The sequence below is a fragment of the Salicibibacter cibi genome (genome assembly GCF_016495865.1).
Classification (GTDB): Bacteria; Bacillota; Bacilli; order Bacillales; family Marinococcaceae; genus Salicibibacter; species Salicibibacter cibi.
Genome location: NZ_CP054706.1, coordinates 3,740,858 through 3,798,528, shown reverse-complemented (window position 1 = coordinate 3,798,528; position 57,671 = coordinate 3,740,858). Strand labels below are relative to the sequence as shown.

Genomic DNA, 57,671 nt, shown 5'->3' with positions numbered 1-57,671 from the left:
CAAACATTACTGGGAGAGCGTCTCGCAAAATTTTATGACGTACTGATTATCTTGTATTTATTTACAACGACGGGGATCATGATTTCCGGCGGCGGCGCAACGTTGGAAACGTTCGAATTTCCATATTGGCTTGGCGTTTTTTTCATGTGTCTTTTCCTTGTTGTTTTGTTTATATGGGATATCGATGGGTTAACGACGGTCAATAATATACTAACGCCGGCGTTGATCATTGCATTAATTTCGATTTTGATTTTATTTCAAGTATCCAGCGACGGTGGATTTGTCCTTGAGTGGGGAGCGCAGTCCAATTGGCCATCGGCCCTTATGTTTATGGGACTGAATTTATTGCCTATCGTTGCCGTGCTGGCGGCAATTGCCCCGAAAGTCCAAACGGAAGGGGAAATTTGGATTGCTACGTTTGGCAGCGGCCTTGTGCTTGGCGGCGTCTCTTATTTGTACAACCAATCGTTGCTCGTGGTGGCCGATGATATCTTATTATATGAAATTCCCTTGTTTTCCATTCTGAGTACCTATCCGTCTATCCTTGTCCTTGCCATGACATTGCTTTTGTTTACCGCCATCTATACAACGGCGGCAATTAATATGCTCGGTCTTATGAGTCGTTTCCGTCGCGTTCTCAAGGGACCTGGTTGGATACTGGCTTGCATGATCATTTTTCTCCTTTTACCAATGACTGTGTTTGGTTTTTCAACCCTTGTAAGCTTTCTTTACCCGCTTTACGGGGTCGTCAATCTCTATTTGCTGGGTGCGGTCTTGCTGTATCCGTTTCTGTCTCAGCAGTTTCAGCAAAAATGAATGTGTTTTACCGGCGAATATGATATAATACAAGTTGTTTTTGAAACTCACGCTGTTTTCAACTATAAAAATACATGACGGAGAAAGGGGCGGGATACGTTGTCGGACAAGGCATTCCAACTGCATGACATTGTTGAAATGAAAAAACCCCATCCTTGCGGAACGAATCGCTGGCAAATTATTCGCATGGGCATGGATATTCGCATCAAATGCCAAGGATGTGGGCACAGTGTGTTGATTCCGCGCAAAACGTTTACCCGCAAAATGAAAAAAGTATTGGAAAGCGAAGAAAGTTGAGGGAAGTGACCGAATATGGCTTTAACAACAGGCATCGTGGGCTTGCCCAATGTAGGCAAGTCCACGTTATTTAATGCAATTACCCAGGCCGGTGCGGAAGCGGCAAATTATCCGTTCGCGACGATTGATTCGAACGTTGGCATTGTGGAAGTCCCGGATGAACGGTTGCAAGTGTTAACCGAATTAGTGAACCCGAAGAAAACAGTTCCGACAGCTTTCGAATTTACCGATATCGCAGGGATTGTCGAAGGGGCAAGCCATGGAGAAGGGCTAGGCAATAAATTTCTTTCCCATATCCGGGAAGTCGATGCCATTTCGCATGTGGTTCGCTGCTTTGAGAGCGGAGATATTACGCACGTATCCGGCCGAGTGGATCCGGTGCGTGACATTGAAGTCATTAACTTAGAATTGATTCTCGCCGATCTGGAAACCGTAGGTAAACGCATAGAAAAAGTGGCGAAACAGGCGAAATCAAAAGATAAGGATGCGCTCGCCGAACAGGCGGTACTGGAAAAATTAATGGCAGCGCTTGAAGCGGAAAAACCGGCACGGAGCGTCAACTTGGACGATGAAGAGGAGAAAGTCGCGAAAGGTTTTCAATTGCTGACGAAAAAGCCGATCCTGTACGTGGCGAATGTCAGCGAAGACGATTTAATGGCTGAAGAAGAAAACGAACATGTCCAACGCGTACGCGACCTAGCGGCGATGGAAGGGGCAGAAGTGATCACGATTTGCGCGAACATTGAAGCGGAAATCGCGGAACTGGACGGGGAAGACCGGGAATCGTTTTTGGAAGACCTCGGTATCGAAGAAGCAGGCTTGGATCGTCTTATCCGCGCGGCTTATGACTTGCTGGGCTTAAACACGTATTTCACTGCCGGGGAACCGGAAGTGCGTGCCTGGACGATTCGGAAGGGGACGAAAGCTCCGCAAGCGGCCGGTGTCATCCATTCTGATTTTGAACGTGGATTTATACGTGCTGAAATTGTAGCATATGAGGACTTAAAAGCTTATGGATCCACGGCAAAAGCAAAAGAAGACGGTAAAGTTCGATTGGAAGGAAAAGATTACATCGTTCAAGACGGTGATGTGATTCATTTTCGATTTAACGTTTGAGAGGGAAGCCCCCTCTCTTTTTTTTGGTAGGAGAAAAGTATAAATCAATTTCGTATGAAAATGATCAATCATAGCACGTGCATGGCGCCTGAAATAGACGGTGGCGCTCGGATTCAGGTCTCATGGAGCGGTCATGGTGCCCGAAATTCACATCGGCATTCGGATTCGGTCTTCATGGAGCGGTCATGGTGCCCGAAATACACGTCGGCATTCGGATTCGGTCTTCATGGAGCTGTCATGACGCCCGAAATACACGTCGGCATTCGGATTCAGGTCTCATGGAGCGGTCATGGTGCCTGAAATACACGTCGGCATTCGGTTTCGGTCTTCATGGAGCGGTCATGGTGCCCGAAATACACGGCGCCCCTCGGATTCGGTCTCCATGATCGGGGTGCATTTTATAGTGGCTCAAGTAAAACACAGGCGCCAACGGTCTCTCAGTGTATACCTAGGTCTTTTCACTTTTCATGCCTTTTCTAGAAAGGCCCCCATTACAGGCATGAACAATACAGATAATAATAGGCAGTTTCAATATTTTTTTTGCGTGACCTCAGCACAATAAAGGCTTCTGTTAATACAGGGCATTTTCATCAATAGTCACCAAAAAGCATCCGCCTGGTTGTGTTGCCAAACCCTGAAGGCTATACGCTCAAATAACTATTTTTATGATAGTTATTACTTACATAAATGGGCTAAGGCTTTCACCATAAAGTTTGGTGAAAAGCCAAGTTTTCTAAATTGAAATTGCAACGATAGGGGAGGGGAGGGTCTATGATGATAAGTACGTTTTATAACGGGACGATTCTATCAATTTACGGCAAGATTTTGCTTAACCTCGTTTTCCATAGTATAATCTATTTAACTAAAAAGCATTGATTTTGAATCCGAAAGGAATGATAAAAGAATCCATAAAGAATTACTTAAGCATCCAAAAGATATTTATTCATCTATTTTGCACAGGGGGATTCCAAAGAGAATACTTATTTTCATCCAAAAAGGGTTACTAAGGAATTCATAAAGAACCCAAAAAGCATCCAAAAAGCACCTCATTATCATGAACGACGGGAGAGGGTATGAAATGTTAATGGCAGCGGATATCGGAAATTCAGAGACGAAGATGTACATCGAAGATCGTTTTTTAACGCAACCATCTGTGGTGAAGCGAGTGAATCGAGTACCCGAAATAGCAGATACAAATCTTGCACAAAGCATCGCGCGTATTGAAGAAGATTTGCTGATTCATGTAACGAGCGACGCGATTAAAAAGAATGGAACGTATTTTGTCGGAAATCGCGCAAGCAAAATCAATGATATGGTAGAAAATATTAATATTAAACTTGGAAATAAATACAGACACGATATCCCCGTAATTGTCTGTCTTGGCATGATCGCCGGTAATGAAGTCAAAACGTATTATGAGTCGAATGAAGAGTTGCCGAAGGTTTTAGAAATAGAAGGAAATTTGTCGACAGCGATTCCGGCATCTGAACATACCAACGAACGTGCTGAACATTTGCAGAAGCGACTGGAGGGCAAAACACATACGGTCATATTATATGTCGCAGACCAAATGGTTACAGTTATGGTTACATTTCATGAAGTAAATGTCACGACAGAAGGGGTACCCGCGCTTTACGCCCTGCTAACTGCAAAAGATGATATTTTGAAACATTATGATGATCAATATGATTCTAAAATGAAACCGAAAGACATGGCTGATCAAAATATTTTACACGCAGATATCGGAGACGGTACGACCGAGTACATTTATACCGAAGAAAAAAATGCGGTGCTTGATCTCTGTGATGGAGCAAGGCATGGCGTTGGGCATGCAACCCAAGAAGCAATCAAACTGTTGAAAAACGAGGTTGGAGGTCACCTTTCCCTTAACCGGCAACAATTTATGAATGTCTATCAAGATGATACAAATAATTTACATGAAGTTGCCGTGCAAAGCATGGACGAAGCAAGGTACTTGCAAGCGCAACTTATTTTGGAAGATATACAAGAACGGGCGATGAATACAGCGGGCCGAGTTGATAAAATTATGGTCTACGGTGGAGGAAGCATCCAATTTTATGACGATCTTTTTGAAGACCTTTTGGATTATGCCAACGAGGCAAAAATCGAAGTCATTTGGGTGCCGGATGAATACGCAGTGAACATGAATATTAATGGATTAAAGGTCTTGAATGAAAAACTTCTTTATAATAAATAGGTGATTGCAATGGCGAAAAAGCGAGTGACGTATACGTGGAAATTAAATACCGAACGGGACCCGGATGCGATTAATGAATGGTTGGACGCCCAGTCCAACATTCGCGATTCGCTCTCTTTTCTCGTGCAAGTCATGCAAGAGCGCTTCGGAAACGTTGATATTCGCGATATTGAAACCTCGAAGGAATTGCTTCAATTCATGCATGAGGAGGAAACAAGAACAGCAAATAAAGAACCGAGAACGAAGCAAGAATCCCGGGCTTCGTTCGATGATGCGCAACAAAGTGAAACAGTAAATGAGGAAGCCAGCGAGGCGGAAAAAGATGAAACTGACGACATATTTTCCGGCATCGACGGCAATGCCATATTTACAAGACGATGAAAATACAAGAAGCGGGACGCGTTGACCCCCGCTTCTTTTTTTACATTGTTTTATCGCTTTTCCATTGCTTGTACCATTGCGTTATATTCGGTCTAACTTGTAAACCCAAATCTTTCATTGCCTTTGTCAATTGGTGATACTGGTGGTCGATAAATAAACCGATTCCCAGTTTTGCATATAACTTCATTAATAAAAAATGAGCATCTTCCTCTTCCGGTCTTGCGGTACAAATCTTAATATACCACGTTTCCGACATTTCCAAATTATCCTGTTTATCATAATAACCTGCCATTTCATAAGCGACTTTTATCCATAGCTGTTCCAGTCGGAACCGCTCTCCTTCTGCCCATAAATAGTCATACTTCTCTAAAAAACCTCCTGTATATAATTTCATCGTTTCCTCATAATCATTAATTGTTTCTGTCGTGAGACGGGGAGCAGCAATGATTTGTTTTTCCCACTCAACCAAATCAATGAAGACATCTTTCGTAGATAACATATAGCCTGCTCCCAAGTTTTTTATGGTGAAGTGCTCTTTATATTTATGCAATGTTTTCCGTAGATGATAGATCGCTGTATATAGCTGTGAATATGCTTTTTCTTCGGGGAAATCTGCCCATAGCAGTTCGGTTAACTCGGATTTGCGAAAGGTTTTGTTGCTGTGATGGAGTAAATAAAGAAATAATTCCCGGGATTTTGTTGTTCGAAATTGAATGAAATCAAGTTTATCATTTGTCAACTTGAAACTTAGCTCTCTGGATACGTTTACTCGTAGCACATTACGTTCTCTTAAAGGCTTATGTATTCGTTGATTTACCTTTAATTCAACTCTTTCCAACGTCTTTTTTAACCGATCTATTTGTAGGGGCTTAAGCACATAGTCTAATGCATTTAATTCAAATGCTTGTACGGCATAATCATTAAAAGCAGTAACAAAAACAATTGAAATATCCGCATCGATTTCAAGTATCCTTTCTGCCAACTCAAGTCCATTGATTTCAGGCATTTCTATATCTAAAAAAAGAACATCAACTTCCTCTAAAAGAGCAACATGCTTCTCAATGTCCAAATGATTAAATTTTCCTATGACTTCAATACCGCCAACTTTATTTACTTGGTGTTCCAGAAAATCTAAAGCGAGAGCTTCATCGTCAACAAGAATTGCTTTCACCAAGATCCCCCCGTTTATGGTTCTATAGGACTATTATACATTATATTTTTTCAGCTGTTAATTTTTTTGTAGATAAATTGTAGAGTCCTATCTTATAAACTAAAAAAATGAAAGGATTATATATTAAAGAAAGGGGATTTAAGTTGGCGAAGCGTTTAGGAATGATCTTTATTGCAGTTTTAATCGCGTTCCAACCTTATTTGGTGCAAATACAAACTGCGACAGCTCAAGGTAGTGACGATGTTGCAACGGAAGCCAAGTTGTTAGATGGAGAAACCGATCTAAGTCAAAAGGATGAAGTAGACCGTGAAGAGCAGTTTGAACTAGAACTTGCTTATCAATGGTCGGAACAATCGGATGAGCAGTCTATCTCCGTAACGGTACCAGAAGAAATTATTTTGGAGGATGCCGGCGGGGACATTGAAAATGAGGATGGCCAGCAAGTTGGAACGTATCAAGTGGAGAACCAGAACATCACGTTGATTCCCGAAGAGGAAGATCAGCAAGGTGTTCTTGTTTTGCAGGCTTCTTGGAATGCTAATCTCATTGAAGAGATCGAAGAAGCGGACCTTACATTCCAACATCCTCAAGAATTGCAGGAAATGGAAATTTCCTTTGAGCCTTTGATAACAGAGGAAGAGGATGAAGAAGAACAAGAAGCAGAAGAGGAAGAAGAGCAGCAGGAAGAAAGTGACGGCCGTTCTGAAGAGGATGCTGCCGATGACGAGGAGCCATCAGACGAGCAGGTAACCGAGGAAGAAGCAGCACAGGAAGACACCGATGGTTCAACAGAAGAAGAACAAGAAGTAGAAGAGAATGAAGCAAAAGAAGAAACAGAAGAAGAAGCAGAAGTGGCTGAAAATGATGAAGAGACTTCAGAATCTGAGGAAGCCGGAGAATCAGCTGAGGCGACGCAGGCCGACACACAGAATGACAAGCACGGGTTTAACTTAGAGATTGGCAATGTGATGGATCTGGATGGCAATGCATACGGCGAAGAGAATTTACTGGATCCGGCAGAAGAATTTTGGCTAGGGCTGAGCTGGAACTTAGAAAATGACCATAACTATGAAGATGGGGATACGGAAACTTTTGAACTTCCCAACGGCATTACAATCGATGATGAGATGACTGGTGAGTTAGTGGATGATGCCGGTCAAGTCGTAGCAACCTATACAATAGGCACGGATAAACAAGTCGAATTAACATTTACAGATTTTGTTGAAACGCATAGCAATGTAGAAGGTTGGCTAGAAATCATTTCAACATTGGATGAGGAAAATGTTGAAATCGACGATGGCGACGCGATTATTGAACCCATTGGCGAAGAGGGCGAAATCAGGATCCCTATTGATTTAGGTGAACGAGAGAAAACGATCGAAAAAGAGGGGACACCAAATAGTAGCTATAATGCTGATGAAATTACATGGGAAGTAATCATTAATAAGGATCAAGTGTCATTAGATAATGCAATCGTCACCGACGTCCTTCCCGAAGGAACGGAGTATCAGGAAGGAAGCCTGAATGTCGTTGAATTAGACGTCGATTTAAACGGCAATGTCATTGGCGATGGCGATGAAGTCGAAGGCATCGATGAGACGTTTGCTGACGGTGAATTGAATATCCCGCTCGGCGATATTCAAGATGCTTACCGCATTGAGTATGTCACGTCAGTCACGGACAATGAGGAAACGGAATTCCAAAATAACGCGACACTTTCAGATGATGAACTGGAAGATACGTCAGCAAATGCTACCGTAACCATTGATCGAGGCGACCCGATTAATAAAAATGCTGTCGCAGAGTATGATCCTTTAACAGGGATGATTGAATGGGAAATTGAATTCAACTACGATGAGCAGAATTTGGAAGATGTCACCCTGTCTGATTCATGGACGCCTGAAGGGGCACTGGAATTAGTCGAGGACAGTCTCGATTTCATTGAAATGGAGATTGATGAAGACGGCAGTGCACATGAAACTGGTAATGTCGGCCTGCCGGAGGGTGCTGAACTTCAATCGATTGAAGATGGATTTGAAGTCACCGGAATTACAACCGATAACCCATATAAAGTCACGTATCAAACAGAAGTGACAGACCGTGTGTTGGATGGTTTTAGCGTTGAGAATACGGCTGGCTTTGGCGGCGAATCAGAGACTTCCGGCACGGGTATCGGTACGTACTATGGTGCGAAGTCAGCCGGAACAATTGACTACGCAGAAAATACCGTTGATTGGACCATCCGCATTAACCATGATGAATACCCAATGGAGAATATCAGTATCGAGGATACACTGGGTGAAGGGTTAACGTTGATTGAGGATTCAATGGCGGTAACCGTTGGTGGAGAAGATTATACAGACTATGCACTTTCTGGCGAAAATCCATTCACCATTGCGTTCCCTGAAGACTACACGACAGATGAAGAGATCCTTATCACGTATCAAACCAATTATGTTGCAGACGAATTGCCGGATAATACGGCAACAAATCATGCAGCTATCACGTGGACGCCGGAAGGCGAAGAAGACTCGATTACAAGAGACGTTGAAGCAGAAACCGAGCTAAACTGGCAAACAGAGCAACGTGACTGGAAAAACGGGTCATACGATCCTGAATCCAAAGAAATTACGTGGACGGTTTATTCCAATTACCGTGAAAATAACATTAACGATTTAATTGTTACCGATGCGCCGCAAGGTAATCAAGCGATCATCGAGGATTCTGTTGAAGTCACAGAACTGGCCATAGAGCCAAATGGTGATATAACGGAAGGCAACACCTTGGAAGATGTCGCAAGTGTCGACGAAGGGGAAAATACATTACAAGTCGACATTGGTGACACAAACAACGCGTATAAAATTGAGTACAGAACATCGCTCGAAGGTTTAAGTGATATCCAAAGCGAGTATGTGAACGAAGCAGAAGTATTAGATGGAGACGAAACGTTATCCAATTTAGAAGCCACAGTAGGTATAGCAGAATCAGCTACGTATGGCGACAAGTCCGGTGATCAAGATGGAAAACAAGTGCAGTGGTCCATCGATGTGAACCTTGGGCAACAAGAAATCAGTAACTTAACACTTGAGGACTCCATCTCTGACAATCAAGCGTATCTTGAAGATACGATTACAGTGTATCATGCAAGCGTTGATGTAAATGGAAATACCACCAGAGGAGACGAAGTTTCCGAAGATGAGTATGAGTTAACGTTTAATGAAGATGATCAAGCATTTACGATCGAATGGAACGACACAGTAGAGCGTCCGTTTATCGTTGAATATTCCACATTGTTCTTTGCAGGGCATGGCGAAGATGTCACAAACTCCTATGACATAACAGGTGACAATATCATTGAAGATGGTCAAACAGATGGTGACGGTTCGGTAACCATTAGCCAAACATCTTCAGGCGGCGGATCAGGTGAAGCCGGCTATCTCGTGATCGATAAGGTTGATACAACAGATGGCGGGGAAGAAAAGCTTGCCGGAGCAGAATTTGACTTAATCGATGCAGATACCGGCAATGTATTAAAAACCGGCATAACCGACGATGATGGCCAAATTGATTTTGGGCGTTTGCTATATGGTGACTATGTACTACACGAAACGACTGTACCGGATGGTTATGTCACACCGGAAGAAAGCCGAACCATTACCATTGATGAAGCATACGATCCGGATGCAGATCTAACCGATTATGCCTATACTGTGGAGAATTATGAACCTGTATTTGCTATCGAATTGGCGAAAGTCGATGACTTAGGGGAAAATATCTCCGGAGTTGAGTTCGAACTCTATAATTTGGATGATGACTTAATAGCAACTGAAACAACCGACGCCGATGGCAACATTTTGTTTGAAGATTTACCAGGGGCAGGAACATACTACTTGGAAGAAACAGAGACTCCCGCTGGTTATGAACCAAATGAAGATAGCATTGAGGTAGAAGTTGGTGCAGAAGAAAGAGAACCGGTAATAATAACAGTAGAGAACCAACGTGAATTAACGGAAGTCTCCGGAACAAAGACGTGGGACGATGCTGACAACCAGGATGGTATCCGCCCGGATTCCATCACCGTGAATCTTTTAGCTAATGGCGATACAGTCGATTCCACTGAAGTCACGGCAGAAGACGATTGGGAATATAGCTTCACAGGATTGCCGCAATATGACAATGAGGAAGAAATTACGTCGTACACGGTAGAGGAAGAAGACGTGGACGTTGATGGTTACACATCGGAAGTGGATGGCCATGACATTATAAACAGCTATACCCCGAAGTAACCGAAGTCACAGGTGATAAGACATGGGAAGATGATGAAAACCGAGATGGTATCCGTCCGGATTCCATTACCGTGAATCTTTTGGCCGACGGCGAGCCAGTCGATTCGACTGACGTAACGGAAGAAGACCATTGGGAATATGGTTTCACAGACTTACCCAAATATGAAGCTGGCGAAGAGATTGAATATACAATTACAGAGAATACTGTAGAAAATTACACGCAGGATATTGAAGGTTATGATATAACCAACCATTACACGCCGGAAGAAACAGCGGTCACTGTCACGAAGAACTGGGACGACGCCAATGATCAGGACGGTATCCGTCCGGACAGCATTGACGTGCAATTAACGGCGAATGGCGATGTCGTTGGTGATCCAGTTGAATTGTCGGAAGAAAACGATTGGAATCATACGTGGGAGGAACTGCCTTTGAACGAAGCAGGAGAAGCCATTGACTATTCCGTCGTTGAAGAAACAGACGTACCGGAATATGACACAGAAGTGGAAGATGACAATCACGGCAACATCATCCTCACAAATGCTCATACTCCGGAAGAAATTGATATTTCCGGCGAAAAAATATGGGAAGATGCCGATGACCAAGATGGCATTCGCCCGGAATCAGTCACTGTAAACCTCTTGGCTGATGAAGAAGCGATTGATTCCATGGAAGTCACGGCAGAAGACAATTGGGAATACAGTTTCACAGATTTGCCGAAATATGAAGCTGGCGAAGAAATAGACTATAGGATCACAGAAGACCCTGTAGAAGATTATGAAACGGCCATTGATGGATTTGATGTAACCAATAGTTACACACCGGAAGTAACTGAGGTCACAGGTGAAAAGACATGGGACGATGCCAATAACCAAGATGGCATTCGCCCGGAATCAGTCACCGTGAATCTTTTGGCTGACGGCGAGCCAGTCGATTCCACTGAAGTCACTGCAGAAGACGATTGGGAATATAGCTTCACAGACTTACCGAAATATGAAGCTGGTGAAGCGATAACGTATACTGTTACAGAGAATACCGTCGAAAATTACACGCAGGATATTGAAGGTTACGATATAACCAATCATTACACGCCGGAAGAAACAGCAGCTACCGTCACGAAGAGCTGGGACGATGGCAATAATCAAGACGGCATACGTCCGGACAGCATTGACGTACAATTAACGGCGAACGGTGAAGCCTATGGCGATCCGGTAGAGTTATCTGCAGAGAACGACTGGACGTACACATGGGATGAATTAGACGCAAATGCATCTGGTGAAGCTATTGACTATTCCGTCGTTGAACTGACAGAAACACCGGAATACGAAACATCCGTGGATGATGACAATCATGGTAACATCATCATTACAAATGCCTATACACCGGAAGTAACCGAAGTATCAGGAACAAAAACCTGGGACGATGCTGATAACCAGGATGGTATCCGACCAGAATCAATTACAGTAAATCTCTTTGCAAATGGCGAACAAATAGACGATGCTGAAGTCACTGTAGCAGACGATTGGGAATATCGTTTCACAGACCTGCCAAGATATGAAGCCGGCGAAGAAATAGATTACAGGATCACAGAAGACCCTGTAGAAGGTTATGAAACGACCATTGAAGAATTTGATGTAACTAATCGTTACACGCCGGAAGTAACTGAGGTCTCAGGTGAAAAGACATGGGAAGATGCCGACAATCAAGATGGGGTCCGCCCGGAATCCGTAACCGTGAATCTTTTAGCCGATGGTAGCCAAGTTGATTCTGAAGAAGTGACGGCAGAGGACGACTGGGCCTACAGCTTCACAGATTTACCGAAATATGAAGCTGGTGACGAGATTAATTACACCGTTACAGAGAACACCGTCGAATATTACACGCAGGCCATTGATGGTTTTGACATCACCAACCATTACACACCTGAAGAAACGGCTGTCACTGTAACGAAGAGCTGGGACGATGCCCAGAACCAAGACGGAATCCGCCCGGACAGCATTGAGGTGCAGTTAACAGCTGATGGTGAAGAACATCGTGATCCGGTAGAACTATCTGCAGAGAACGACTGGACGCACACATGGGATGAATTAGATGCAAATGCATCTGGGGAAGCCATTGATTATTCCGTTGAAGAACTGACAGAACTACCAGGATATGACGCATCCGTGGATGATGACAATCATGGCAACATTATCATCACAAATGCTTACACACCTGAAGAAACAGATGTATCCGGAACGAAGACATGGGACGATGCCGATAATCAAGATGGTGTCCGCCCGGAATCCGTAACAGTGAATCTTTTAGCCGATGGTGCCATTGTTGACTCCACTGAAGTCACGGAAGAAGGCGAGTGGGCTTATAGCTTCACAGGCTTACCGAAATATGAAGCCGGTGAAGAGATTGTTTATACAGTGACGGAAAACACAGTAGAGCATTACACGCAAGATATCGAAGGTTATGATATAACCAACCGCTATACACCTGAAGAAACAGCGGCCACCGTCACGAAGAATTGGGATGATGCCAATAACCAAGACGGCATTCGCCCGGACAGCATTGAGGTGCAGTTAACGGCGGACGGGGAAGAACAAGGTGATTCCGTAGAACTATCTGCAGACAACGACTGGACGTACACATGGGATGAATTAGATGCGAAAGCAGCAGGAGAAGCCATTGATTATTCCGTCGTTGAGTTGACAGAATCGGAATATGAAGCATCAGTGAATGATGAGAATCACGGCAACATCATCATCACAAATGCTTATACACCGGAAGAAACAGACGTATCCGGAGCGAAGACCTGGAAAGATGGCGATAACGATGATGTTCGCCCGGATTCCATTACAGTGAAACTTCTAGCCGATGGCGCAATTGTTGATGACATGGCAGTCACTGAAGAAGACGATTGGGAATATCGTTTCACAGACTTGCCCAAATACGAAGCTGGCGAAGAAATTGACTATAGCATTTCAGAGAAAGCTGTAGAGGGCTATGAAACGGCTGTTAACGGTTATGATCTCACGAACACGCTTATAACAGATGAAGACGGGGAAGCTAAACCGGGCAAACCGACCGATCCTGAAAAAGATGAGACAAAACCGGATCAAGAAGACAAAACAGACAAAACCACTGACGCTGAAAGAGAAGGTGCAACGAAAGAAGACGAAAGTGATGATACAGGTGGACTACTACCTGACACAGCGACAAATCTGTTTAATATGCTCCTTGTCGGCGTAGGGTTGTTAATCGTTGGATTAGCACTCACAATGCTTTATCGCAAAAGAAGAACAGTTGAATAGGCTCGTATAACAATAAAGCTTTCATATACATAAACGTATATGAAAGCTTTATTTATTTCTTCTTTGGAATTTGAAATCTCACCGTTGTTCCGATGCCCGGCTCACTATCTATTTCCAATCCTTTTCCGTATAATTTCTTTAACCGTTTATTCGTATTGGTTACCCCAATGCCACTTAAATGATGAGGGTGATCATCGAGTATTTTACGAATTGCTTCCTGTTCCATTCCAACCCCTTCATCCTTAATTGCAATTTCCACATGAGTGCTCTGGTCCGTCACCCGTATAGTGACAGTGCCCCCGTTGCTTTTTTTAAGCACACCATGCCTGACTGCATTTTCTACAAGAGGCTGGATCGTTAATGGCGGAAGATGAACATCAACGCCGTCTTCAATGTCCCATTTAATGTTCAATCGATCGCCAAACCGTTCTTTTTCAATATACAAATAGGATTTTGTTAGATCCAACTCGCTCTCAAGTGACGTAAAGGATTCAGTATTATTGACATCAAAACTTCTTCGCAAGTAATTGCCAAACTCATTTAGAAGTTTGATCATCCTGTCCGTATCGAATTCACTTAGGGACGCGATTGTATTGAATGTATTGAATAAAAAATGCGGTCGAATTTGGGATTGTAGCCAAGCGGCTTCGATTCGCAGCTGTTCCCGGATTGATTGCTTCAAACTCGTTAAAGCTCTTACCCGTGCTTTTAATTCCATTGCCTCCACCGGTTTTACAACGTAATCATTAGCGCCTGCAAGAAAACCGGTATTTATATCCTCAACCTGATGACGTGCCGTCAGTAACAAAATCGGTAATTCGGAAATTGTGAATTGATTGCGAAGGACTTGTGTTAATTCATAACCCGACATATGAGGCATCATCACATCGGCAATGACTAAATCCCATTCCCCGTCATAAATCAAGTCTAATGCTTTTTCACCGCTCGTAGCCGTAAAGACATCATATTCGGAATCCAGCATGGTTTTTAAAACCTTTAGATTGACCGTGTCATCATCCACGATTAACAGTTTAGTTTGGTCTTCTTTTGCAATAGCGTCCATTTTATGAGGCATCGGTGGCTCGGCACCAATATCACTGAATTTATTTTCAATGTCCGTAGAGGCAACAGCTTCTGACTTATCGGCAGGACGAGGAGCTAATGGCAGTGTGAAAGAGAGAACGGAGCCCTGGCCCAAGGTTGATTCTGCCGAAATTTCTCCGCCATGTAATTCAACGAACTGTTTACAAATGTTGAGCCCTAATCCGGTGCCACCTCCTATCGATGTTATGCCGGAATCTTCTTGTCTATAAGGCTGGAAAACTCGATTTAACGTTTCCTTATTCATCCCCACACCGGTATCTTTCACATAAATCGCGGCCATTTTATTTTTATGGTCGGCAGATAGTGTTATCGTTCCGTTATTCGTATATTTAACGGCATTATGAAGCAAGTTAAATAAAATTTGAATGAGACGATTTTCATCGGCATGAACCTTTGGAAAATCAACCGGTATGTCCAGCTTAAATCGGATGTCCTTTCCTGAAACCATAAAACGAATCATATCTAAAACGACCCGGGCAACGATACGGAGGTCTACATTTGTCCTATCTAACGTTATACGATGTTCCTTCAAACGTGTAACATCAAGAAGATCGTTCAGTGTAAATGACATTCGTTGCCCAACATTCACGAGTAAATTCAAATTTTCTTTGTTTTTATCCGATAAATGTTCATCTTTATCATCTAAAACGGATTGTGCGATATTCATGATGCCGTGTAATGGATTACGCAATTCATGGGACGTATTTGCCAAGAATTCGTCTTTCTTTTCATCCGCTTGTTGGAGTTCCTCTGTTTGTTGTTCATTGATTTGAGCCACTCGTATATGTCGGTTAAATAGCAGCAACGCAATAATCACAATGGAAATAAACATGTCAAACGGATAGTAGGGCGCATTAACCATTCCTAAGTTTCTAAATATATGCCAATTAACATGTGACGTAAAGGCAGTAATAAAAAACAATATAAATATAGCCTCTAAGGAAACGTTATTACGAATGATTTTAATTGTTTTAGTAAATAAAAATATAATAGACAAAATATAAAATATGGCAACAACCATGCCTAAATAGATAAAATAATCAAATGGTACAACCATTTCGCCTATTACTATAAAAATATATAAGCTCAGGAGCAGTGAATAAACGCCTGATTTTATGTGAAACATATGTTTAAAAAATATGAGTAGACTGAACAGTGTACTCACGTATAAAAAATACACGAGTTTATAGTACCAAATTATATCTAAGGGTAGCTGTAGTGGGGTGTCGTAATAGATTAAAATAGACAAACCGTGCACTAATAACATGACCCCGAAAAACAAGATTTCTTTTAAATACTTTCCTTTTCCAAGAAGATAAATAGAAAAGGCATACAAACTATGTAATAGAAAAATAGCCCCAACGACGATTTGTAGTATAAGAGGTCTGTTATCCTCGCTTAAAATAGCATTTTCCGTTCCTATTTTAAGCGATTGATCAAGCCCGCCCCAAAAAGGGATTTCATAGTTTGAGGCATGTATCATTAATTCTATTTCCTTGGATTCCGTAGGGAATATTGTGGAAAGGGGAAAGCGCGTCCCTTCTGCTTGATCGACATTTTTTGCAGGAGTGCCGGACTCCATCATTAATTCTCCATCAATATATACAGCACCGGCTGATGTCGCACTCTTCATGCGAATACCGTATAGTGACTGTTTCCCGTCAGGAAGAAGAATGTTCACTCGATAGGTTCCATAACCATATGCAGATTGATTTTCTTGATGATTGCTCCAATCACCGGGAACAGAAATATATTCCATCTCCTCATCGGAGGTATCAGAGTTCGGCGCAATAAATTCATTTGGATAGAACTCCCACATGCCGTCAAGCGTAATTGCTTGATCATCGGTAAAGTCCCAATCTGTTAAATCAACAACACCTTGTTCTGCCTGAGGATGATCCGGCGGCTCATGATAGAACAACCAACCGAATCTAAAACCAGTTAATACGAGAAAAAATAAAACAATAATAAGGAAGATATTTTTTTTGCTCATCGGTTTGCTGGTCTTCATGGTCTGTTTCAGTCCTATCAATGAATGTTAGTTTAATTATGAATGACCGGTCATTGATTTACAAAGAATAGGCGTTGTGTCGGACCGGATCTTAGTGAAAGAACAAAATTTTTACTTGCATTTTTCGAGGATCATGTTATACTAATAAGCAAATACAAACATATGATCCTATTTTAATTGGAGTTTATGTGAATACACAACAAAATTTCCCCGAACTATTGTGTATGGCCGTTCTTCTTGTTACAATGCTATAATGTGAGTAAATAGAGGGTTTGTCCCGTTTTGCTCCTTGCTCCCGTAAAAAATACGGGGGCCGCTAAGACCAAAAGGAGGTGACGCGCATGCGTAACTACGAGATTCTGTACATTTTAAGACCGACATTGGAAGAGGATGCAGTCAAAACGACGATTGAACGTTTGAACCAAATCCTTTCCGATAATGGTGCAGAGGTAACGGAAGTTGATGAAAAAGGGAGACGGCGTCTCGCTTATGAAATTCAGGATTTCCGTGAAGGGTATTATGTCATCCTCAAAGTGCAGGCAACCCCTGACGCTATCAATGAGTTTGACCGTCGTATAAAACTTACCGATGAAGTTATTCGAACGCTCGTTGTTCGGGATGATGATTAAAGCATTCTTCAAATAAATGGGAGGGTTTGGAATGATTAATCGCGTCGTACTCGTTGGACGTCTCACTCGTGATCCGGAATTGCGGTACACCCCGAACGGGGTGGCAGTAGCCAATTTCGGCATCGCCGTTAATCGTCCATTTACAAACCAGTATGGGGAACGGGAAGCGGATTTTTTGAACTGCGTGGTTTGGAGAAAACAGGCAGAAAACGTCGCCAATTACTTGAAAAAGGGAAGTTTGGCAGGCGTTGATGGGCGCGTTCAAAGCCGCAGTTATGAAAATCGGGAAGGACGGCGCGTGAATGTCGTTGAAATACAAGCGGAAAGCGTCCAATTTTTGGAGCCCCGTAATGTGACCGCGAATCGGGGCGGGGATGACCAAGGCGTTGGAGCTGCTTCCGGGCCGTCCAATTACCAAGGAAACGTTGGATATGGCCAAGAAGGGCAACGTCAATCCGCTGATTTGAATGAAGATCCTATCTCCAATGACGGAAAGCCGATCGATATTTCCGACGACGATTTACCATTCTAAACACTTCCCATCGAGAAAAATAATTTAAGAAGGAGGGAGTCCTATGGCACGCCGCAGAGGCAAGCGCAGAAAGGTATGTTATTTCACCGTTAATAAAATCAAGACCATTGATTATAAAGATGTTAATCTTCTCCAGAAGTTTATCTCGGATCGGGGAAAGATTTTACCGAGACGGGTAACTGGAACATCTGCGAAATATCAGCGTAAATTGACGACCGCGATTAAACGTTCACGTCAAGCTGCGTTACTCCCATATGCACAAGAAGATTAATGCTCCTTACGAACACTGCCGATGACACCGGCAGTGTTCTTTCTTCATACGAATCGTCGCCAATGGCCGCCGATAAATGTTCGTTCTTTCTTTTTGAAGATGTATGGGCTACAATGGATCAGTGAAATATACTAAACGGGGTACTAAAAAGTGTTTCTCACCTCTCATTTCCAGAAGGGGGATGGCATGGATCAATCGAGAAAAATAACCGAGGGAGCTGTTATGGTTGCCCTCTTTGCAATTTTAATGGCAGCTACCGTTTACATACCGGTTTTAGGCATATTATTCGTATGGGTGCTGCCCATTCCTCTCCTGCTATACACGGTCCGTTTCGGGCCGAAACCCGGGGCGTTGGTTCTTGCCGTCAGTTTTGTTGCCACCTTTTTAATAGCCTCGGCTTTTTCGATCCCGCTCGTGCTTTTATTTGGGGTGGGCGGCTATGTGGTCGGTGTCAGTTACCATGTAAAAAGGTCTGCATTTCGAACGCTTTTCGCAGGGAGTTTAAGCTATATTTTTACACTGGTCCTTCTCTTTGTCGGATCTGTTGTCCTTCTTGATATTCATCCCTTTGAAGCGCTTCAAAGCGGAATGGAAGATTCAGTTGACTCTACAGAACAAATGCTAACTTCCTTTGATCAGGAAGTCGATGAAGAACAATTGGATTTTTATCGCGAATCTATTGCGCAAATCCCGCAAATTGCACCTTTAATCATGATCGTGACCGGTGTTGGCTATGCGTTTTTGACGCAAACCATTGCCCATCCATTTTTGCGAAGGCTTATCGGAGGGACATATCGATTTCCGCCCCTCAGAGAGTGGTCCTTGCCGCGAGTTTTTCTTTGGTACTATTTGGCAGGTATTATCATGCGGTTGGCAGTGATCGAAGATCAGGGAACGACGATGCATATGCTTATCTCTAATATCTTTCCGTTGCTTGAATTTGCTATGATTATACAGGGAGCATCGGTTATGTTCCAATTTGTATACATGCGAAATATAACGAGAGCACTTCCGATCCTAATCCTTTTTCCGGGGTTGATGCTTCCGCTTGTCCAAGTGTTCGTTCGAATCCTTGGGATTTTGGATATCGGAATGGATATAAAAAACCGGATTAAGTCTGATAAATAGGGGGTGAGCAGATGCCTAATTTTCTAAGAAAGCACTGGTATGATTACCCCATATTGCTCGTTTTTATCGTTGCGTTATTGATGAATATCACGCTTTTCTTTTTTCATTGGCAACTTGGCGTGATTGGTTTCGTCGTTTTAATCGCATTAACCTATCTTGCATACCATATACACAAACGAATGGAATCGGATGTAAAAAAATATATTTCGAAGTTAAGCCATCGGGTTAATCGTGCCGGAGAAGAAGCAATAAAAAATTTCCCCGTCGGCATCTTGCTGTATGACCAAAATGAAACGATACAGTGGGCAAACCCATACCTTTTGTCCTATTTGCCGAATGAGTACATCGGAAAATCGCTCGCTGTTCTTTCCGATGATTTTCCTGATCTAATCCGAAATAAAAATTTGGAACATCGATTGCAATTAAACGGTCGGGAACATTATGTGTATGAACGCTCTGAAGAACGTCTTTTGTATTTTTTTGACATGACGGAGACTGTTGAGACACGAGATTTATACAATGAAGAGCAACCGGTGATCGCCCACATTTTACTGGATAATTATGATGATGTAACACAGGGATTGGAAGATCAGGTGACGAGCCGTTTAAGGGGGGGCGCACTTACCAAAATCAACCAATGGGCGAACGACTATGGTATTTTCCTGCGCAGTGTTGCAGACGACCGTTTTATCGCTTTCTTAAATTATAGAACGCTGCAAGAAATTGAAAATAATCGTTTTCAAATCATTGATGATATTCGGGAAGTAACCATGAAGGAAAAAGTGGCGCTTACGCTCAGTATAGGCATCGGTAGCGGAGAAAGGACGCCGCGGGAATTGGGGGCGCTTGCCCAATCGAGTTTGGATTTGGCGCTCGGTCGGGGCGGAGACCAAGTGGTGATCAAGGAAAAGAACGGACAAGTGCGCTTTTATGGCGGAAAAACCAATGCAGTCGAAAAACGAACGCGGGTACGAGCTCGTGTCATTTCCCATGCATTGCGGGATTTTGTGCTTGAAAGCGATCAAGTGATTGTCATGGGCCATAAAAACCCTGATATGGACGCAATTGGATCAGGGATCGGTGTTTTAAAAGTCGCTGAAGTGAATGAAAAGGATGCTTACATCGTTGTGGATCCGAATGAAGTAAGTCCGGATGTTCACAAACTGATGAATGAAGTTGAACAGCATGAATATCTATGGTCACGCTTTTTAACACCGAGTGAGTCTTTGGAACAGCTAACGAGGCAGACGCTGCTCGTCATCGTAGATACCCATAAACCTTCGCTTGTGATCGAACCAAAGCTACTTGAGCGTGTCCATCGTGTCGTTGTTCTCGATCATCATCGGCGCGGGGAAGAATTTATCGACGATCCTGCACTTGTCTATATGGAGCCATATGCTTCTTCGGCTTCCGAACTTGTCACCGAAATTTTGGAGTATCAACCGAACCGTGTATCAATGGATGCCTTGGAAGCGACCGCCATGCTTGCGGGGATGATGGTGGATACGAAAAATTTCAGCATTCGTACCGGATCGCGTACTTTCGATGCCGCTTCCTATTTGAAAGCCAACGGTGCTGATACGACTGCTGTACAGCTTTTGCTAAAAGAGGATCTTGATCAATATATTCAACGTTCCCGGCTCATTCAGAAGGCTTATATTTATCAGGCCGGAATGGCGATCGCTTGCAGCAAAGAAGGGGAAACCTATCATCAGGTGCTTATTGCGCAAGCAGCGGATACATTGCTAACGATGAACGGTGTCAAGGGTGCATTCGTCGTTGCAAAACTTAAAGACGAACGGATTAGCATTAGTGCCCGTTCTTTAGGGGACGTGAATGTTCAGGTCATTATGGAACAATTGGGCGGAGGCGGACATTTAACCAATGCAGCTGTGCAATTGGAAGGCCTTTCGCCCACAGAGGCTGAAAGCCGTCTGAAAACGGCGATCAATGAGTATTTGGAAGGAGGAAACGAAGGATGAAAGTTATTTTCCAAAAAGATGTGAAAGGTAAAGGCAAAAAAGGAGAAGTCAAAAACGTATCGGAAGGCTATTTTCGAAACTATCTATTTCCGAATCAGCTTGCTGTCGAAGCCACAAAATCCAATATAAAAGAATTGGAAAAGAAAAAAGAGAGCGATGAACGAAAAGAACAGCAAGCGTTGGAAGAAGCCAAGGAAAAGAAACAAGAACTTGAAGAGACGACCGTTGAGATTTTGGCAAAAGCCGGACAAGGTGGCCGCCTATTCGGTGCCGTTTCTACAAAACAAATTACGGAATCCCTCAAGCAACAAGGATTTGACATAGACAAGCGTAAAATCGATTTGAAAGATCCAATCCGAGCGCTGGGAGTAACAAAAGTCGGGATTAAAATTCATCCGCAAGTGATTGCCACGGTTGACATTCATGTTAAAGAGCAAAAGTAAAAACACATGAACGGGAAAGGAGGCCGTGCGTTGACTGATATTTTAAGCGGCGAACGTACGCCGCCACAAAATATAGCAGCTGAACAAGCGGTTTTAGGGGCGATTTTTCTTGAAGAAGAGTCCCTTATCACCGCTACGGAACGGTTAAGGCCCGAAGATTTTTACCGAGCGTCCCATCAACGGATTTTTCGGGTGATGACAGACCTTTCGGAAAAGGCAGAGCCTGTTGACCTTGTTACAGTGACGTCACAGTTGCAAGATCACGAATGGCTGGAAGAAGCCGGTGGAATTTCCTATCTCACCGATCTCGCCAATGCTGTTCCGACAGCAGCAAATGTAGGTTACTACTCGCGGATTATTGAGGAAAAAGCGCTTTTGCGACGTTTGATCCGAGCAGCAACCTCTATTGTTTCCGAAGGGTATACAGAAGAGCAAGAAGTGGATGAAGTGCTTGGCGATGCGGAACGGATGATCATGGAGGTCTCGAATCGACGGACATCCGGGTCTTTTTTATCCATCAAAGAAGTGCTTATGGAGACGTACGACAACATTGAAATGTTGCAAAGCCGTGGCGACGCCCTCACCGGAGTCGCGAGCGGTTTTCAGGAACTGGATCGCATGACCGCAGGGTTTCAAAACAGTGATTTAATTATTGTTGCTGCGCGTCCTTCCATGGGAAAAACGGCGTTCGCCTTGAACATTACGCAAAACATCGCGACAAAAACAGATGAAAATGTGGCGATCTTTAGCCTCGAAATGGGTGCGACCCAACTCGTGCAGCGGATGTTATGCGCAGAGGGAAATATTGATGGCTCCCGTCTTCGTACCGGCCAACTGTTGGAAGAAGATTGGGAAAAATTAGCCATGGCAATGGGAACTCTTTCGCGTGCGGGTGTTTATATTGATGATTCTCCCGGCATTAAAGTTGCTGATATCCGTGCCAAATGCCGGCGTTTGCAACAGGAAAAAGGCCTTGGCATGGTTATGATTGATTATTTGCAGCTCATTCAGGGTCGGGGTACCGAGAGTCGGCAGCAAGAAGTATCGGAGATCTCGCGGAATCTTAAGGCGATCGCACGCGAGTTAAACGTCCCCGTGATTGCCCTCTCCCAACTTTCCCGGGGTGTGGAGTCAAGACAGGATAAACGACCGATGATGTCGGACTTGCGGGAGTCGGGGAGTATCGAGCAGGATGCGGATATTGTTGCTTTTTTATACAGGGAAGATTACTACGATCAAGAAGCCGAGAATCAAAATGTTATCGAAATTATCATATCCAAACAACGGAACGGACCGGTCGGAAACGTGGAACTGGCATTTATTAAAGAGTACAATAAATTTGTGAACCTCGATCGGAAGCACGAGGAGAGTGTGGCGCCGCCCGGCGCCTAAAAACGAATGAATAAACTTTATATGCGTTTAATGTTCGGGATTTTTGACCGGAAGTGTTTATTTTGGTAAAATAAAGGCCGGAAATAAGAAAAAAACGGAACATTTAATTGGAAGAGGTGAGTCTTTTGTCATCCATCGTTATCGTGGGAACACAGTGGGGGGACGAAGGCAAAGGAAAGATTACGGATTACCTATCGGAAAATGCGGAAGTGATTGCCCGTTATCAAGGGGGCAACAATGCCGGACATACGATTAAGTTTGACGGTGAAACCTACAAGTTACACCTCGTACCCTCCGGTATTTTTTCTGATGAAAAGATCTGTGTCATCGGTAACGGGATGGTGATTGACCCGAAAGCATTGGTCGAAGAATTGGAAGGGCTTGAAGCGCGCGGAATCGAGACAAGCAATTTGCGGATCAGCAACCGCGCCCATGTCATTCTTCCTTATCATATTCAACAGGATATTGCGGAAGAGGAAAGCAAAGGGGCAAGCAAGATCGGGACGACGAAGAAAGGCATTGGGCCGGCGTATATGGATAAGGCCGCCCGTGTTGGCATTCGTGTCGCCGATCTGCTTGAGAAAGAGGCGTTTGCCGATAAACTGGATCGTAATCTAAAAGAAAAAAATCGCCTACTCGAAAAAATCTATGAAACGGAAGGGTTCCGCGTCGAGGATATTCTTGAGGAGTATTATGAGTATGGGCAACGTTTAGCAGCTTATGTTTGTGACACGTCGGTTGTTTTGAACGATGCCATTGACCAAGGGCGGCGCGTCTTATTTGAAGGGGCGCAGGGCGTAATGCTTGATATCGACCAGGGAACGTATCCGTTTGTCACGTCGTCGAATCCGATTGCCGGCGGGGTAACGATCGGTTCCGGTGTCGGTCCTTCAAAAATTCATCACGTTGTCGGGGTGTCGAAGGCTTATACGACGAGGGTTGGGGACGGACCGTTTCCGACCGAACTCACCGATGCAGTGGGAGATCGGATTCGCGATATCGGTAATGAATACGGAACGACGACAGGACGCCCTCGCCGCGTCGGCTGGTTTGACTCTGTCGTCGTCCGCCACGCTCGCCGGGTGAGCGGCATTACCGACTTGTCATTAAATTGTCTTGATGTGCTTTCCGGGCTTGATACGGTGAAAATTTGTGTGGCCTATGAATACCGAGGGGAGCGAATGGAAGAGTTTCCCGCAAGTTTGAATGTACTCGCCGAATGTAAACCGATCTACGAAGAAATGCCTGGATGGAACGAGAATATTACCGAAGCTCGTAGTCTAGGTGATTTGCCGGTACGGGCACGGCATTATGCGGAACGTATCGCTCAACTGACAAACATTCCGTTGTCGGTGTTCTCGGTTGGACCAGATCGAACACAAACGAATGAAGTGCGTGGCGTGTGGGGATTGTAAGGATGAAAGACTGCCGATGGGCAGTCTTTTTATTTTGCTATCAGAAGGTTCAAAAGCACTGGCATGTATCGATTAAACGTGTGTCAATGCCAAAATAGGACCAAGAAAATCCAGTCCATCTAAACCCTGCCACAGACGTTTTTGACCTACAAATATCGGATAGAACCAAAATTGTTGTTGATTGGTCAGCCAAACATAGGTGAAACGAAATAAGCATCCCCGTATAGCTCCCGGATCAATGGCAAATGTGGCGATCCCGTTAGGTTTTGGCGGGGTGAAACCCGGAGGTGCTCAGTTGGAGCTCCCGTTTGTGTTGGTTGGGTTGGCATCTCTGTAGGTGGCTGTCCGGGAGGTCCGAAGAAACCACCGATTAATCCGTTGAAAATAGGGCCAAACTGTCTTTGTTGGTTTGGGGAGCCATTTCTTTGCCAGTGAGGATCGTGCTGATTCATCAGAAATGACGCTCCTTTCAGGTAGGTTAGGATAGGTTTACGTCATCTTATTCAACATAGAAGCGCATGGTTCACAGGCAGAGTACTGGGACGACAGCAAATATTATCATCGTGCCCCCATTAGTAACGTGTGGAAATAGCTCGGAAGATTCAGCGTTCTCCTAAGAGCAGAATTTCTGGATAATTGTCCCAAATATTGCATCAGTAAGGTCGCATAGAGCGGCGCATTACGAGAATGTTTGCGATCATCATCGGGGGGATTTAGATAAAAATGGTGAATAAGTAAGCGCTTTGTCCCTACCCACCCAAGCAGCTGATAAATTTTTTGTGTGAACGCTTATTTTGACTGTGCTGCGCTAAACTGACAGGTTATCGCACGCTTTTTGTACGTTTGCGATTCTGGTGTTTCGTCCCCCATTCGTGCATCGCTTCCAAAATCGGTTCCAGGCTCCTTCCATATTCCGTGATCGAATACTCGACCTTTGGCGGCACTTGCGGGTAAACCATTCGCGTGATAATATCCTCTTCTTCCAATTCGCGTAAATGTTTTGTCAACATTTTTTGTGTAATATTAGGTACGCTGCGCTTTAGCTCATTGAAGCGTAACGTTCCATATTTTAGCAAATTTAATAAAATAATCGGTTTCCATTTTCCTACCACAATCTCCAAAGCTTCCTCGACGTGACATTGTTTAGGATCAATATTCATGTCTATCCCCCTCCATAGTATCTTTTTGTATACTATACCACGTAAAGGTTCGTACTTATACTTTGCAGTGTTATCGTTTATAATAGTCATATAGGTTTAGAGAAAAGAGAGGGATAAACCAAATGGAAAATTATCGTATCGATCCGGCTAAAGGCATGGAATTTGGCCTTTATACATTGGGTGATCACTTGCCGAATCCAATCGCGGGAGAACGAATCTCTGCAGAACAACGGATTCATGAGTTCATTGAATTAGCGCAATTAGCCGAGCAGGCGGGGATTGATTTTTTCAGCGTCGGTGAAAGCCATCAAGAATATTTTGCCACACAGGCGCACGCGGTTGTTTTATCGGCAATTGCCCAGGCAACCGAAAAAATAAAAATATCAAGTTCTTCTACGATTATCAGTACGTCAGACCCGGTGCGGGTGTATGAGAATTTCTCGACGATTGATTTGATTTCGAAGGGACGCGCGGAAATTGTCGCAGGTCGTGCTTCGCGTGTGGGGTTGTTTGATTTGCTCGGTTACGATCTTCGCAATTATGAGGAGCTCTATGAAGAAAAGTTCGAGCTATTATTGAAAATCAACCAAGAGGAAGTCGTCAATTGGGAAGGAGAATTCCGCGCGCCGTTAAAAGATGCCCGGGTGCTTCCTCGTCCGCAAAATGGGTCCTTGCCGATTTGGCGCGCAGTCGGCGGTAATCCGGCAAGTGCCATCAAAGCTGGATATGCCGGTGTTCCGATGTATTTGGCTCATTTAGGCGGACCTGTCGCCAGTTTTAAACGGGCGATTGATGCTTATCGCGAGGCTGCAACCCAAAGTGGTTTTGATCCAACAGAACTCCCGATTTCAACCGCCGGCTTTTTTTACACAGCAGAAACGACTCAGCAGGCACAGAAAGAATATTATCCTCATATCAATGAAGGGATGAAGTTGACAAATGGGCAGGGATTTCCGAAGCAGGCATTTGCACAGAGTGACGATCTGCGTACCGTAATAAATGTGGGCAGTCCGCAGCAGGTAATCGAAAAAATTCTCTATCAGCATGAACAATTCGGTCATCAGCGTTTTATTGCACAAATGGATTTCGGCGGCGTACCGTTTGATAAACTACGAAAAAACATTGAGCTCATCGGAACAGAAATTTTACCGGCTATCAAGAAATATACGGCCAAGCAGTAGGGAGGCAGACAAAGTGCACATTGTAACATTATCCGGCTCTAATGTCGGCTCTAAAACGAGAACAGCAATGGATTACACGATGAACACCATTTCTGAAAAATATCCGAATGCGGACGTAACCTTGATTGATTTAGCAGATTATGAGGTGCAGTTTAGTGATGGGCGCAATTTTTTGGACTATGAAGGGGATACACAATATGTCGCTCAAACCGTCATGGATGCCGATGCCATCATCATCGGAACCCCGATTTTTCAGGCATCCATCCCCGCGACATTAAAAAATATATTCGATTTGCTCCCTCAAGACGGGTTGCGCGATAAAGTGGTAAGTATCCTGGTAACCGCAGGTTCGCTGACGCACTTTCTCATCGTGGAGCAACAGCTCAAACCGATTTTGTCGTATATGAAAGCACAAATCGTCCAAGATTATGTATTTATCGAGGAAAAGGATTTCCATCGAAAAGAGATCACCAATGACAATGTCTTGCTCCGCATCGATCAGTTGGTAGAAGACACCGTCGGATTAATGGAGACGTATAGAAGTATGCGCAAAACACAAGAAGAAGCGTATGGGTTTTAGGATTTAGGTTGAAGGTGAAAATGTAACGAAGTCATTCCCGTTTACTGATTTATCGAAACCAGTAAACGGGTTAAGACACTCTCTGCAGGAAAAGGTCTTTTTGACTCCATTTCTTTACTTGGCCAAGTTTTTCAAGGGTGACTGGAATCATCTAAAAAACCTTGTCATCCATGCTGTTCGTAAATTGTCCGTACACGGTATAGAGGCCATCGATCTTCTCGATTAAAAGAAAAATGCTTAGCCGGTTGAACCAGCAACTAAAAACTCATCACAATCGGTTGCCAGAAGTACACAAAAATGACAATAACGATGATGGCCATAACGTTCATCCAAAATCCGGCTTTGACCATATCGTCCATATTTAAATAATCTGAGCTGAATACCGCTGCGTTTGGTGGTGTCGCGATCGGGAGCATGAAAGCACAAGAGGCGGTAAGTGCAACGATCGCCATGATGCTAAACGGGTCAACACCAATTCCGAGCGCGAGTCCTACACTAATTGGCATTAGCATATTAGCAAGGGCAGTATTAGACAAAATCTCTGTCATAAATAAAATGGCTGCTGCAAGAACAATTAAAATCAGGATATAGGGGAGAACTTCTACATTTTCTAGCAAATCCCCGAACCATTCGGTTAAATTTGAGTCTTCAAAACCGGCGGCCAGAGAGAGTCCGCCTCCAAAAAGCACTAATAAGCCCCAGGGAAGTTCTTTCATATTCTGCCATCTCATTAAAGCGCCTTGTTCTTGACGGCTGCGCACTAAAAACATTGAGATGGCACCGAAAATAGAAATCGTAGTATCCGTAATATTCATAGCTTCCTGCCATTCTTCCGGAATAAACCCGGTCGATAACCAAAGGAAACCGGTAATACTGAATATCGTAAGTACAGCTTTTTCTTCATAAGACATAGGTCCGAGTTCTTTCAACTGGTTTCTGGCGAAATCCTCGGAGATATCTCCGCTTTGAGTGACTTTAAACTGAACGCGGGTAATATAGAAAAATAAAATGGCAAGCAAAATAACTGTGACCGGAAAACCGAATATAAACCAATCCGCGAATGTAACCGTTGTGTCCAACATGTTATCTGCAATAGCAGCAAAGGCTGCGTTGGGTACTGAGCCGATAAGTGTCGCCAGTCCCCCGATCGATGCGGAGTAGGCAACGGTCAGTAAAAGACCTTTGGCAAATTTATTCAACGATTGCTGATCAAAGAAGTTTTTCTCTTTCACTTCATTAATTAAGGCCAATGCAATCGGTAACATCATAAGGGCGGTAGCTGCATTGGAAATCCACATGGATAATAGCGCCGTTGAAATCGAGACGCCCAAGACAATCCTCTGACCGCTCGTCCCAATCATGGCAATAATAGTCATGGCAATCCGCTTATGAAGATTCCATTTTTCAATCGCGAGCGCAATGGTAAAGCCGCCCATGTACATGAATACAATAGGATCTCCATACGCCATTGTCGCTGTTTCTTCATCCGTTCCCCCTGTTAACGGAAGTAAGAGGATCGGTAAAAGAGAGGTCGCGGGGATGGGTAATGCTTCCGTCACCCACCAGCTGGCAACCCAAGCCGTCACGGCCAATACCGCTCGGGGGAATCCTCCAGCCCTGTTAAATCCGGTAAAAAGAAAAGGATAGAAAATAAAAAAGGACCAAGCACAAGGCCGATAAATTGCCGCCTTTGCATGATGATCAATCTCCTTACTATTGCTTGATTTTGCGCTTCTCTGACTTTCTCCCCCCATATCTGTGTTTATGATCATTGAATTTCTCGCGTTGTATTCAGCCTATGTACAAGGATGTTTCCTGTTGTTAGGAAAAGTGTATCATATTTTTACAGGCGGACAGAAATCATTTCACGTATATGTTCATAATAGGGGGCAAGGTAACACAATAACACAATAACATAATGACAAAGGAATATTTGCCTGATTTTTCATTAGCCAGTAATCTTAAACGCACGCTGAACAAATGTTTTAACGAGCATAAAATGGGGAAGTTATATAGCAAAGATGAGTCAATAATCAAGTTAGTTTCAACTTTTAAAAGGGAAGGAGTCGGCTACTACGATGAATATACTTATCAACGGCGAATGGACTGGCGATCAACTGGAACAAATCGATGTAGTCAACCCTGCAACGGGAGACGTGCTCGAAACGATCCCCAAAGGTGGCGAGAAAGAAGCAGAAGCAGCGGCGACGGCCGCGTATGAAGCATTTCCGGAGTGGTCCAAGCTTGCCGCCGCTGATCGGAGTGCGAAACTGGAGAAATGGTTTGAACTGATCGGTGAGAATCACGAAGAGCTCGCGCAAACGATGACGAAAGAGCAGGGGAAAGCGATTAAGGAAGCGCGCGGTGAAATTTCTTATGCAAATTCGTTTATCAAATGGTACGCGGAGGAAGGCAAGCGTAACTACGGAGAATCAATCCCTGCTTCTGCGCCGGACAAGCGATTGTTTGTCACTCATCAACCCGTGGGGGTCGTGGCATCGATTACACCGTGGAATTTTCCGGCGGCGATGATTACGCGCAAAATCGCGCCGGCACTCGCGGTCGGTTGCACAGCTGTCATTAAACCTGCAACGCAAACCCCGTTAACAGCTCTGAAACTGGCCGAATTGGCGGTGGAAGCAGGCATTCCCAAAGGGGTTGTCAACGTCGTCACCGGTTCGTCCAGAGAAATTTCCGAGGCATGGCAACAGGACAAGCGCGTGCGCAAGCTTACTTTCACCGGTTCAACGGAAGTTGGCAAAACGTTAATGAGCGGCGCATCGGAAACGATGAAGAAAATATCGCTGGAGCTTGGCGGTCACGCACCTTTAATCGTTCTTGAAGATGCGGATATTGACAACGCTGTTGAACAGGCAGTGACATCGAAATTCCGCAATGGAGGACAGACGTGCGTCTGTGCGAACCGCATATACGTAGCTGAATCGATTGAAGAGACGTTCACGAATAAATTTAAGCAAGCCGTTGAAGGCTTAAACGTCGGCGATGGTCTCGATGATAATACCGACATTGGTCCATTAATCGACGAAGATGCCGTTGACAAAGTCCTTTCCCATATCGAAGATGCCGAGAAACAAGGGGCAAAAGTTGTTACCGGCGGCAAAAAGAAAGATGGGCTCTTTTTAACGCCAACAGTAATTAGCGGGGTAAAAGAAGACATGGCTTGCATGAATGAAGAGACGTTTGGCCCGCTCGCGCCTATCGCTACCTTTAAAACCGAGGAAGAAGCGATTGAGCGTGCAAATAACACTATATACGGATTGGCTGCTTATTTATTTACAAGCGATGTATCAAAAGCGATCCGCTTGAGTGAACAGCTGGAGTATGGCATTGTCGGCTTAAATGACGGCGGTCCGTCCACTGCACAGGCACCATTCGGAGGCTGGAAGCAAAGCGGCATCGGTCGGGAAGGCGGCCATCAAGGCATGGACGAGTTTCTGGAAACGAAATTTATCTCGCTTAAGCTATAATGAAATGACCCTGGCTAAATACCGGGGTCATTTTTATGAAAGGATCAGCAGAATACTCGGGACTTACGTTTATGGCCGCGATGTTCTTCGCGGTTTCTTGTCTCGGCGGTTGTATTCGGATTGCTGAGGGGTGATCCCGAGAGCCGTTGTTAGCATCGTTACCCCTGTTTCATGAAGGGGGAGAAGGTGAATGTCATCGGCAGGTATCGGAATAGACCAAGCAGAGTTGATAAACTGCATGAAAACAAAGGCGAAAAGAGCCAAGCGGTGGAAGATCACCGATTTAGCCTTTCGCCAGATTCACTTCCTGTTGCTCATCAAGAGTGGATTAAGTGAACACCGTGATCATCATTCCCGTTTCTTACGATTATCAGTTTATAGGGGGAACTAATGTAAGAAGGCGATGGCTCAACTTTAGGGGATGATGTGGTTATTATATTGTTACGTATCAAGAAGTTAAATATACATAGGGATTGCTGAACAACTTGCAGTTATCAGCTGAAGCCGGGATGCCGCTTCCATGGCTTCGCTTTCCGCGGACGAACGGTCAAGCCTCCTCGCGCAAAACCGGCGCTGCGGGGGCTTGACGCGTCCGTTTTGATGTCTACGCCATTGCAGCGTCATCTCTCCATACGTTGCCAGAAGTGCAAGGGTTTTTTGCTTATAGGATGGATTTCCTTGCATCCAGTTTTGACAACACCAACGGAAAATACTTATGTGCCAGTCTTTTCCGTTATTCAGCAGTCCCTAAATAAGTGAAATTGTTTGGACGCTGGAATCAAGAATCTCGTCCCGTTAGTGACGGGGGATTCAAATAATATCCAAAGGCATCTTTCGCTCCGGTTTTGGGAATACCTTATCAATCTTTCGTAGATCATCTTCTGACAACGCGATCGTGGCAGCTTCCGCATTTTCGATGACATGATTTTCACTCGTGCCCTTCGGTATGGCGAGAATGCCTTTTGTTCGTATCGTCCAGGCTAGCGCGATTTGCAGAGGTCTCGCTTTATGTTTTTCGGCAATTTCTTTAATGGTCAGGTTGTTCATCAATTGGCTGATGAGTGAACCGCCTTGGCCAAGGGGCTGTATGCCATAATCGGCATTTGATGTTGGCGTTGCCACGGGAGTAGATCATAATCAATCCCCCGTGAACCCAAATGATACAGCACTTGATTTGTGGAACAATAACCTCCATTTCTGATATCCAAGAGCTCTTTCATATCCGAGGTATCAAAGTTGGATACCCCCCACCGTAATATTTTCCCTTCCTTACGAAGTGCTTCCAAGCCTTCAACTGTTTCCTGAAGCCCTGCAGAAGACCCTCGCCAGTGCAAAAGGTACATATCCAAGTAATCGGTCTTCAATCGCCGCAAACTGTTTTCGCAAGCGGTCTGGATTTTTGACAGACTAGCATTGTGGGGATAGACCTTTGACACGAGGAAAGCATCGTCCCTGCGATTTTTAATGGCTTCTCCGGCGATTTGTTCCGCTCGCCCATCCCCATACATTTCCGCGGTGTCTATGACATTCATTCCCAGATCAAGGCCGAGTTGCAAGGCTTGTATTTCATCATCTTTGCTATCGGGATGTTCTCCCATTTTCCATGTGCCTTGTCCGATGCTCGGAAGAGCGGTACCATCGGGCAATGTAACCGTGCGGTTTTGCAAGGACTCTTTGATGCGGTCTAAACGTTCCATTTCTTCTCCTCCTTAAACGCTTAAGATTTTTTCATAATAATAAAACGGATAAGGCTTTCCGGTTCCTTCCCTTGAAAAGCCGACGAGTTTATAGCCGAGACGTTCAAACAAAGCGCGGGCGCTCTGATTAAGTGCGTACGTATCAATTTTCATCGTTTTCAATTCCTCTGCTGCACATTTGGCTTCGGCAAAGTGGATAAGCTGACTCGCCACTCCATGATTACGCCCGTCAGGATCCACTGCCAGCCGATGAAAGGTCCCGGCGTCCTGATCGGGATACGTCCACGTCATTTGTTGAAATCGTGAATCAATATTTTGGTCAACCGTTATAAAACCGCTAATTTTCCCGCCGGCTACTAGCACGAAAAGAGATTGCTTGTTGATGTCTGTTAAAAAATGCCGGGATGTTGGATAGCTTCCGTTCCATTGGTCACTGCCGTCTGCATTCATCACCCGGACCGTTTTCTTCACGATGTTCATAATTTCCGCCATGTCTGTCTTTTGCGCGTATCGTATCATGTAATGCTCCTATTTGATTGTTGCTTACCATTAGTATATCAGGTGCAACGATGAAGCGGCCAAAAGAAAACCTTTTGTCTTTTCGCATAATGAAGCAAAGGTTTCGTATTTGATAATTCGAGAAACATCGTGTTTTTGTGAAAATCTGCCTCGGCATGCTGTAACGGCCATGGGTTATGGTGGATATCAAGGGCATATAAATTTCGCCGATGCGTCGTATATAACCGGTACCGTTCGGTGAGCCAGTCATCCAAGGTGCCTTTTTCTGCTGTGAAAACGTGCGACGTCGGTTGATAAGCGGCTTCAAACATCGCATTTGGCCGATAACTGTGATAGCGAATGAAGCCGTTTTCCCTTTTAACCTCCATATCGGCATAAAAATAAGGAAGGTGAAACAGTGAGCGCGCCATGCGCACGGCCAGCCGGTGATCGGCATCCAGGCTAAAAAAATAAACACCGGGTTGACCGTTAAATGTGACATACGTTCGCACATTTACTTCGGGGAAGGCATGCGCAAATGGCACAGGCGGAAGGAAACGGGCGCGTAATCGCACGATATCAAAAGGAATGATCCCGATCCACGCTTGGCCATCATAGGTATCAATCTCCAGAGGAGCCGGAATTTTCGTTTGCAATGTTGTCGGCGAAAGTGGCCAATGGGCGAATAATACATTTTTCCATGTCTGGGTCATTAGCCAAGGTCCTTTAGGAAGCGAATGAGGCCGATGTGTGGTCCGTTTGAGCATAGGATCCTCCTTTTGTAAATATGCGCTTAGGGTTTTCCAACGAGCAATTTGCCATTCCCCATTGCATTTAAACGCCGAACGTGCTAAGATAAATTCTGTCTTTGGGCTTAATGAGCCATTAGCTCAGCTGGCAGAGCATCTGACTTTTAATCAGAGGGTCGGAGGTTCGAATCCTCCATGGCTCACCAATAAAGTATAAATCAACTTTATTACCTACATAAGATGGGCGAAGGCTTTCGCCATAAATGTTTGGTGAAAAGCCAAGTTTTCTAAAAAATAAGGGCCTGTGGTGTAGCGGTTAACATGCCTGCCTGTCACGCAGGAGATCGCGGGTTCGAATCCCGTCAGGCCCGCCATTTACATATGTTGGCTCGATAGCTCAGTCGGTAGAGCAGTAGACTGAAAATCTACGTGTCGGCGGTTCGATTCCGTCTCGAGCCACCATGCTTATAATTGATATCCCCCGGAATGCCCCGGGGTTTTTTTGTATGCATCGATAAGCGTCATTAAACGCGTAGCTATGTTACAATACTTGTATAATATGGCTACAGAAATACGAAATGAGGCGAAAAAATCATGAATGAAAAAATTCTGGTTGTCGATGATGAGCAACCGATTGCCGATATTCTCGAATTTTCACTGCAAAAAGAAGGCTTTGAAATCGAGGTTGCCTATGATGGCACAGAAGCGCTTGAAAAAGTAGACGCTTTTAAGCCTGATCTCATTTTACTCGATATTATGCTTCCAAATAAAGATGGGATGGAAGTGTGCCGTGAAGTTCGCAAAAATTATGATATGCCGATTATTATGCTTACGGCAAAAGACTCGGAGATCGATAAAGTGCTCGGCCTTGAATTGGGTGCCGATGATTATGTAACCAAGCCCTTTAGTACCCGTGAATTGCTTGCGCGTGTGAAAGCGAATATTCGCAGGCTTCAAGTTGTCCCCGAAGCAGAACGAAAAAATACCGGGACTAAGCAAATCGGGGATTTGACAATTGACCCGGAAGCTTACCTCGTTCGTAAGCGGGGGACTCCAATTGAGCTTACTCATCGGGAGTTTGAATTAATCCATTATTTAGGGAGTCATATTGGACAAGTGATGTCACGGGAAGACCTTTTGCAGTCCGTTTGGGGCTATGACTATTTTGGAGATGTACGTACCGTTGATGTCACGGTGCGCCGACTGCGGGAGAAAGTAGAAGATAACCCCAGTTATCCAAATTGGATTATTACAAGAAGAGGGGTAGGTTATTATCTTCGGCATCCCGAACAGGAGTAGAGTTGGATGAAGCGAATTGCGGGTTTCTTTAAATCTTTTCAATTTAAATTAATATTTATTTACGTCATGCTTTTGCTGATTGCGTTTCAGGTTATTGGAATCTTTTTCATGGATCGTCTTGAAGAACGATTTGTCGAAAATCATCGGGGTGCATTGGAAGACCAAATGAGTTTGCTCTCTTACAATATTGAACAAACGCTTATACAAGAAACGGATGATACGGATCAAAATGAAATGAACGAAGAAATTAATGATTTAATTTCTCGTTATGAAGTGAATGAGCTAAGCAGTACCGGGTCCACCATTCAAGTGGTGGACAGCCAGCAGAATGTACTGGCTCACAATCAACACGGAACGCAAAGCGGCGGATTGCTGAATACGGAAATACGTGTCTCCCAGGCATTGCTTGATCAAGAGTCGAATGATATGTTGTTGGACCCGGATACCGGCTTTCGTATGCGGGTGATCACGCAACCCTTGCATGGAGACGATGATGAAGTCATTGGAGCCATTCATTTGGAATCATCAATGGAAGATATGTACGATGAAGTGACGCAAATTAATAACATTTTTATGACGAGTGGGGGCATTGCACTGGTGATTACGGCAATGATCGGCGTTCTTTTATCGAGAACCGTTACTCGTCCGATTAGAGATATGCAGAAACAGTCCGCGGTGATGAGTGAAGGAGACTTCAGTCGTCGTGTTCGTGTTTACGGGAATGATGAAATCGGGGAGCTCGCCTCTTCCTTTAATACGCTGGCAATGAATTTAAAAGAAGCGAATGCCACAACAGAAGGGGAAAGGCGGAAGCTTAGCTCTGTCCTTTCCCATATGACAGATGGCGTGATCGCCACGGATGAACTTGGCCGTATTATTTTGCTCAATAAACAAGCGGAAATATTGTTATCTTTAGACAGTGAAGAGGCAAAAGGCCGGCCTCTCCCCGACATATTGGATCTTTCGGGACAGGTCGCCCCCAGTGATCTCTATGATTATACGGAACCGTTGATTTTGGATTTCAGTGATGAACGAGGGGATTCTCTGTTAGAAGCGAGCTTTTCCGTTCTCCGAAGCGAAAGCGGCTATGTGACCGGTTTGATTACAGTGCTTCATGATGTCACGGAAAAGGAAAAATTGGAGAGAGAGCGTCGTGAATTCGTAGCAAATGTTTCTCATGAATTACGCACGCCGTTAACGACATTAAAGAGTTACATGGAGGCATTGGAAGATGGTGCCATGGCTGATGAAGATCTTGCCCCGCGGTTTTTGAATGTCATTCAAGTGGAAACGGACCGTATGATTCGTCTCGTGAATGACCTATTGCAATTGTCGAAAATGGATGTGCAAGAACATGGAATTTATACAGAACGCCACGATTTAATTTATTGGTTACAACACTTGGTGGATCGGTTTGAGATGCTTGTTAAAGATCGGGACGTTTCGTTTGTCCGGCATTTTTCCCACTGGCCGATTCAAGTATATATGGACAGTGATAAAATGACCCAAGTGTTCAATAACATCATTTCCAACGCGCTCAAATTTTCCCCTGAGGGCGGTACGATTACGGTCGGGGCGAAGCTAAGAGAAAACGAGGTATTGATTGATATCCTGGATGAAGGACAGGGAATTCCGATAAAAGATCAACATAAAATATTTGATCGTTTCTACCGCGTGGATAAGGCCCGGGCCAGAAACTTGGGCGGCACGGGATTGGGACTTGCCATCGTGAAAGAAATGATTGATGCCCACCAAGGCTCGGTGTGGGTATCCAGTGAACCGGGCCAAGGGACGAGAATAACGATATCCTTGCCTTTGGCGTCTTCCGGTGCGGGAGGTGAAAGCAATGGTTGAGCGTGTGAAAACGGTGTTTCTAAGCCTTCTGGTGATCACTAGCCTTATTTTTACTTGGCAATTATGGACGTATCAACCTGAGCTGGGGCTTTTGGATGAAGAAAGCGTGGAGGAAAGTGAACAACTCTCTGACCAAGTGGAAATGGCTGATGTAGTCGGTCCGGCAAATGTCACCTTTCATCGTGATGATGAACAGTGGACCACTACCCACGGTTCTTTGGATTTCGTTGATGATATGGCTACAGACCTGTTCTCTTCTGAATGGAGTAATTTCGAAATGCTGGAGGGTGTCGGACAAGAACGTGTCTATGAAAGTGAAGAAGATAAAATTGAGTTGATTTTCCCGACATCTCTTCCGTTAACACTCGTTGAAAGTTGGTTTGAAGATGACCAATCCATTGTTGAACAAGAGGAAAACACGTTTAATTTTGAACGATTGCTTATAATCGATGAAGGTGGCGCCTTGCGTGTCCAACTTGTTTCTTTTGACGACGAGCAGGTCCTGGAAGGGTATATTGATATGGATGTTGAAACGTTTCATACGTATATGGAACAGATGGACGGGAGCAGTGTTTCCTACGCAACCGAAGCACATGTAGGCGAGGACGATGGTTCTTTGCAAAAACCTGTTTATTTGCCGTCGGAACCTGTTTCTTACCCTCAACTGCAATTTAATTCCACAAGCATTGATGAAGAAGCGCTTCTTCCTTATTTGTTTCCGGACCGGGAATCCGTAGTTACCCCGGATTCGGGGAGTGATGCGCAAGGGGATCAGCTTTATCATTCCAGTGATCGGCAAATGCGGCTAAGCCGATTCGGCAATTACATTGAGTATGATTATCCTCAAAATGAAATATCCGATGGCCAGAATGAGCAAATCATTTCCGATGCCTATACGTTCATTAACGCGCATGGCGGTTTTACGAATAGTTATCAGCTCTATGATTGGAGTGTGTCCGGTGGAGGCGATTCTGTTCAATTCCGAATGCATGTGGATGGCATGCCTGTGCTGGACACAAATACTTCATGGTTTGATTATGCCTCCATTAATGTGACACAGCAAAATGATGTCATTTCCAGTTATGATCGTCCCGCTTTTATGTTTGATGAGCATGAGCCTTTGGATGAAAATCCGGAGGGTCAAATGCGGGAACTCCTTGGCGGTGAGGAAGTGTTGGCAGAAATTGAAGAAAGCGACTCTCTCGAACTCGACAACATCGAAGATATTCGCATCGGTTACGAAATGGAAAGAGTAGAGACGTACGTATATGTTGTTCCCCATTGGTATGCAAAAAGCGATGACAGCTGGATCCGGTTGGACAGCGAGGATCAGGAAGGTGACTTGAGTGGATTGGAATAAAACGAAAACGATTTTCATTTTCACATTTTTACTTTTAAATGGCTTTTTGATCGCTCAATTGTTCAATCACATGGAAAATCGCGAAGGGGACGTTGAAGTAGAGGACAACCTGGAAGCTCAGTTGGACTATCAAAACATTGATATCGAGACGGAGCTCCCGAATGAGGAGGTTGCCCTTTCCGTTGTCCGTAGCCGCACTATGGAGAGTCTCCCTGAGGAAGCGGAAAATAATTATGACGACGCCGATGTTTTCAGCGATATTGAATTTGATTCGGAGACCGGTGAGCTCTCCGTGTGGCTCGAAGAACCTTATGAGATTGATGAAGATGACGCTTGGCAAGAGCGGCGTGAATTTATAGACACGTATGTATACGATGGAGATTCGTATCGGTTTGCGAACAGGGATGAAACGGAAATTAATTATTACGCCAACCATGAAAACAGGACGCTGATTGCTCCGAGAAATACGCACCTCACCGTTAATGAAAATGAAGACGGGGCGATTGATTCGTTTACCCAACAGTTTGTTTATACGGATAACTTGGCGGAGCAGTCGATCAGTTCTGCCGTGGATGCCATTGATACACTCATTGAGGCGAATGCACTAACGACTAATTCCACCGTGACGAATGTTGAATATGTGTATTATAGTGCGCTCTCCGAGGAATATGTGAGCAATGAAGTGATGTACGCCCCTTATTATCGATTTGTGGTTCAGGAAGAATTTGAGAATGAAAACCAACGGCCGGATGTTTACCTGGTTTCTGCCGTAGAAGGAGAGGAGACAATCCGGGAGCCATAGGAGGATTTTGTTGATGGGGATTGCTTTTAGCGTTTTAGCGAGTGGGAGTACGGGAAATGCTCTATATGTGGAAACAAACCAAACGCGGCTATTAATTGATGCGGGGCTAAGCGGAAAAAAAATTGAGAAGATGTTCCAACAAATTGGTCGTTCCTTATCGGATATTGACGCATTGCTCGTCACACATGAACATAGCGATCACGTGAAAGGTGTCGGCGTGTTGGCCCGTAAGTATCAATTGCCTGTTTATGCCAATGAGCGTACGTGGAAACAGATGGTTGATGCGATTGGACCGATTGATAAAGCGCAATGCTTTCACTTGGAAACGGGGGATGTACGAACGTTTTCCGACATGGATGTGGAATCATTCGGTGTCTCCCATGACGCTGCCGACCCGATGTTTTTTGTTTTTCATCATGAAAAGAAAAAATTGGCATTGGCTACAGATATGGGCTACGTCAGTGATCATATTAAAGGAACACTCGCCGATGCCGATGCACTGATCTTTGAATCGAACCATGATATGAATATGCTCAGAATAGGGCGGTACCCGTGGAATGTTAAACGAAGAATACTTGGAGATACCGGTCATATTTCCAATGACGACGCGGCGAAGGCGCTAACGACAATCGTCGGCGAGAAAACGCGCTATGTATATTTGGCACATTTAAGCCAAGATAATAATATGAAAGAACTCGCCAGGATGACGACGGAGCAAACCATGGAGGAACAAGGGATAGAATGCACGCCAAATGGCATTCAAATCCTTGATACGGACCCATTTATGCCGACAGCAATCCAAAAATTGGTGTAATTTTTGCTCCTGCTAATGAAGGGATTGCTGAACAACGTGCAGCTATCAGCTGAAGCCGGGATGCCGCTTCCATGGCTTCGCTTTCCGCGGACGAACGGTCAAGCCTCCTCGCGCAAAACCGGCGCTGCGGCGCTGCGGGGTCTTGACGCGTCCGTTTTTCCGCTGGAGGCTCGCCATTGCAGCACCGTCCCTCCGTACGTTGCCAGAAGTGCAAGGGTTTTTTTGTTATAGGATGGATTTCCTTGCATCCAGCTTCGACAACACCAACGGAAAATGCTTATGTGCCAGTCTTTTTCCGCTATTCAGCAGTCCCTAATGAAAATTATCAATTTCGGGTAGATTAAAATTGAGGCTTGTGGGTGATGGACCACAATCGCGACGTTTGATTCAATGGCAGTATACTTATCAAAACAATGTTCTCGCGACGATAACAGCACGGAAAGGTGGACGGAACAGATGGGCTATTATGATGAGCATTACAGGAATGAAAACAGAGACAAGAAACAACGGCGGCGCGGCATGGGATTGTCAGGTTTTGTAGGTGCAATTATTGGTGCGCTCGTAGTAGCTGCCGCCCTTCTTCTCTTTCAAACGAATGATCTGACAGCTCCGGAGGAGCAAGAATCAACGGGTGATAGTGATTTCTTTGCCGGTGATTCGGAACAAGTGAGTTTTGACATCCATACCGATGTGACCGAAGCGGTTGAGGGAGTTTCGGATGCTGTTGTCGGGGTCTTTAATATGCAAGAAGAAAGTTTTTGGGGTGATGGCGGTGGCCCGCAAGGAGAACAACCCGGAGGTGAAGGAGAAGGCATTGAAGCAGGCACCGGTTCAGGGGTCATTTATAAAGAGGAAGATAACCAAACCTTCATCGTAACGAATGAACACGTCATTCGGGGGTCTGATCAAGTAGAAATAAGCTTGAGCGAAGGACAACGAGTTGGAGCCGAAGTTGTCGGGGAAGACATTTGGACCGACCTAGCCGTATTAAGTGTATCTACCGAAGATATTGAGGACGAGATTGAAACGGTGGCTGATTTTGGCGATTCTGATAATCTAAGTCCCGGAGAACCGGCGATTGCGATCGGAAATCCTTTGGGACCAGCGTTTGCCCGCACTGTTACCCAAGGGATTATCAGTGCAACGGACCGTTCCATTCCGGTTGATTTAACCGGTGATGGCCAAATTGATTGGAATGCAGAAGTGATCCAGACAGATGCTGCGATTAATCAAGGCAATAGCGGCGGCCCGTTGTTGAACGCCCAAGGCCAAGTGGTCGGCATTAATTCCATGGAAATTGCACAAAGTGAAGGCATGGGCTTTGCGATCCCAACGTCTATTGTTTTGCCTGTCATTGAAGACATCGAGAATTCTGGTGAAGTCGAACGGCCTGAACTGGGAGTTGAAATGGGCTCCGTTAGTGATATTCCAAGCTACCATTGGCAAGAAACGCTTAACTTGCCAGAAGATGTAACTTCGGGTGTCTTTGTCACGAACGTATTACCTGGTTCATCAGCGGAAGATGGTTTGCAAGAATATGATGTGATCGTTGCTATGGATGACCAAGAGATTGATTTTGCCCATGATCTCCGCATGTATCTCTATACGGAGCTCGATGTCGGCGATGAAGTAACCGTATCTTTTTATCGTGACGGTGAATTGCAAGAAACGACGATTGAACTGCAAGAACAACAAGATAGCTTGTAAGGAAAGGCAAGCATGGGAATCCTCGGATAGGGCTGAGGATTCCTTCAACTTTATGCCGGTGGTAAGCGCCTGCTATTCCGGAAGTCAGACATCGGAAACCGGAAATCGCAAGACCCTGAAAAAGACCTCTAAAATAGGGATTGCTGAACAACTTGCAGCTATCAGCTGAAGCCGGGATGTCGCTTCCATGGCTTCGCTTTCCGCGGACGAACGGTCAAGCCTCCTCGCGCAAAACCGGCGCTGCGGGGGCTTGACGCGTCCGTTTTTCCGCTGGAGTCTCGCCATTGCAGCACCGTCCCTCCGTACGTTGCCAGACGTGCAAGGGTTTTCTGCTTTTAGGATAGATTTCCTTGCATCCAGCTTTGACAACAGCAACGGAAAATGCTTATGTGCCAATCTTTTTCCGTTATTCAGCAGTCCCTAAAATAGCTGGCGCCTAACACCACGATTCGTTCCGACGCCCAGAACGGGCTAGTGCCGGTATTACCATAGGAAATGATGGTTTTAGCCGATTTCCTTATTCAGAAGGGGATGAAGATCCTCTTCAGCTGGAAGTATCACTTTATTCACAACGGGAAGTGAAATGCTCCCCAGTCGTGGATAGGTTTTTGCAAGAAACCAACAAGTTATTGTGAACATGTGGATAACTTTTGTGGATAATGGGGGTTTCTATGAACATTCAGTTGCTTGCGGTTGGAAAAATGAAGGAAAAATACTTGTTGGCAGGCATGGATGAATACGAAAAACGGTTAAAAAAGGACATAAAATTTTCAGTGAAAGAAGTGGCGGATGAGCGTGCACCTGAACATCTCAGTGAAAAACAAGCTATGCAAGTGATGAATAAAGAAGGGGATCGCTTGTTGCAGCATGTGAAGCCACAAACATATATCATCGCATTGGATCGGAAAGGCAAAATGTTTAGTTCTGCAGAAATGGCTGCGAAGATTGATCAGCTTGCTGTACACGGACAGAGTAGCTTCACGTTCATGATCGGAGGCTCTCTCGGCCTAGGCGATAATGTCTTACAGAGAGCCGACTTGCGCTGGTCATTTTCGTCACTGACGTTTCCTCATCAATTGATACGCTTAATGCTGATGGAACAAGTGTATCGTTTTACACAAATTCAAAAAGGGACCCCTTATCATAAGTGAGGGAAAATGTTTCACGTGAAACAATGGGAGGGACCGGAGATGAATATCCCTTTGCACAATGATTGGACACACCATCTTAAAGAGGAGTTTCAAAAGGATTATTATCAACAACTTCGATCGTTTTTGAAGCAAGAATATAGCCATCGCGCCATTTATCCGGATATGCATGACATTTTTAATGCGCTTCATTATACGTCCTATGAAAATACGAAAGTGGTGATCCTAGGACAAGATCCTTACCATGGTCCGATGCAAGCACATGGATTAAGTTTTTCCGTTCAACCGGGAGTTAAACGGCCTCCTTCGCTTCAAAATATTTTTCGGGAACTTGTGAACGATGTCGGTTGTGAAATGCCGGAAAACGGGGATTTGCGCGGATGGGCCAAACAAGGAGTGTTGCTTCTTAACACAGTGTTGACCGTTCGCGCCCGGGAAGCGGCTTCCCATCAAGGCATGGGATGGGAAGTATTTACGGATGAAGTGATCAGAAGTGTGAGCGCAAAACAAGATCCGGTTGTTTTTATTTTATGGGGTCGTCACGCTCAAGCGAAAGTCTCTTTTATCGAAAGCCAACATGCTATTATCCGATCGCCCCATCCCAGTCCTTTTTCTGCACATAAAGGCTTTTTTGGCAGCCGCCCGTTTTCAAAAACGAATGCGTTTTTGAAACATATGGGCAGGGAGACGATCCAATGGTGTGAAACCGGGATCGATAACGAGGAGCGTGCAAATTAAATCGCTTGTTTACGGTGGCCGTTTTCCGGGAAAAGCTATATACATCATTTCCGGAGGTGAGACGATGATCAAAATCGATGATATGCAAATACCGGCTGAACGTTATAACGATGTTGAAGAAGCCCGCGATGCTTTAAAAAGAGATGAGATCATCGTGAAAGACAATGAAGGAATCGTATGGATTGTGGATAATGAAAATTATCCTAAAATAGAGGGCTTTGGATATGACCGCGTCGATCCAAACCCATCAACCGATGAATCATAGATTAGCGACACAGGGCCTTTATAAGGCCTTTTTATTATTTAGGGATTGCTGAACAACGTGCAGCTATCAGCTAAAGCCGGGATGCCGCTTCCATGGCTTCGCTTTCCGCGGACGAACGGTCAAGCCTCCTCGCGCAAAACGGACGCTGCGGGGGCTTGACGCGTCCGTTTTGATGTCTACGCCACTGCAGCGTCATCCCTCCGTACGTTGCCAGAAGGGCAAGGGTTTTTTTGCTTATAGGATAGATTTCCTTGCATCCAGCTTTGACAACAGCAACGGAAAATGCTTATGTACCAGTAATTTTCCGTTATTCAGCAGTCCCTATTTAAACACTGATTTTGATGGCGGAGATGAAGCAACGCCGGGGCAGGTGAATGATATAAGAGAAAATGATGACAGCTTCGTCGATCTGTTTCCCGCGTGGGAAGCCTTGGTGTTTATATGATCGTGGCACATTCATGAAATGGACAGAATAATGCACGAAAGCGTGATTTGGATAAGTCCTGCCTTATGTTATGGTAAAGCAGATAGGAGGAATTCGATGCATGTATCTGCAGAGACGATTGTAGCGAAAATAAAGCAGGAAACGGCAAGTCTTGAACGTGCACTGGGAAAAGGGAAGTCGGAAGGGGAAATCCGTGAACATGCTCGTCTGATTCGTGCATTTAGCGAACTGATTGAAGAAGGAAGCGGAGTTGCTTCCGGCAAAGTGGACCGCCCGGTTGCCGCCGCAAAAGGAGAAGAAACACAAGCGAAACCTTCGGCAGCCGTTCATCGGAATCGAGAGGAGCACGAGGTTTCCGGGCGAGGCAATTTATTGGAATTTTAAACGACATTTGAAAGTGTGGTGAATAGAAATGGTGAAAACATTATTGGTCATCGGCGCGATCATGGCAGCACTCGCAGTCGCTATCGGCGCCTTCGGCGCCCATGGTTTGGAAGGAAGCGTAAGTGAGCGCATGTTGGAAAATTATCAAACCGGTGTGCAATACCACATGTTTCACGCGCTGGGAATCATCGCTGTTGGCTTGACAGCGGCGGTCATCGGGGGCAGTGCGCTTCTCGGTTGGGCAGGAAGCTTAATGCTCTTGGGAATTATCGTTTTTTCCGGAAGCCTATACACGATGGCGCTGACCGGAATGACCTGGCTTGGTGCAATCACGCCGATCGGAGGGGTCGCGTTTATCGCGGGCTGGATATTATTGATGATCGCTGCATTTAAGCTGTAATTTCGAATCGAGACGAAGACCTGTGGACTTATCCACGGGTTTTTTTATCTAAAAATCGTGTCCATTCCCAATTGAACAGCGACACCGAGAATGATCGACCATAGTGCGAGACTGATCGTCATCCAAAGAAAGACGTACGTGCGGTTTCCCCCAAATGTGCAAGCCATTAATGCTGTTAAGTGGCTGCTGAACAGACCGGTGCCGAGCACTGTGAGTCCGGGCAATCCGTATTTATCCCAAAGTTTTTGCGCCCGTTGACTGCGTTTGCTTGTAAAAGATTCCTCCCAATTCATTTCGGTTGTGTCTGCTTCCTCGATTTCACTGATCTCATTCTCGGGGTTGGGGACGCTTTCTTCATTTTTATCCGGGAGGCTTACATATTTCTTTTTCCTTCTCCTTAAAACTTCCCGTATTTTATCCACGAGAACGATGACGAGAAACACGGTAACAAGGTTGCCAATAAACCCAAAAATGATGGTAGGCACGAGGGGGAGCCCTATAATTATCCCTAATGGAATAACGGTCATATATTCAATGAAGGGAACAGCCGCCCCCAAAAATACGAGAATGAAATAAATCAAATAATCCATTATGGCCCCCTTATTGTTTGTGCTCTACTTTTCCAAGTAAAAAGGCGACGCAAAAGCCGATGACAAGCACGAAGAGCGAAGCGATGAGTCCGCCAATATCTGCGGGCATTCCCTGATAGATTACAAACACGGACCCTAAAACCATACCCGTGACGACGGCATACGTTCCAACCGGAAACCGGTGTAAAAAGAAATGGACAATCTTACTTGTAATGAGCACACCGATCCCTATGCCGGCAATGAGTGTGAGCAAAACCGGAAAATGAACAAGTTTGAGCGCATCGATAATTGTCTCATAGTAACCAAACACCAACAGGATAAAAGATCCACTTAATCCGGGCAAGATCATGGCTGAACTCGCAATCCAGCCGAGAAAAAAGATGGCTATATAGTCACTCGCGCTCATCGAACCGAGTATACTCGTTTGCACAGGGTCCTGCATAATTCCAAACAGTGCAATCAACAAAAGGGATAGGAGTAAAAAGAAATAATGAATACCGGAAAACGTTCGTTTAAATTCAATTTTTTTCAGCAAAAAAGGGACAATGCCGATGATTAATCCGAGGAAAAAGAAAGAAAGTTGATTCGGATAATAATCAAGTAGCCAGCTTAGAACCTGGGCACTGGAAAACACGGCTATAAAAATACCGGCAACGAGCGGCACAAGAAAAGCCAGGCTTTGTTTCCACTCTCTTGTTGATAACCCATTAATAGCGGCAATTAAACGCTCATAGATCCCGAGTACCACGGCGATCGTTCCACTGCTTACGCCGGGAATCGTTTCAACGCCTCCCATAATCAACCCGCGCCAAAGATTGTGGACATCAATCTTTCCCATATGTATAGCTCCCCCTAACTCTTATCGTTATATCATGGGAGTATTAAAAATTCCATAGAAAAATGCCGACATTGTAGAAAAGGGGATGCCCCTCTGATGAGCGTTTCCTCTTATCGTTTCGAATAGCGGAAAAAAAGCAGGTGCTGACTAACCCTCAAGGGGCCAACACCTGCGCCTTGGTACCGGCCATTATTCTTCATAAAATGCGCGGTTTAATTCGATATATTGGGCTTCTTCTTCTGGCACTTCGTCGTCCGGATAAATGGCTTCCACCGGACATACGGGTTCGCATGCCCCGCAATCTATACAGATATCCGGATCAATGTAGAACATGTCCTTACCTTCTTCGATGCAATCAACCGGACAAACTTCTACACAAGATCCGTTTTTTTCATCTACACATGGTGACGTTATGACGAATGGCATCTGTATCTCACCTCCCTATTGTGATTATAACGGATAAATGAAATGGAATAAAACACTTTATAGCAAAAATGCCTATATTGATAGCCATCAATAAAAAAGTGTTGCCCAGTATTGTAACATATCTTTTTATGGAAAAGGGGACATGGGTGTCAAAAATTAGCTAAACGCCTGCTGATGAAACTGCGAATAGTACAGCCGTCGGTAACGTCCGTTTTTTTCCAGTAATTCCTGATGCGTTCCTTGCTCTGCCACTTGTCCGTCATCAAGAACGACGATATGGGAGGCATTTTGAATCGTAGAAAGCCGGTGGGCAATCACGAGCGCAGTTCGATTTTCCAATAACTGGGCCAAGCCTGTTTGAATCGTTTTCTCCGCTTCTGTATCCAGAGAAGAGGTGGCTTCATCAAGCAAAATGATTGCCGGGTCTTTTAAAAGGGCACGGGCGATGGAAATTCGTTGTTTTTGTCCTCCGGAAAGCTTAACGCCTCTTTCGCCGACAGTAGTGTCATATCCGTGCGAAAGCTTGTTAATAAACGTTTCCGCGTCAGCGATACGCGCTGCTTCTTGAACATCAGCAAGGGAGGCATCCGGCAAACCGTACACAATATTATCACGAATGGTGCCGTTAAATAACACAACGTCTTGGCTAACAACGCTAATTTGAGAACGAAGGGATGAAAGCGTGACGGTATCGATGCGTATATCGTCGATGGTGATTGTGCCTGTAGTTGGATCGTAAAAACGACTGATCAATTGTGTTAAGGTCGTTTTCCCGGAACCCGACGGCCCCACAATCGCGGTCGTTTTTCCGGGTTGAAAATGGACATCGATATTTTTGATTACGGCTTCATCTTCATAGGCAAAAGAAACTTGGTTGAACTTGATATCTCCATCACGAATGGAAAGTATTCCCGCATTTTCCGGATTTTGAATGGACGGTTGTGTCTCCAAGATGGCCATAATGCGGTCATAGGCAGCGGCTGCTTGTTGAATGGTGTTCATTAGTCGACTGACCCGGCGGATTGGATTTTGCAAAAGACGCACATACACGATAAAGGTAGCGATCATTCCGACCGTCATCTCCCCGCCAATGGTTTGCCAAGCGCCAAACACAACAACGATGGCCATTCCAAGATAATTGGTGAAATTAACGAGGGGACCGAATAAAGAAAAGTTTTTCGCTGCGTTGATGTTTGCCTTTCGATTTGCTTCATTCCGGTTTGAAAATCGTTCTTCTTCATAGCGTTCCATGGCAAAAGACTTGACGAGACGAATGCCTGAAAATGTATCTTGCAAATGATTGTTCATTTCGGCAAGGCTTCCCTGGACCCACCAGTAAGCGATGCGAATACGTTTGGCGAAATAACGCGTGAGATAAAAAAGAAGAGGAAACGTTAACAAGATCAGGATGGCTAGCTGCCAATTTACATAAAACATATAAGTGGAGATCGCGATGAAAATGAAGATATCGGTCAATAAATTCAAGAGACCGGAAGCAAGCAATTGTTGAAGCATATTAACGTCATTGGTCATCCGCGACATTAAATCTCCAGTGCGGTTATTGTCAAAAAAGGAAACATCGGCATGTTGCATGTGGCTGTATAATTCATTTCGAAGATCGTAAAGGGCCCGTTGTCCGACGATGGCCATAATATAACTTCCCGCAAATTGAAAACCAATAAGGAGGGAAGCCCCGCCAACAATGCCGGCAATAATCCAGACGAGCATGTCCAATTGTGCTTCGGGAATGATGACATCAATCGTATATTGGATAAATTGGGGAATCGCAAACTCAATTAAGGCGACGAACAGTACAGCAATGATAGCAATCAAAATCAAACGCCAATGCGGCCGAACTCGTGAAAACAAGTCCTTAAACATTTGGCGCACGCTTTGTTTCCGTGGTTTTGCATCCAAAGTGTTTTCGCGCATTGCACTTCTCCTTCGATTAGAAAACTTGGTTTTTCGTCAAGCTTTTATGGCGAAAACCTTAGTTGCACTTATGCAGGTAAGAAAGTTGATGTATACTTTCTTATCTGTTAAAAAAATCGGCACAGGAAGTGTTAGTGGTGGCGACCTTCGCCGATCTTCCTTCATATACATTAGCTGAAAAGAAGTTTAACTGTCAAAAGAAAGAAAGTGGAATGTAACCATACTAGGGCTTTTACATAACTTTTCAGGCTAGTGCATTATTTCATAAATTCTTTCACCGACAACTATGAGAATGTTTGCGATAATTGAGAGGATGTAGACAAAAATGAAGAATAAGCGACCATTTTGTCTTCAAAAACCGGGAAAAAAAGCTTTTTATATGTAAAAAGCGGCCGTTTTGGCCGCCTTCATTTTAACGGGGGGGATATTGAGCCAACTGTTGTTGGGATTCTCCTTCATTAGCAAACGGATACTCGTAATTCAGAGGTTCATCGAACGTGACATAATCGAGGTACACCATAAGCAAGAGGTAGCGTCTGCCGGTGTCATCATCGACGATAATGATATGATCACGGCCAGCCGCTTCCAATCTGCCCTCAAACACTTGGGACTGTTGATCGCCGCCATTTCCAAACGTCATATACACCTTAGCATCCTTGCCCAAGTTTAAGCGTAAAATATTCTCGATGTACGATTGTTCAAGCGGAAGCTCTCCCATTTGCTGCTGTTGCATTTGTTGTTGTTGCTGTTGGTTCATTTGCTCTTGTCGAAACCCGTCTTGATCGAAAACAGGCATGCCATACTGTTGCGGGTAATACGGATAGTACCCATACCAAGGGTTTACGTACATGAAATTTTCCTCCTTTTTATTTTAAAAAGGTTTCCCTCACACCATTTCCGGACATTCTTCGGGCAAAGGCTCATAAAAACAATGCGCTTTATAGCGGCCGATGAGTGGTTGGCCAAACCAATCAGGGTCACAATCGCCGGGTGGCCGAAAAAACCACAGAGACCGTTTAGCGGGATGGAAGCGTTCACCTTGAATAAGACGGCGGGCAAGTTGGATTTCATGATCCCGTGCACGTTGATAGAATGGCCCTTTTTGAACGGCTTCAAACCCCCCCGGAGATTGAAAGGCCATCTGATCGATTGTACGGATATCTTCAAAATCCGAACAGTGAAAACGTACACGGTTAACCATCGTATTGCCGGCATTGAGCATTCCCAAATTGCCTTCCCCTTCCGCTTCCGCTCGCATTAAACGGGCGAGTACTTGCACATCCTGTTCTGAAGCCTTTATGACTGCCATGCATTGCCACCCCCAAGTGGTGTCTTGTTTCCGATACGCACTAATACACTGTATGATTCAAGAAGGCATATATGTTTTATTTTTCGTTTGAACAAAATCAAGCGACGCATTTCTTTTCTAAAATCGCGAAATTTGCGATCGTATGATTGCGATAAAATTATTTTAATATTAAGAAAAATAATGGGAAGTTTAGGGGAGACAAGAAAATTCGGTATCCAGAGTAGAGGAAAATAAATAAAGGTGAGACTCAAGAACTTTATCGCTCTCGGAAATTCATGACCGAAAGCACGAGGAATGGGTGAGCATTAGAAAAACTTGGATTTTATCAAGTCCTTATGGAGGAAGCCTTGATGTTACTTATACTTTACCAAAGTTAAACATTCGTCTCGATGGGGTTTAGGCCACCAATTGGTGGCCATTCTACCCGAAGCCGGCAGTTAGCCACTGCCTCTTGCTCAATTATTAATCCAGCACCGTTACTTCAACATCTTGGTTTCCGAAGTTCAGGGCTTCTTCTGTAGTTGGAACGTGAAGGTCAATTCTTTCTCCGTTGATGTCTCCGCCGACATCTCCGGCAATTGCTTCGCCATATCCTTCAACATGTACCGTTGAGCCGAGTTCAATAACACTAGGGTCAACCGCTACAACGTTTGCGTTAGGATCATTATTAAGATCGATTCCTGTAGCTGTTACCCCGGAGCAGCCTTCACAATCCGCCGTGTATGCAGTTGCTTCCATTGTAAAGCTATCGCCATCCGTTTCTGAAGTAGAACCTTCTTCAGATCCAGTGTCTTCTTCGGTTGCTGTTTCTTCCGTTCCTTCGTCTTCAGTTGTTTCGTTGTTTCCATCGGCATTATCGGTAGATTCGTCGGGAGTTATATTATTAAGCACCTCTTGCGTTTCAGGGCCTGTTACACCATAGAAGTTGCCTTCGGGAGAAGAAATCCCGTTATCTAGTTGAAAATCTTGAACTGCACTTAACGTTCTCGGCCCAAAGGTATTCCCGGTTGATCCACTAAAATAACCTTGTTCTTTTAATGTTTGTTGAAGCTCGTTGACGTCTTCACCTACATCTCCACTCGTTATCTGATATGATTCACTGAATGCAGCATCTGCTTCGTTGGGTATTGAAATCAAACCTACGGCTACTACTGCGCTCACTACACTTAATATATATTTTTTCATAAAGATTCATTCACTCATCTACGTATCGCAAACTTGCTGACCAATTGCTTACGTCTAAAGGTACGTGATGAAGTGAATGTACACCTCCTAAATTATTATGATCTACGTACTGGATTATAGTAGCAGTAGTTTCATCATTCAATACTAGTAATAGTTTTGTTGTCTAACTGTAATATTAAAGAACCATTTAATCCTAGCAGGATAGACTTTTGATTATTCATGATAGTCATATTATCCTTGACGCCATCCATGCGAAAAAACAAGCCTCCCGCGTATAACGCCGGAGGCTTGTTTTTTCTTCTGCCCCATATTAGCTTGTTACTTCTGCACGTGCTTGTTGAGCGGCATTCACCATTTTTTTCAGCGCGGCAACGGTTTCTTCCTCATTGCGGGTTTTTAAGCCGCAATCCGGATTGACCCAGAAAAGGTCGGCAGGAAGGACGCTGAGCGCGCGACGGATGATGTGAAGCATTTCCTCTTCCGAGGGGACTCGAGGACTGTGAATGTCGTAAACCCCAAGACCGATGCCTTTGTCGTACACATTGTCTTCGAACGTTTCCAGAATATCGCCTTGGCTTCTGGACGTTTCAATGGAGATAACATCGGCATCAAGGGCGCTGATCGCATCGATAATATCCTGAAATTCACTGTAGCACATATGGGTGTGAATTTGGGTTGTATTTTCTACATAGGAAGAGCTTAGTCTAAACGCTTGCACGGCCCATTCCAAATAGCTTGACCAGTCTTCACGTTTAAGCGGCAGCCCTTCGCGCAAGGCGGGTTCATCGATTTGAATCATTTCGATGCCGGCGTTCTCTAAGGCGCTAACTTCTTCTTTGATCGCTTCTGCAATTTGAAAAGCAACCTGTTGCTTCGGTAGATCGTCCCGTTCAAAGGACCAATTGAGAATCGTGACAGGACCGGTAAGCATGCCTTTGACAGGTTTGTCCGTCAACGACTGGGCATAGACGGTTTCTTCCACGGTCATCGGTTCTTTAAAACGCACATCCCCGTAGATGATCGGAGGTTTCACCCCGCGAGAGCCGTAGGATTGCACCCATGCGTTTTTTGTAAAAGCAAAGCCTTCCAGACGCTCGCCAAAGTATTCGACCATATCGTTTCGCTCAAATTCACCGTGGACGAGCACGTCTAAACCGATCTCTTCTTGGTGGTCAATCCACGTCTTAATATGGGATTGAATAGCGGATTGATATTCCGAATGTGTAAGCTCTCCCTTTTTCAAACGGGCACGTAAGCGACGAACGTCTCGTGTTTGCGGAAAGCTTCCGATCGTTGTCGTGGGAAGCTTAGGCAATGGCCATTTTTCCAATTGCTTTTTGCGGCGCTCTTCATAGCTTAGCGAGCGGCCAACGTCAGTTGAGGTCGTGGGATCAGGCTCTTCCTTGCGCCAACCCTTTGTTTTAAGCGCAGCAAAAATTTCTTCGTTGTCTTCCAATTGTTTGTCATTTGCTTCAGATTCTCCGATCCCCAATTGTTGCAACGTACGAAGCTCTTCCATTTTCTCATCGGCAAATGAAAGGGCTTGTTTCAAGGTTTCATCAAGCGTCGGCTCATTTTCCACGGTCACCGGGGTATGTAGCAAGCTCGCGGATGGTTGAAGCCAAACCTTATCGTCGCCTACATATTTTTGAATTTCTTTTACTAGCACAAGTTTATCTTTAAGTTTTGCTTTCCAAATATTGCGACCGTCGATGACCCCCGCCCCAAGCACTTTATCTTTCGGAAAGCCGTGCGTTTGCAAGGCATGCAAGTTCTTGCCTTGATCGTGGACAAAATCTAATCCGATGCCGGCAACCGGGAGTTCGATGACTTTTTCATAATGGCTGACCGCTTCAAAATACGTTTGTAATAAAACGTTAAGTTGCGGCACTTCGTTTTGCAACGTTTCATAGGTTTTGAGAATCAGTGGAAGGTCTTCTTCCGGAATTGTCGTGACGAGGGAAGGCTCGTCCACTTGCACCCATTGAACGCCTTCATCGGCAAGTTCTTGAAAAAGTTGAACATAAACGTCGGTGAGCTGAGAAAGCAATTCGGGAAACGCGTCGTTCTTATAATGTTTTGCCAATTTCAGAAATGAATAAGGGCCGATGATGACCGGTTTTCCTTCTATTCCCAGTTCTTCTTTTGCTTCTTTGTAAGCAGCGAGCAAGTAGTTTTCGGATAATGCTGGTGCTTTGTTTCCGATTTCGGGAACGATGTAATGGTAATTCGTGTTGTACCATTTCGTCATTTCGGAGGCAGGTACGTCTTTGTTTCCCCGGGCCATCGAGAAGTACGTCTCTAAAGAAACGCTTCCGCCGTCGTATTCAAAGCGCTCCGGGACCAATCCGAACATGGCGGTTGCATCAAGAATATGATCATAATACGTAAAGTCGCCAACCGGAATTATTTCGATGCCGGCGTCTTGTTGTTTTTTCAAGTGGTTTAAGCGAATGTGCTTCATTTCGGCATGAAGATCTTCGCTACTTAAATTCCCGGTCCAATGCGCCTCCAACGCTTTTTTCCATTCCCGCTTTTCTCCAATGCGAGGATATCCCAATAAACTCGTTTTCAATTGTATCTCCTCCTGTACATGTAGTAAAAAAAGGATATTTTCACCTTCAATGGAAGGGGAAAATATCCATTGCCCAACCTTATCTTACTTACTGGAATACTTTAAAAGATAAAAGAAGCGACAACATTTGTCAAGGTGTATTCCGATGATTATACTTGGAAATAACCTGTAATTTTATCTTTTTCCAATACATTTCCTACATAGAAAGGGCCAAACTCGGCAAAACGTGCGGATGCTTCGTCAAAACGCATTTCATAAACAAGTTTTTTAAATTGGAGAACGTCGTGGGCGAATAAGGTAACGCCCCATTCCCAATCGTCAAAACCGACGGAACCGGTGATGACCTGCTTGACATATCCCGCGTACTTGCGGCCGACCATTCCATGGCCATACATCAATTGCCCTCGGTCTTTTGCGGGCATCATGTACCAGTTGTCGTCTCCTTCGCGTTTTTTGTCCATCGGGTAAAAACATATGTGTTCCCATTTAGGTAAAATCGGGAATACGCGCTCGCGTACGCTAGGGTCCTCGAGGGGGTCTCCATCGCCTTTGAACATGTATTTGCCCAATTCAACAACGGAGATATAAGAATAAGCCGGAATCGTATATTCAGCTAAGCGCGATTGATTAAAGGCTTTTTCAATTTGTTCCAATTCTTCCATCGTTGGACGGAGCAACATGAACATGAGGTCCGCTTTTTGCCCTACAATGGAATATAAGGCATAACTTCCTTCTTCTTTTTGTTCATTGTCGATCCACGTTTCGACCATGGCCGTGAACTCAGCCAGTATTTCTTGTCGTTCATCTACCGGTACGCGTTTCCATGATGTCCAGTCGATCGAACGGAGATCATGCAGGCAATACCAGCCATCAATGGTTTCTGCAGGCTCAGGCATTCAGTTTGCTCCTTTCTCTCTTTCCTATGATGCAAGTCCTATTTTAACACACGGGAAAGGGGGAAAGAAAACGGCGCACGAAAGGGTTCAATAAACGTGACACATTTGTCAATCTCTCGCTCGAGGGAAATTTTCGAGATTCCCCGTAATATGTAAAATATTCATTGTGCATCAGGAAATGTAATGTCGAATGATAAGACTCTGTCAAAATTAAAATTAAGTTTTAGAGCAAGGGGGGCGTCAATGAAAAGTGTGCCTCCAATATATGTCAGATTGTAATCGTTTGACGCCATGTATCTACAGAATCTCGCATATTATGGTGTCATCGGATAGTTATGACGCCATAAAAAAACGCATTTATATGTTTAATGGCGTCCATTTGGCAACAATGACACCATAAAAGTTTTTACAATTGATTATGATGGCGTCAAAAATGAAAAGACATACGTATTCTCTTCGCGGTCGCGTGTCAGGGCGATGCTGATAGAAACGGTATAGTGATCATGCATCGATCCACATGGGTCTCAACCGCCTGTCTCCCCCGATTGTGAACACATCGGAGACGGTACATTTTAATAATACCAAAAATGTGTTCAATGATCGTTCGAGGGGCAGCGTCTTTTTGTGTCAGTTCGTTTCGGTTCGTTCTTTTCGAAGATACAGTCTTTTTTTCGTTCACCGTATATTTCCATAAAATTGCGTGTGTCCTGACCAGATAAAACCACGCCAAATGAAGCCAAATCACCAAATTCGGATATTGACAGACGAAGATATATGTCCATTATTTTGCCTTAACGGAAAAAAGGACGATGAATGTCATTGGGTTTTTAACTGTCATGTCTTATGATTTTGGCATTGGCATGATAAGAAACCCGTTGCGCACAGGTCAACGGGTTTTCTGTTCGTATCCCAATATTTTTTTGTTACGCGCATGAACGAGGGTTAATCTTTTTTGGAAACGAGTCTCTTCGTTGGAGGACAAACGGGTTGGCGTGATCGAGCTCCCGTGGTCATTGAACACCCGTTGCATGCGTGCTTCACTGTCGGCGATTGTCATTTCCCGATTGTACAATTCCGATATGGACGCCATCGATTCAGGTTTAACTGTTGGTGTTGAGGGGCTGTGTTCTCCTCCGGCTACTTGATAAAAACGGCGGATGACTTCTGCCCGTTCGGAGCCGATCCCTGTAATAGCGAGATACACCTGGATGGAAATTCCGTCGCGAAGCCGACGTTGGGAAATGCCCGCGAATTTTTTTCCTCCGATACTAAGATCATAATTGCCCGGGCAGTAAGAACCGACAATTTCCCCTGCCAATATTTCTTTCGCTGCGTCACGATACATTTCCCGGACAACGTTCCACATGAACGTATAAGCAGCATTGATCGTGAAGGTTTTTGTATCTTTGACGATCAGCGAAATGTTTAAAATTCCCGGATCAAGAAAAACAGCGAGCCCCCCGGAATTACGTACGATTATATGAAAACCGTCTTTGTTATGTTGTTCAATTGCGCGATGGATGGATGGCAAACGGCTATCCAGTGTGCCGAGCACAATCGTCGGCTTGTGAATCCATGTATGCACGATCGGAAAGGAGTTTTCTTTGCCGACGCTTTCGCAGAGGGTATCATCATAAGCGAAGGAATGAAGCGGGCTATAATCCAAGCCCTTTTCCGAATGGTTCAGCCAACGCCATTGCTTCCCCGGAAACGTTTGTAAACTTGTCATTCCACCTAAACTCCGTTCAAAAAATTTCAGACCTTCCCAGTATAACATGCAGTTGCTCCAAGGGGAGACATTTTCCGCACCCATCTTTAAATAAGAACATTTGTTTGTTATAATCTATTTATCCCGGTGGCAAGCGCCCGTAAAACTCCCGCTTTAACCCCGTAAGCGAAAGTTAACGGGCGACTAAAACCCCGATTGGTTCAACTAACCATCAGAGGAGGATGAGGCGCCCTCCTCTGATGGAAGTTCCACTTTATCCTTTTCTCGTTTGCTTGGACTCTTTCTTTCGTTATAATGAAAGAAAAGAGATGGAAAGGTTGGCTTTGCCGTATGAGCAGAGGCAATACAATGTTAAAAGAAGAAAAAGTGTTTAAGGACCCGGTTCATCGGTATATTCATGTCCGCGATCAGTTGATATGGGATTTGATCGGAACGAAAGAGTTTCAACGGTTGCGGCGGGTGCGGCAGCTCGGAACGACGTTTCTCACTTTTCATGGAGCGGAACATACACGTTTTAACCACTCGCTCGGGGTCTATGAAATTATGCGGCGAATGATTGAAGTTTTTAAGGGTCGGCCGCACTGGAATGAGGAAGACCGCTTGCTCTGCCTGGCGACGGCGCTGCTTCATGATATAGGGCATGGGCCTTTCTCCCATTCATTTGAAAAAGTGTTTGATACGGACCATGAAAGTTGGACTCGGGCGATAATTATGGGGAAAACCGAAGTAAATGCCGTCTTGCGGCGAATGGGGGATGAGTTTCCGCGCGAAGTCTCGGAAGTGATCGAAAAGACACACCCGAACAAACTCGTCGTCAGCATGATCTCCAGTCAGATTGATGCGGATCGAATGGACTATTTGCAACGCGATGCCTTTTACACAGGCGTCAGTTATGGGCATTTCGATATGGAGCGGATTTTGCGGGTGATGCGGCCGTTGGATGATCAGGTCGTCATTAAGAGCACTGGGATGCACGCGGTGGAAGACTATATCATGAGCCGTTATCAGATGTATTGGCAAGTTTATTTTCATCCGGTTACACGAAGTGCGGAAGTGATTTTAAACAAAATATTACGAAGGGCAAAATACCTGTACTTGAATGGCTTCACGTTCAAGCAATTCCCGATG

Annotated in this window: 49 protein-coding genes, 3 tRNA genes and 2 pseudogenes (2 of these 54 running past the window's edge); 33 read left to right on the top strand and 21 right to left on the bottom strand. The window is 44.6% G+C overall.

Annotation, left to right across the window (positions count from 1 at the left end; genetic code table 11):
- From HUG20_RS18920 to HUG20_RS18900, 5 genes are all read left to right on the top strand, one after another.
- Positions 1-816, top strand: the 3' portion of a protein-coding gene (locus HUG20_RS18920; protein WP_200086556.1) for a YkvI family membrane protein. 207 nt of this gene lie to the left of the window's left edge; only the last 816 of its 1,023 coding nucleotides appear in the window; its start codon lies beyond the left edge, outside the window; the stop codon is at positions 814-816.
- 99 nt (positions 817-915) lie between these two features.
- Positions 916-1,113 (top strand): DUF951 domain-containing protein, encoded by a 198-nt coding sequence (locus HUG20_RS18915; protein WP_200086554.1) that lies wholly within the window; start codon positions 916-918, stop codon positions 1,111-1,113.
- Between the two features lie 15 nt (positions 1,114-1,128).
- Positions 1,129-2,229, top strand: a complete 1,101-nt coding sequence (gene ychF, locus HUG20_RS18910; protein ID WP_200086552.1) for a redox-regulated ATPase YchF — start codon at positions 1,129-1,131, stop codon at positions 2,227-2,229.
- 1,078 nt (positions 2,230-3,307) lie between these two features.
- A complete protein-coding gene (locus tag HUG20_RS18905; protein WP_246476476.1) occupies positions 3,308-4,447 on the top strand; it encodes a ParM/StbA family protein in 1,140 nt (379 codons plus the stop codon).
- A 9-nt stretch (positions 4,448-4,456) separates the two neighbouring features.
- A complete protein-coding gene (locus tag HUG20_RS18900; RefSeq protein WP_200086548.1) occupies positions 4,457-4,828 on the top strand; it encodes a hypothetical protein in 372 nt (123 codons plus the stop codon).
- 40 nt (positions 4,829-4,868) lie between these two features.
- On the opposite strand, the gene HUG20_RS18895 is transcribed toward HUG20_RS18900, so the two are convergent.
- Positions 4,869-5,999 carry a response regulator gene (locus tag HUG20_RS18895; RefSeq protein ID WP_200086546.1) on the bottom strand — a complete coding sequence of 377 codons (1,131 nt, stop codon included), beginning with the start codon at positions 5,997-5,999 and terminating at the stop codon, positions 4,869-4,871.
- A 143-nt stretch (positions 6,000-6,142) separates the two neighbouring features.
- Here HUG20_RS18895 and HUG20_RS18890 point away from each other — a divergent pair, with 143 nt between their 5' ends.
- Positions 6,143-10,285 (top strand): collagen binding domain-containing protein, encoded by a 4,143-nt coding sequence (locus HUG20_RS18890; protein WP_200086543.1) that lies wholly within the window; start codon positions 6,143-6,145, stop codon positions 10,283-10,285.
- Positions 10,286-10,335: 50 nt separating this feature from the next.
- Positions 10,336-13,587, top strand: a complete 3,252-nt coding sequence (locus HUG20_RS18885) for a Cna B-type domain-containing protein (RefSeq protein WP_343073218.1) — start codon at positions 10,336-10,338, stop codon at positions 13,585-13,587.
- A 52-nt stretch (positions 13,588-13,639) separates the two neighbouring features.
- Here the strand turns inward: HUG20_RS18885 and HUG20_RS18880 are convergent, their stop codons facing one another.
- On the bottom strand, positions 13,640-16,702 hold the full coding sequence (locus HUG20_RS18880) for a hybrid sensor histidine kinase/response regulator (protein ID WP_200086539.1): 3,063 nt from the start codon (positions 16,700-16,702) through the stop codon (positions 13,640-13,642).
- Between the two features lie 341 nt (positions 16,703-17,043).
- Here HUG20_RS18880 and rpsF point away from each other — a divergent pair, with 341 nt between their 5' ends.
- From rpsF to HUG20_RS18840, 8 genes are all read left to right on the top strand, one after another.
- Complete coding sequence (gene rpsF, locus HUG20_RS18875) at positions 17,044-17,331, top strand: 30S ribosomal protein S6 (RefSeq protein WP_200086537.1); 288 nt, start codon at positions 17,044-17,046, stop codon at positions 17,329-17,331.
- 31 nt (positions 17,332-17,362) lie between these two features.
- Entirely contained in the window at positions 17,363-17,863 is a 501-nt protein-coding gene (ssb, locus tag HUG20_RS18870; RefSeq protein WP_200086535.1) for a single-stranded DNA-binding protein, read from the top strand.
- Between the two features lie 43 nt (positions 17,864-17,906).
- Complete coding sequence (gene rpsR / locus HUG20_RS18865) at positions 17,907-18,134, top strand: 30S ribosomal protein S18 (protein ID WP_200086533.1); 228 nt, start codon at positions 17,907-17,909, stop codon at positions 18,132-18,134.
- Positions 18,135-18,320: 186 nt separating this feature from the next.
- The gene (locus HUG20_RS18860; RefSeq protein WP_200086531.1) at positions 18,321-19,262 is read left to right on the top strand and encodes a YybS family protein; all 942 of its coding nucleotides are present in this window, start codon (positions 18,321-18,323) and stop codon (positions 19,260-19,262) included.
- Positions 19,263-19,273: 11 nt separating this feature from the next.
- Positions 19,274-21,244, top strand: coding sequence for a DHH family phosphoesterase (locus tag HUG20_RS18855; protein ID WP_200086529.1), 1,971 nt, complete (start codon positions 19,274-19,276; stop codon positions 21,242-21,244).
- Positions 21,241-21,687 carry a 50S ribosomal protein L9 gene (rplI, locus tag HUG20_RS18850; RefSeq protein ID WP_200086526.1) on the top strand — a complete coding sequence of 149 codons (447 nt, stop codon included), beginning with the start codon at positions 21,241-21,243 and terminating at the stop codon, positions 21,685-21,687. Before HUG20_RS18855 ends, rplI begins: the two co-directional genes overlap by 4 nt.
- 6 nt (positions 21,688-21,693) lie before the next feature.
- Complete coding sequence (gene dnaB / locus HUG20_RS18845) at positions 21,694-23,079, top strand: replicative DNA helicase (RefSeq protein WP_425504079.1); 1,386 nt, start codon at positions 21,694-21,696, stop codon at positions 23,077-23,079.
- A 125-nt stretch (positions 23,080-23,204) separates the two neighbouring features.
- Positions 23,205-24,494 (top strand): adenylosuccinate synthase, encoded by a 1,290-nt coding sequence (locus HUG20_RS18840; RefSeq protein ID WP_200086522.1) that lies wholly within the window; start codon positions 23,205-23,207, stop codon positions 24,492-24,494.
- Between the two features lie 821 nt (positions 24,495-25,315).
- Here the strand turns inward: HUG20_RS18840 and HUG20_RS18835 are convergent.
- Positions 25,316-25,654: a winged helix-turn-helix transcriptional regulator gene (locus HUG20_RS18835; protein WP_200086520.1), complete on the bottom strand. Its 339-nt coding sequence runs from the start codon at positions 25,652-25,654 to the stop codon at positions 25,316-25,318.
- 122 nt (positions 25,655-25,776) lie between these two features.
- Here HUG20_RS18835 and HUG20_RS18830 point away from each other — a divergent pair, with 122 nt between their 5' ends.
- Both HUG20_RS18830 and HUG20_RS18825 read left to right on the top strand, forming a co-directional pair.
- Positions 25,777-26,835, top strand: a complete 1,059-nt coding sequence (locus tag HUG20_RS18830) for an LLM class flavin-dependent oxidoreductase (protein ID WP_200086518.1) — start codon at positions 25,777-25,779, stop codon at positions 26,833-26,835.
- Between the two features lie 13 nt (positions 26,836-26,848).
- Positions 26,849-27,415 carry an NADPH-dependent FMN reductase gene (locus HUG20_RS18825; RefSeq protein WP_200086516.1) on the top strand — a complete coding sequence of 189 codons (567 nt, stop codon included), beginning with the start codon at positions 26,849-26,851 and terminating at the stop codon, positions 27,413-27,415.
- Positions 27,416-27,672: 257 nt separating this feature from the next.
- Here the strand turns inward: HUG20_RS18825 and HUG20_RS18820 are convergent.
- A pseudogene (locus tag HUG20_RS18820) lies at positions 27,673-29,111 on the bottom strand (SLC13 family permease).
- A gap of 388 nt (positions 29,112-29,499) precedes the next feature.
- Between HUG20_RS18820 and HUG20_RS18815 the strand changes: the two are divergent.
- A complete protein-coding gene (locus HUG20_RS18815; RefSeq protein ID WP_281392565.1) occupies positions 29,500-30,903 on the top strand; it encodes an NAD-dependent succinate-semialdehyde dehydrogenase in 1,404 nt (467 codons plus the stop codon).
- Positions 30,904-31,359: 456 nt separating this feature from the next.
- On the opposite strand, the gene HUG20_RS18810 is transcribed toward HUG20_RS18815, so the two are convergent.
- The 4 genes and pseudogenes from HUG20_RS18810 to HUG20_RS18795 form a co-directional block, all read right to left on the bottom strand.
- Positions 31,360-31,587: a hypothetical protein gene (locus tag HUG20_RS18810; protein ID WP_200086512.1), complete on the bottom strand. Its 228-nt coding sequence runs from the start codon at positions 31,585-31,587 to the stop codon at positions 31,360-31,362.
- 126 nt (positions 31,588-31,713) lie between these two features.
- Positions 31,714-32,600, bottom strand: a pseudogene (locus HUG20_RS18805) (aldo/keto reductase).
- Positions 32,601-32,612: 12 nt separating this feature from the next.
- Positions 32,613-33,119, bottom strand: coding sequence for a GNAT family N-acetyltransferase (locus HUG20_RS18800; protein ID WP_200086511.1), 507 nt, complete (start codon positions 33,117-33,119; stop codon positions 32,613-32,615).
- Between the two features lie 38 nt (positions 33,120-33,157).
- Positions 33,158-33,865 (bottom strand): YqjF family protein, encoded by a 708-nt coding sequence (locus HUG20_RS18795; RefSeq protein ID WP_200086509.1) that lies wholly within the window; start codon positions 33,863-33,865, stop codon positions 33,158-33,160.
- A gap of 112 nt (positions 33,866-33,977) precedes the next feature.
- Between HUG20_RS18795 and HUG20_RS18790 the strand changes: the two genes are divergently transcribed.
- From HUG20_RS18790 to HUG20_RS18755, 8 genes are all read left to right on the top strand, one after another.
- Positions 33,978-34,053 (top strand) — tRNA-Lys (locus HUG20_RS18790).
- Between the two features lie 92 nt (positions 34,054-34,145).
- Positions 34,146-34,221 (top strand) — tRNA-Asp (locus tag HUG20_RS18785).
- Positions 34,222-34,233: 12 nt separating this feature from the next.
- Positions 34,234-34,309 (top strand) — tRNA-Phe (locus HUG20_RS18780).
- A gap of 132 nt (positions 34,310-34,441) precedes the next feature.
- Entirely contained in the window at positions 34,442-35,146 is a 705-nt protein-coding gene (gene yycF, locus HUG20_RS18775) for a response regulator YycF (protein ID WP_200086507.1), read from the top strand.
- Between the two features lie 6 nt (positions 35,147-35,152).
- The gene (gene walK, locus HUG20_RS18770; protein ID WP_200086505.1) at positions 35,153-37,000 is read left to right on the top strand and encodes a cell wall metabolism sensor histidine kinase WalK; all 1,848 of its coding nucleotides are present in this window, start codon (positions 35,153-35,155) and stop codon (positions 36,998-37,000) included.
- The gene (locus HUG20_RS18765) at positions 36,993-38,360 is read left to right on the top strand and encodes a YycH family regulatory protein (RefSeq protein ID WP_200086503.1); all 1,368 of its coding nucleotides are present in this window, start codon (positions 36,993-36,995) and stop codon (positions 38,358-38,360) included. Before walK ends, HUG20_RS18765 begins: the two co-directional genes overlap by 8 nt.
- The gene (gene yycI, locus HUG20_RS18760) at positions 38,347-39,162 is read left to right on the top strand and encodes a two-component system regulatory protein YycI (protein ID WP_200086501.1); all 816 of its coding nucleotides are present in this window, start codon (positions 38,347-38,349) and stop codon (positions 39,160-39,162) included. Before HUG20_RS18765 ends, yycI begins: the two co-directional genes overlap by 14 nt.
- A gap of 13 nt (positions 39,163-39,175) precedes the next feature.
- A complete protein-coding gene (locus HUG20_RS18755; RefSeq protein ID WP_200086500.1) occupies positions 39,176-39,976 on the top strand; it encodes an MBL fold metallo-hydrolase in 801 nt (266 codons plus the stop codon).
- A 45-nt stretch (positions 39,977-40,021) separates the two neighbouring features.
- On the opposite strand, the gene HUG20_RS19745 is transcribed toward HUG20_RS18755, so the two are convergent.
- The gene (locus tag HUG20_RS19745) at positions 40,022-40,153 is read right to left on the bottom strand and encodes a hypothetical protein (protein WP_281392471.1); all 132 of its coding nucleotides are present in this window, start codon (positions 40,151-40,153) and stop codon (positions 40,022-40,024) included.
- Between the two features lie 279 nt (positions 40,154-40,432).
- On the opposite strand from HUG20_RS19745, the gene HUG20_RS18750 reads away from it, so the two are divergent.
- Complete coding sequence (locus tag HUG20_RS18750) at positions 40,433-41,683, top strand: S1C family serine protease (RefSeq protein WP_200086498.1); 1,251 nt, start codon at positions 40,433-40,435, stop codon at positions 41,681-41,683.
- 161 nt (positions 41,684-41,844) lie between these two features.
- Here HUG20_RS18750 and HUG20_RS19740 read toward each other — a convergent pair whose 3' ends face one another.
- Positions 41,845-41,976 (bottom strand): hypothetical protein, encoded by a 132-nt coding sequence (locus HUG20_RS19740; protein ID WP_281392436.1) that lies wholly within the window; start codon positions 41,974-41,976, stop codon positions 41,845-41,847.
- Between the two features lie 378 nt (positions 41,977-42,354).
- Between HUG20_RS19740 and rlmH the strand changes: the two genes are divergently transcribed.
- The 3 genes from rlmH (at position 42,355) to HUG20_RS18735 (ending at position 43,834) form a co-directional block, all read left to right on the top strand.
- A complete protein-coding gene (gene rlmH, locus HUG20_RS18745; RefSeq protein ID WP_200086496.1) occupies positions 42,355-42,834 on the top strand; it encodes a 23S rRNA (pseudouridine(1915)-N(3))-methyltransferase RlmH in 480 nt (159 codons plus the stop codon).
- A 39-nt stretch (positions 42,835-42,873) separates the two neighbouring features.
- Entirely contained in the window at positions 42,874-43,569 is a 696-nt protein-coding gene (locus HUG20_RS18740) for a uracil-DNA glycosylase (protein WP_200086494.1), read from the top strand.
- A 64-nt stretch (positions 43,570-43,633) separates the two neighbouring features.
- Positions 43,634-43,834 (top strand): hypothetical protein, encoded by a 201-nt coding sequence (locus HUG20_RS18735; protein WP_200086492.1) that lies wholly within the window; start codon positions 43,634-43,636, stop codon positions 43,832-43,834.
- A 70-nt stretch (positions 43,835-43,904) separates the two neighbouring features.
- Here HUG20_RS18735 and HUG20_RS19735 read toward each other — a convergent pair whose 3' ends face one another.
- Positions 43,905-44,030, bottom strand: coding sequence for a hypothetical protein (locus HUG20_RS19735; protein ID WP_281392470.1), 126 nt, complete (start codon positions 44,028-44,030; stop codon positions 43,905-43,907).
- Positions 44,031-44,375: 345 nt separating this feature from the next.
- Between HUG20_RS19735 and HUG20_RS18730 the strand changes: the two genes are divergently transcribed.
- Both HUG20_RS18730 and HUG20_RS18725 read left to right on the top strand, forming a co-directional pair.
- Positions 44,376-44,663, top strand: a complete 288-nt coding sequence (locus tag HUG20_RS18730) for a DUF5327 family protein (RefSeq protein WP_200086490.1) — start codon at positions 44,376-44,378, stop codon at positions 44,661-44,663.
- A gap of 28 nt (positions 44,664-44,691) precedes the next feature.
- On the top strand, positions 44,692-45,063 hold the full coding sequence (locus HUG20_RS18725; protein WP_200086488.1) for a DUF423 domain-containing protein: 372 nt from the start codon (positions 44,692-44,694) through the stop codon (positions 45,061-45,063).
- A 44-nt stretch (positions 45,064-45,107) separates the two neighbouring features.
- On the opposite strand, the gene HUG20_RS18720 is transcribed toward HUG20_RS18725, so the two are convergent.
- From HUG20_RS18720 to HUG20_RS18675, 10 genes are all read right to left on the bottom strand, one after another.
- Entirely contained in the window at positions 45,108-45,653 is a 546-nt protein-coding gene (locus HUG20_RS18720) for a small multi-drug export protein (protein ID WP_246476475.1), read from the bottom strand.
- Between the two features lie 10 nt (positions 45,654-45,663).
- Complete coding sequence (locus HUG20_RS18715; protein WP_200086486.1) at positions 45,664-46,491, bottom strand: DUF368 domain-containing protein; 828 nt, start codon at positions 46,489-46,491, stop codon at positions 45,664-45,666.
- A 189-nt stretch (positions 46,492-46,680) separates the two neighbouring features.
- The gene (locus HUG20_RS18710) at positions 46,681-46,917 is read right to left on the bottom strand and encodes a ferredoxin family protein (RefSeq protein WP_200086484.1); all 237 of its coding nucleotides are present in this window, start codon (positions 46,915-46,917) and stop codon (positions 46,681-46,683) included.
- Between the two features lie 156 nt (positions 46,918-47,073).
- Positions 47,074-48,849, bottom strand: coding sequence for an ABC transporter ATP-binding protein (locus HUG20_RS18705; protein WP_200086482.1), 1,776 nt, complete (start codon positions 48,847-48,849; stop codon positions 47,074-47,076).
- 412 nt (positions 48,850-49,261) lie between these two features.
- On the bottom strand, positions 49,262-49,699 hold the full coding sequence (gene gerQ / locus HUG20_RS18700; RefSeq protein ID WP_200086480.1) for a spore coat protein GerQ: 438 nt from the start codon (positions 49,697-49,699) through the stop codon (positions 49,262-49,264).
- A gap of 36 nt (positions 49,700-49,735) precedes the next feature.
- Positions 49,736-50,158, bottom strand: coding sequence for a cell wall hydrolase (locus tag HUG20_RS18695; protein ID WP_200086478.1), 423 nt, complete (start codon positions 50,156-50,158; stop codon positions 49,736-49,738).
- Positions 50,159-50,620: 462 nt separating this feature from the next.
- On the bottom strand, positions 50,621-51,343 hold the full coding sequence (locus HUG20_RS18690; RefSeq protein WP_200086476.1) for a 3D domain-containing protein: 723 nt from the start codon (positions 51,341-51,343) through the stop codon (positions 50,621-50,623).
- Between the two features lie 310 nt (positions 51,344-51,653).
- Complete coding sequence (gene metE / locus HUG20_RS18685; protein WP_281392469.1) at positions 51,654-53,918, bottom strand: 5-methyltetrahydropteroyltriglutamate--homocysteine S-methyltransferase; 2,265 nt, start codon at positions 53,916-53,918, stop codon at positions 51,654-51,656.
- 149 nt (positions 53,919-54,067) lie between these two features.
- Positions 54,068-54,814 (bottom strand): hydrogen peroxide-dependent heme synthase, encoded by a 747-nt coding sequence (gene hemQ / locus HUG20_RS18680; RefSeq protein WP_200086467.1) that lies wholly within the window; start codon positions 54,812-54,814, stop codon positions 54,068-54,070.
- Positions 54,815-55,700: 886 nt separating this feature from the next.
- A complete protein-coding gene (locus HUG20_RS18675) occupies positions 55,701-56,543 on the bottom strand; it encodes a lipoate--protein ligase family protein (RefSeq protein ID WP_200086465.1) in 843 nt (280 codons plus the stop codon).
- A gap of 330 nt (positions 56,544-56,873) precedes the next feature.
- On the opposite strand from HUG20_RS18675, the gene HUG20_RS18670 reads away from it, so the two are divergent.
- Positions 56,874-57,671, top strand: partial view of an HD domain-containing protein gene (locus HUG20_RS18670; protein ID WP_200086463.1) — the 5' portion only. It continues 495 nt past the right edge of the window; 798 of the gene's 1,293 nt are visible here — the first part of the coding sequence; the start codon lies at positions 56,874-56,876; its stop codon lies beyond the right edge, outside the window.

Excerpts from the sequence above, each read along its gene's own strand:
- hemQ (WP_200086467.1), bottom strand. The coding sequence starts at position 54,814 with ATGCCTGAGCCTGCAGAAACCATTGATGGCTGGTATTGCCTGCATGAT.
- ssb (WP_200086535.1), top strand. The coding sequence starts at position 17,363 with ATGATTAATCGCGTCGTACTCGTTGGACGTCTCACTCGTGATCCGGAA.
- HUG20_RS18905 (WP_246476476.1), top strand. The coding sequence starts at position 3,308 with ATGTTAATGGCAGCGGATATCGGAAATTCAGAGACGAAGATGTACATC.
- HUG20_RS18690 (WP_200086476.1), bottom strand. The coding sequence starts at position 51,343 with ATGAAAAAATATATATTAAGTGTAGTGAGCGCAGTAGTAGCCGTAGGT.
- HUG20_RS18800 (WP_200086511.1), bottom strand. The coding sequence starts at position 33,119 with ATGATACGATACGCGCAAAAGACAGACATGGCGGAAATTATGAACATC.
- HUG20_RS18740 (WP_200086494.1), top strand. The coding sequence starts at position 42,874 with ATGAATATCCCTTTGCACAATGATTGGACACACCATCTTAAAGAGGAG.
- ychF (WP_200086552.1), top strand. The coding sequence starts at position 1,129 with ATGGCTTTAACAACAGGCATCGTGGGCTTGCCCAATGTAGGCAAGTCC.
- HUG20_RS18900 (WP_200086548.1), top strand. The coding sequence starts at position 4,457 with ATGGCGAAAAAGCGAGTGACGTATACGTGGAAATTAAATACCGAACGG.
- HUG20_RS18695 (WP_200086478.1), bottom strand. The coding sequence starts at position 50,158 with ATGGCAGTCATAAAGGCTTCAGAACAGGATGTGCAAGTACTCGCCCGT.
- HUG20_RS19735 (WP_281392470.1), bottom strand. The coding sequence starts at position 44,030 with ATGACGCTGCAGTGGCGTAGACATCAAAACGGACGCGTCAAGCCCCCG.
- HUG20_RS18765 (WP_200086503.1), top strand. The coding sequence starts at position 36,993 with ATGGTTGAGCGTGTGAAAACGGTGTTTCTAAGCCTTCTGGTGATCACT.
- dnaB (WP_425504079.1), top strand. The coding sequence starts at position 21,694 with ATGAACGGGAAAGGAGGCCGTGCGTTGACTGATATTTTAAGCGGCGAA.
- HUG20_RS18810 (WP_200086512.1), bottom strand. The coding sequence starts at position 31,587 with ATGCAAGGAAATCCATCCTATAAGCAAAAAACCCTTGCACTTCTGGCA.
- yycF (WP_200086507.1), top strand. The coding sequence starts at position 34,442 with ATGAATGAAAAAATTCTGGTTGTCGATGATGAGCAACCGATTGCCGAT.
- HUG20_RS18755 (WP_200086500.1), top strand. The coding sequence starts at position 39,176 with ATGGGGATTGCTTTTAGCGTTTTAGCGAGTGGGAGTACGGGAAATGCT.
- HUG20_RS18835 (WP_200086520.1), bottom strand. The coding sequence starts at position 25,654 with ATGAATATTGATCCTAAACAATGTCACGTCGAGGAAGCTTTGGAGATT.
- HUG20_RS18855 (WP_200086529.1), top strand. The coding sequence starts at position 19,274 with ATGCCTAATTTTCTAAGAAAGCACTGGTATGATTACCCCATATTGCTC.
- HUG20_RS18730 (WP_200086490.1), top strand. The coding sequence starts at position 44,376 with ATGCATGTATCTGCAGAGACGATTGTAGCGAAAATAAAGCAGGAAACG.
- HUG20_RS18830 (WP_200086518.1), top strand. The coding sequence starts at position 25,777 with ATGGAAAATTATCGTATCGATCCGGCTAAAGGCATGGAATTTGGCCTT.
- walK (WP_200086505.1), top strand. The coding sequence starts at position 35,153 with ATGAAGCGAATTGCGGGTTTCTTTAAATCTTTTCAATTTAAATTAATA.
- rplI (WP_200086526.1), top strand. The coding sequence starts at position 21,241 with ATGAAAGTTATTTTCCAAAAAGATGTGAAAGGTAAAGGCAAAAAAGGA.
- HUG20_RS18710 (WP_200086484.1), bottom strand. The coding sequence starts at position 46,917 with ATGCCATTCGTCATAACGTCACCATGTGTAGATGAAAAAAACGGATCT.
- HUG20_RS18725 (WP_200086488.1), top strand. The coding sequence starts at position 44,692 with ATGGTGAAAACATTATTGGTCATCGGCGCGATCATGGCAGCACTCGCA.
- HUG20_RS18750 (WP_200086498.1), top strand. The coding sequence starts at position 40,433 with ATGGGCTATTATGATGAGCATTACAGGAATGAAAACAGAGACAAGAAA.
- rlmH (WP_200086496.1), top strand. The coding sequence starts at position 42,355 with ATGAACATTCAGTTGCTTGCGGTTGGAAAAATGAAGGAAAAATACTTG.
- HUG20_RS18880 (WP_200086539.1), bottom strand. The coding sequence starts at position 16,702 with ATGAAGACCAGCAAACCGATGAGCAAAAAAAATATCTTCCTTATTATT.
- HUG20_RS18720 (WP_246476475.1), bottom strand. The coding sequence starts at position 45,653 with ATGGATTATTTGATTTATTTCATTCTCGTATTTTTGGGGGCGGCTGTT.
- HUG20_RS18715 (WP_200086486.1), bottom strand. The coding sequence starts at position 46,491 with ATGGGAAAGATTGATGTCCACAATCTTTGGCGCGGGTTGATTATGGGA.
- HUG20_RS19745 (WP_281392471.1), bottom strand. The coding sequence starts at position 40,153 with ATGGCGAGCCTCCAGCGGAAAAACGGACGCGTCAAGACCCCGCAGCGC.
- gerQ (WP_200086480.1), bottom strand. The coding sequence starts at position 49,699 with ATGTACGTAAACCCTTGGTATGGGTACTATCCGTATTACCCGCAACAG.
- rpsR (WP_200086533.1), top strand. The coding sequence starts at position 17,907 with ATGGCACGCCGCAGAGGCAAGCGCAGAAAGGTATGTTATTTCACCGTT.
- HUG20_RS18735 (WP_200086492.1), top strand. The coding sequence starts at position 43,634 with ATGATCAAAATCGATGATATGCAAATACCGGCTGAACGTTATAACGAT.
- HUG20_RS18675 (WP_200086465.1), bottom strand. The coding sequence starts at position 56,543 with ATGACAAGTTTACAAACGTTTCCGGGGAAGCAATGGCGTTGGCTGAAC.
- rpsF (WP_200086537.1), top strand. The coding sequence starts at position 17,044 with ATGCGTAACTACGAGATTCTGTACATTTTAAGACCGACATTGGAAGAG.
- HUG20_RS18705 (WP_200086482.1), bottom strand. The coding sequence starts at position 48,849 with ATGCGCGAAAACACTTTGGATGCAAAACCACGGAAACAAAGCGTGCGC.
- HUG20_RS18860 (WP_200086531.1), top strand. The coding sequence starts at position 18,321 with ATGGATCAATCGAGAAAAATAACCGAGGGAGCTGTTATGGTTGCCCTC.
- HUG20_RS18795 (WP_200086509.1), bottom strand. The coding sequence starts at position 33,865 with ATGCTCAAACGGACCACACATCGGCCTCATTCGCTTCCTAAAGGACCT.